The 57359-nt window shown below is 71.2% G+C and carries 51 protein-coding genes and 2 pseudogenes (2 of these 53 running past the window's edge); 16 read left to right on the top strand and 37 right to left on the bottom strand.

Translation table 11 applies throughout. The features are described 5' to 3' along the window. The 4 genes in view from KZ829_RS30010 to KZ829_RS29995 are tightly spaced (at most 26 nt apart) and all read right to left on the bottom strand, a layout consistent with a single transcriptional unit that may run on beyond the window. Positions 1-1397, bottom strand: the 5' portion of a protein-coding gene (locus KZ829_RS30010; RefSeq protein WP_183216376.1) for a ribonuclease J. The gene continues 292 nt to the left of window position 1, outside the view; the window shows 1397 of its 1689 coding nt (coding positions 1-1397); its start codon is at positions 1395-1397; its stop codon lies off the left edge, out of view. 13 nt (positions 1398-1410) lie between these two features. Next, positions 1411-2304, bottom strand: a complete 894-nt coding sequence (gene dapA / locus KZ829_RS30005; protein WP_220147246.1) for a 4-hydroxy-tetrahydrodipicolinate synthase — start codon at positions 2302-2304, stop codon at positions 1411-1413. Positions 2305-2330: 26 nt separating this feature from the next. Further along, on the bottom strand, positions 2331-2873 hold the full coding sequence (locus KZ829_RS30000; RefSeq protein WP_220147245.1) for a DUF2752 domain-containing protein: 543 nt from the start codon (positions 2871-2873) through the stop codon (positions 2331-2333). Between the two features lie 5 nt (positions 2874-2878). Continuing rightward, on the bottom strand, positions 2879-4108 hold the full coding sequence (locus KZ829_RS29995) for a winged helix-turn-helix domain-containing protein (RefSeq protein ID WP_220147244.1): 1230 nt from the start codon (positions 4106-4108) through the stop codon (positions 2879-2881). A gap of 42 nt (positions 4109-4150) precedes the next feature. On the opposite strand from KZ829_RS29995, the gene KZ829_RS29990 reads away from it, so the two are divergent. Then, positions 4151-4714, top strand: a complete 564-nt coding sequence (locus KZ829_RS29990) for a GNAT family N-acetyltransferase (RefSeq protein ID WP_220147243.1) — start codon at positions 4151-4153, stop codon at positions 4712-4714. Here KZ829_RS29990 and dapB read toward each other — a convergent pair. From dapB to KZ829_RS29960, 6 genes are all read right to left on the bottom strand, one after another. Then, complete coding sequence (dapB, locus tag KZ829_RS29985; RefSeq protein WP_220147242.1) at positions 4711-5472, bottom strand: 4-hydroxy-tetrahydrodipicolinate reductase; 762 nt, start codon at positions 5470-5472, stop codon at positions 4711-4713. The genes KZ829_RS29990 and dapB overlap by 4 nt on opposite strands. 4 nt (positions 5473-5476) lie before the next feature. After that, positions 5477-6355, bottom strand: a complete 879-nt coding sequence (locus KZ829_RS29980; protein ID WP_220147293.1) for a phosphatase PAP2 family protein — start codon at positions 6353-6355, stop codon at positions 5477-5479. A gap of 102 nt (positions 6356-6457) precedes the next feature. After that, positions 6458-7792, bottom strand: coding sequence for a M16 family metallopeptidase (locus tag KZ829_RS29975; protein ID WP_220147241.1), 1335 nt, complete (start codon positions 7790-7792; stop codon positions 6458-6460). Next, positions 7793-10126, bottom strand: coding sequence for a polyribonucleotide nucleotidyltransferase (locus tag KZ829_RS29970; protein WP_220147240.1), 2334 nt, complete (start codon positions 10124-10126; stop codon positions 7793-7795). It abuts the gene before it with no gap. Between the two features lie 190 nt (positions 10127-10316). Beyond that, a complete protein-coding gene (gene rpsO / locus KZ829_RS29965; RefSeq protein WP_183216391.1) occupies positions 10317-10586 on the bottom strand; it encodes a 30S ribosomal protein S15 in 270 nt (89 codons plus the stop codon). Positions 10587-10700: 114 nt separating this feature from the next. Further along, a complete protein-coding gene (locus KZ829_RS29960; protein WP_220147239.1) occupies positions 10701-11633 on the bottom strand; it encodes a bifunctional riboflavin kinase/FAD synthetase in 933 nt (310 codons plus the stop codon). 76 nt (positions 11634-11709) lie between these two features. Here KZ829_RS29960 and KZ829_RS29955 point away from each other — a divergent pair, with 76 nt between their 5' ends. Together KZ829_RS29955 and KZ829_RS29950 are read left to right on the top strand one after the other, a co-directional pair. Continuing rightward, positions 11710-14352, top strand: coding sequence for an ATP-binding response regulator (locus KZ829_RS29955; RefSeq protein ID WP_220147238.1), 2643 nt, complete (start codon positions 11710-11712; stop codon positions 14350-14352). Positions 14353-14362: 10 nt separating this feature from the next. Further along, entirely contained in the window at positions 14363-14749 is a 387-nt protein-coding gene (locus tag KZ829_RS29950) for a response regulator (RefSeq protein ID WP_308285719.1), read from the top strand. 395 nt (positions 14750-15144) lie between these two features. Here KZ829_RS29950 and truB read toward each other — a convergent pair whose 3' ends face one another. The 11 genes and pseudogenes from truB to rimP all read right to left on the bottom strand — a co-directional run bounded on the left by truB (position 15145) and on the right by rimP (position 26082). Further along, positions 15145-16032: a tRNA pseudouridine(55) synthase TruB gene (gene truB, locus KZ829_RS29945; RefSeq protein WP_220147237.1), complete on the bottom strand. Its 888-nt coding sequence runs from the start codon at positions 16030-16032 to the stop codon at positions 15145-15147. Between the two features lie 22 nt (positions 16033-16054). After that, on the bottom strand, positions 16055-17386 hold the full coding sequence (locus KZ829_RS29940; RefSeq protein ID WP_220147236.1) for an MATE family efflux transporter: 1332 nt from the start codon (positions 17384-17386) through the stop codon (positions 16055-16057). Between the two features lie 478 nt (positions 17387-17864). Continuing rightward, positions 17865-18878 (bottom strand): DHH family phosphoesterase, encoded by a 1014-nt coding sequence (locus KZ829_RS29935; protein WP_220147235.1) that lies wholly within the window; start codon positions 18876-18878, stop codon positions 17865-17867. Then, positions 18875-19345 (bottom strand): 30S ribosome-binding factor RbfA, encoded by a 471-nt coding sequence (gene rbfA, locus KZ829_RS29930; RefSeq protein ID WP_220147234.1) that lies wholly within the window; start codon positions 19343-19345, stop codon positions 18875-18877. The genes KZ829_RS29935 and rbfA overlap by 4 nt, the downstream gene beginning before the upstream one ends. A 68-nt stretch (positions 19346-19413) precedes the next feature. Further along, on the bottom strand, positions 19414-19707 hold the full coding sequence (locus KZ829_RS29925; protein ID WP_220147233.1) for a DUF503 domain-containing protein: 294 nt from the start codon (positions 19705-19707) through the stop codon (positions 19414-19416). A gap of 30 nt (positions 19708-19737) precedes the next feature. Continuing rightward, positions 19738-20766 (bottom strand): TRM11 family SAM-dependent methyltransferase, encoded by a 1029-nt coding sequence (locus KZ829_RS29920; RefSeq protein ID WP_220147232.1) that lies wholly within the window; start codon positions 20764-20766, stop codon positions 19738-19740. A 124-nt stretch (positions 20767-20890) separates the two neighbouring features. Beyond that, positions 20891-23719, bottom strand: a complete 2829-nt coding sequence (gene infB, locus KZ829_RS29915) for a translation initiation factor IF-2 (protein ID WP_372453913.1) — start codon at positions 23717-23719, stop codon at positions 20891-20893. 101 nt (positions 23720-23820) lie between these two features. Beyond that, positions 23821-23971, bottom strand: a pseudogene (locus KZ829_RS44925) (translation initiation factor IF-2 N-terminal domain-containing protein); the annotation flags it as partial. 107 nt (positions 23972-24078) lie between these two features. Continuing rightward, positions 24079-24390: a YlxR family protein gene (locus KZ829_RS29910; RefSeq protein ID WP_246636520.1), complete on the bottom strand. Its 312-nt coding sequence runs from the start codon at positions 24388-24390 to the stop codon at positions 24079-24081. Between the two features lie 52 nt (positions 24391-24442). Continuing rightward, positions 24443-25459, bottom strand: a complete 1017-nt coding sequence (nusA, locus tag KZ829_RS29905) for a transcription termination factor NusA (RefSeq protein ID WP_220147230.1) — start codon at positions 25457-25459, stop codon at positions 24443-24445. Then, positions 25456-26082: a ribosome maturation factor RimP gene (gene rimP / locus KZ829_RS29900; protein WP_220147229.1), complete on the bottom strand. Its 627-nt coding sequence runs from the start codon at positions 26080-26082 to the stop codon at positions 25456-25458. Before rimP ends, nusA begins: the two co-directional genes overlap by 4 nt. 122 nt (positions 26083-26204) lie before the next feature. On the opposite strand from rimP, the gene KZ829_RS29895 reads away from it, so the two are divergent. From KZ829_RS29895 to KZ829_RS29885, 3 genes are read left to right on the top strand one after another with little or no spacing between them, the layout of a single operon-like run. Then, positions 26205-26672: a hypothetical protein gene (locus KZ829_RS29895; RefSeq protein ID WP_220147228.1), complete on the top strand. Its 468-nt coding sequence runs from the start codon at positions 26205-26207 to the stop codon at positions 26670-26672. Between the two features lie 18 nt (positions 26673-26690). Continuing rightward, a complete protein-coding gene (locus tag KZ829_RS29890; RefSeq protein ID WP_220147227.1) occupies positions 26691-27116 on the top strand; it encodes a ferritin-like domain-containing protein in 426 nt (141 codons plus the stop codon). 43 nt (positions 27117-27159) lie between these two features. After that, entirely contained in the window at positions 27160-27867 is a 708-nt protein-coding gene (locus KZ829_RS29885; protein WP_308285717.1) for a nucleotidyltransferase domain-containing protein, read from the top strand. 9 nt (positions 27868-27876) lie between these two features. Here the strand turns inward: KZ829_RS29885 and map are convergent, their stop codons facing one another. Beyond that, complete coding sequence (map, locus tag KZ829_RS29880) at positions 27877-28734, bottom strand: type I methionyl aminopeptidase (RefSeq protein ID WP_220147225.1); 858 nt, start codon at positions 28732-28734, stop codon at positions 27877-27879. 79 nt (positions 28735-28813) lie between these two features. Here map and KZ829_RS29875 point away from each other — a divergent pair, with 79 nt between their 5' ends. Then, complete coding sequence (locus tag KZ829_RS29875) at positions 28814-29128, top strand: STAS domain-containing protein (RefSeq protein ID WP_204294891.1); 315 nt, start codon at positions 28814-28816, stop codon at positions 29126-29128. Here the strand turns inward: KZ829_RS29875 and KZ829_RS29870 are convergent. From KZ829_RS29870 to KZ829_RS29840, 7 genes are all read right to left on the bottom strand, one after another. Next, positions 29115-32669, bottom strand: a complete 3555-nt coding sequence (locus KZ829_RS29870) for a SpoIIE family protein phosphatase (protein WP_220147224.1) — start codon at positions 32667-32669, stop codon at positions 29115-29117. The genes KZ829_RS29875 and KZ829_RS29870 overlap by 14 nt on opposite strands. Positions 32670-32750: 81 nt before the next feature. Then, positions 32751-33485, bottom strand: coding sequence for a gamma-glutamyl-gamma-aminobutyrate hydrolase family protein (locus KZ829_RS29865; RefSeq protein WP_220147223.1), 735 nt, complete (start codon positions 33483-33485; stop codon positions 32751-32753). Beyond that, the gene (locus tag KZ829_RS29860) at positions 33470-34183 is read right to left on the bottom strand and encodes a gamma-glutamyl-gamma-aminobutyrate hydrolase family protein (protein WP_220147222.1); all 714 of its coding nucleotides are present in this window, start codon (positions 34181-34183) and stop codon (positions 33470-33472) included. Before KZ829_RS29860 ends, KZ829_RS29865 begins: the two co-directional genes overlap by 16 nt. 181 nt (positions 34184-34364) lie before the next feature. Further along, a complete protein-coding gene (locus KZ829_RS29855) occupies positions 34365-35129 on the bottom strand; it encodes a 3-oxoacyl-ACP reductase (protein ID WP_220147221.1) in 765 nt (254 codons plus the stop codon). After that, entirely contained in the window at positions 35130-36491 is a 1362-nt protein-coding gene (locus KZ829_RS29850) for an aldehyde dehydrogenase family protein (protein ID WP_220147220.1), read from the bottom strand. A 16-nt stretch (positions 36492-36507) separates the two neighbouring features. Continuing rightward, entirely contained in the window at positions 36508-37854 is a 1347-nt protein-coding gene (locus tag KZ829_RS29845) for a glutamine synthetase family protein (RefSeq protein WP_220147219.1), read from the bottom strand. Between the two features lie 13 nt (positions 37855-37867). Continuing rightward, positions 37868-39364, bottom strand: a complete 1497-nt coding sequence (locus KZ829_RS29840) for an amino acid permease (protein WP_308285716.1) — start codon at positions 39362-39364, stop codon at positions 37868-37870. A 613-nt stretch (positions 39365-39977) separates the two neighbouring features. Here KZ829_RS29840 and KZ829_RS29835 point away from each other — a divergent pair. The 5 genes from KZ829_RS29835 to KZ829_RS29815 all read left to right on the top strand — a co-directional run bounded on the left by KZ829_RS29835 (position 39978) and on the right by KZ829_RS29815 (position 44942). Then, complete coding sequence (locus KZ829_RS29835; RefSeq protein WP_220147217.1) at positions 39978-41213, top strand: sensor histidine kinase; 1236 nt, start codon at positions 39978-39980, stop codon at positions 41211-41213. Beyond that, complete coding sequence (locus KZ829_RS29830; protein WP_220147216.1) at positions 41210-41854, top strand: response regulator; 645 nt, start codon at positions 41210-41212, stop codon at positions 41852-41854. The genes KZ829_RS29835 and KZ829_RS29830 overlap by 4 nt, the downstream gene beginning before the upstream one ends. Positions 41855-41923: 69 nt before the next feature. Continuing rightward, a complete protein-coding gene (locus tag KZ829_RS29825) occupies positions 41924-42817 on the top strand; it encodes an ABC transporter ATP-binding protein (RefSeq protein WP_220147215.1) in 894 nt (297 codons plus the stop codon). Continuing rightward, on the top strand, positions 42814-43881 hold the full coding sequence (locus tag KZ829_RS29820) for an ABC transporter permease (RefSeq protein WP_220147214.1): 1068 nt from the start codon (positions 42814-42816) through the stop codon (positions 43879-43881). Before KZ829_RS29825 ends, KZ829_RS29820 begins: the two co-directional genes overlap by 4 nt. A 77-nt stretch (positions 43882-43958) precedes the next feature. Continuing rightward, complete coding sequence (locus tag KZ829_RS29815; protein ID WP_246636483.1) at positions 43959-44942, top strand: LLM class F420-dependent oxidoreductase; 984 nt, start codon at positions 43959-43961, stop codon at positions 44940-44942. Positions 44943-45010: 68 nt separating this feature from the next. On the opposite strand, the gene KZ829_RS29810 is transcribed toward KZ829_RS29815, so the two are convergent. Next, complete coding sequence (locus KZ829_RS29810; protein WP_220147213.1) at positions 45011-45571, bottom strand: PadR family transcriptional regulator; 561 nt, start codon at positions 45569-45571, stop codon at positions 45011-45013. 162 nt (positions 45572-45733) lie between these two features. Between KZ829_RS29810 and KZ829_RS29805 the strand changes: the two genes are divergently transcribed. Further along, positions 45734-46573 (top strand): GNAT family N-acetyltransferase, encoded by an 840-nt coding sequence (locus KZ829_RS29805; RefSeq protein WP_220147212.1) that lies wholly within the window; start codon positions 45734-45736, stop codon positions 46571-46573. A gap of 7 nt (positions 46574-46580) precedes the next feature. On the opposite strand, the gene ispG is transcribed toward KZ829_RS29805, so the two are convergent. The 3 genes from ispG to dxr all read right to left on the bottom strand — a co-directional run bounded on the left by ispG (position 46581) and on the right by dxr (position 50308). Continuing rightward, positions 46581-47753: a flavodoxin-dependent (E)-4-hydroxy-3-methylbut-2-enyl-diphosphate synthase gene (gene ispG / locus KZ829_RS29800; protein WP_183216450.1), complete on the bottom strand. Its 1173-nt coding sequence runs from the start codon at positions 47751-47753 to the stop codon at positions 46581-46583. 87 nt (positions 47754-47840) lie between these two features. Continuing rightward, complete coding sequence (locus tag KZ829_RS29795) at positions 47841-49100, bottom strand: M50 family metallopeptidase (RefSeq protein WP_220147211.1); 1260 nt, start codon at positions 49098-49100, stop codon at positions 47841-47843. Further along, positions 49100-50308: a 1-deoxy-D-xylulose-5-phosphate reductoisomerase gene (gene dxr, locus KZ829_RS29790; RefSeq protein ID WP_220147210.1), complete on the bottom strand. Its 1209-nt coding sequence runs from the start codon at positions 50306-50308 to the stop codon at positions 49100-49102. The genes KZ829_RS29795 and dxr overlap by 1 nt, the downstream gene beginning before the upstream one ends. Between dxr and KZ829_RS29785 the strand changes: the two genes are divergently transcribed. Continuing rightward, a complete protein-coding gene (locus KZ829_RS29785; RefSeq protein WP_372453911.1) occupies positions 50241-51161 on the top strand; it encodes a YhjD/YihY/BrkB family envelope integrity protein in 921 nt (306 codons plus the stop codon). The genes dxr and KZ829_RS29785 overlap by 68 nt on opposite strands. A gap of 11 nt (positions 51162-51172) precedes the next feature. Next, positions 51173-52729, top strand: a complete 1557-nt coding sequence (locus KZ829_RS29780; RefSeq protein ID WP_220147208.1) for a phytoene desaturase family protein — start codon at positions 51173-51175, stop codon at positions 52727-52729. Here KZ829_RS29780 and KZ829_RS29775 read toward each other — a convergent pair. Continuing rightward, positions 52726-54276 carry a Rieske 2Fe-2S domain-containing protein gene (locus tag KZ829_RS29775; RefSeq protein WP_220147207.1) on the bottom strand — a complete coding sequence of 517 codons (1551 nt, stop codon included), beginning with the start codon at positions 54274-54276 and terminating at the stop codon, positions 52726-52728. The two genes, KZ829_RS29780 and KZ829_RS29775, sit on opposite strands and share 4 nt — an antisense overlap. A 138-nt stretch (positions 54277-54414) precedes the next feature. Here KZ829_RS29775 and KZ829_RS29770 point away from each other — a divergent pair, with 138 nt between their 5' ends. Beyond that, complete coding sequence (locus KZ829_RS29770) at positions 54415-54654, top strand: DUF2631 domain-containing protein (RefSeq protein WP_183216461.1); 240 nt, start codon at positions 54415-54417, stop codon at positions 54652-54654. A 56-nt stretch (positions 54655-54710) separates the two neighbouring features. Here KZ829_RS29770 and KZ829_RS29765 read toward each other — a convergent pair whose 3' ends face one another. The 3 genes and pseudogenes from KZ829_RS29765 to KZ829_RS29755 all read right to left on the bottom strand — a co-directional run. Continuing rightward, entirely contained in the window at positions 54711-55964 is a 1254-nt protein-coding gene (locus KZ829_RS29765) for a DivIVA domain-containing protein (protein ID WP_220147206.1), read from the bottom strand. 37 nt (positions 55965-56001) lie between these two features. Further along, positions 56002-57180 (bottom strand): dual-specificity RNA methyltransferase RlmN, encoded by a 1179-nt coding sequence (rlmN, locus tag KZ829_RS29760; protein WP_220147205.1) that lies wholly within the window; start codon positions 57178-57180, stop codon positions 56002-56004. Positions 57181-57223: 43 nt separating this feature from the next. After that, a pseudogene (locus tag KZ829_RS29755) lies at positions 57224-57359 on the bottom strand (phosphatidate cytidylyltransferase); its annotated part runs 797 nt beyond the window's last position; the annotation flags it as partial.

The following is a 57359-nucleotide window of genomic DNA, read 5'->3' as shown; positions in this document are numbered from 1 at the left end:
GTGAGCAACGATTCGCTGACGTCGCCGACCGCCAGACCATCGACGTACACATACCGGCTGCGGACCCGGCCGACCACCCGGGCGTGGCCCTCGACCAGGTCGACCACGTCGCCGTCCTCGCAGAGCACGACCCGGTCCGGGGCGACCCCGGTCTCGATGCCGAGCTGCGCGTGGGCGCGCAGGTGACGCCACTCGCCGTGCACCGGCATGAGGTTGCTGGGCCGGGTGACGTTGAGCAGGTAGCGCAGCTCACCGGCCGGGGCGTGGCCGGAGACGTGCACCTTCGCGGTCTCCTTGTGAATCACCGTGGCGCCGGCCCGGGAGAGCTGGTTGATCACCCGGTAGACCGAGGTCTCGTTGCCCGGCACCAGCGAGCTGGCCAGCACCACCGTGTCGCCGGGGGCGATGGTGATGTGCCGGTGGTCGCCGGTCGACATCCGGCCGAGGGCGCTCATCGGCTCGCCCTGCGACCCGGTCGACATGAACACGATCTCGTCGGGCGGCAGGTGGGTGGCCTCGTCCAGGCCGACCAGCAGGCCGTCCGGGATGCGCAGCAGGCCCAGGTCACGGGCGATGCCCATGTTCCTGACCATGGACCGGCCGATCAGGGCGACCTTGCGGTCGTACTCCCAGGCGGCGTCCATCACCTGCTGCACCCGGTGCACGTGGGAGGCGAAGCTGGCCACGATGATCCGGCCACGGGCCTTGCCGAAGATCGAGCTGAGCACCGGGCCGATGTCGCGCTCCGGGGTGACGAAGCCGGGCACCTCGGCGTTGGTCGAGTCGGAGAGCAACAGGTCGACGCCCTCGGCGCCGAGCCGGGCGAACCCGGCCAGGTCGGTGATCCGACCGTCCAGCGGCACCTGGTCCATCTTGAAGTCGCCGGTGTGCAGGATCAGACCCGCCGGGGTACGGACGGCGACCGCCAGCGCGTCCGGGATGGAGTGGTTGACCGCGAAGAACTCGCACTCGAACGGCCCGAGCCGCTCCACTCCACCCTCGCGGACGGTCAGCGTGTACGGGTCCAGCCGGCGCTCGGCCAGTTTCGCCTCGACCAGCGCCAGGGTGAACTCCGAGCCGACCAGCGGGATGTCCGGCTTGTGGGCCAGCAGGTACGGAACCGCGCCGATGTGGTCCTCGTGCCCGTGGGTCAGCACGATCGCCTGAATGTCGTCCAGACGGTCCAGAATGGGCGCGAAGTCGGGGAGGATCAGGTCGACACCCGGCTGCTCCACATCCGGGAAGAGCACCCCGCAGTCGACGACCAGGATCTTCCCGTCGAACTCGAACACCGTCATGTTGCGGCCGATGGCGCCGAGCCCACCGAGCGGGATGACGCGCAGGGCGCCCTCCGGCAGCGGCGGCGGCGAACCCAACTCCACGTGAGCTTGACTCATTCGCCTCTTCCTGTCAGAGCACGATGCCGGCCGCGGCGGCGTCCTGGCGCAGTTGGTTCAATTCCTCATCGGTCGCGTCGACCAGCGGCGAACGGACCACCCCGGCGGGCCGGCCCAGAGCGTTCAGCCCGGCCTTCACCAGCATGACCCCCTGCGTACGGAAGATGCCCGTGAACAGGGGCAGAGCCGTGCGGTGCAGGGCCAGCGCGGCGGCCGTGTCACCCCGGTCCCAGGCCTCGATCATGTCCTTGGCCAGCCGGCCGGTGAAGTGGGTCGAGGTGCCGACCAGGCCGACCCCGCCGATCGAGAGCAGCGGCAGGGTGGCGGCGTCGTCGCCGGAGTAGTAGGCCAGGTCGGTCCGGGCCAGCACGTGCGAGCTGGCGACCAGGTCTCCCTTGGCGTCCTTGACGGCGACGATCCGCTCGTGCCCGGCGAGCCGGCACATGGTCTCGGTGGCGATCGCGGTGCCGGCCCGGTGCGGGATGTCGTAGACCATGATCGGCAGCCCGGTGGCGTCGGCGACGGCACGGAAGTGGCGCTCGACGCCCGCCTGCGGCGGCTTGCTGTAGTACGGGGTGACGACCAGCAGGCCGTGCGCCCCCGCCTTCTCCGCGGCCTGCGCCAGCTCGATGGTGTGGGCGGTGTTGTTGGTGCCGACGCCGGCCAGCACCCGTGCCCGGTCCCCGACGGCCTCGATCACGGCACGGAGCAGCGTGTCCTTCTCCGCGTCGGTGGTGGTGGGGGACTCGCCGGTGGTGCCGCTGATGACGAGCGCGTCGTTGCGCTGCTCGTCGACGAGGTACGCGGCGAGGCGCGCCGCACCCTCGATGTCCAGGGAACCGTCCGGGGTGAACGGGGTCACCATGGCGGTCAGCAGCCGTCCGAAGGGCCGCGGGTCGTGCGTCATACCTGACAACCTATCGGACGCCCCGGTCACACGTAGAAAGCGGTGAACGGCGCCCAGGGGAGGTTACGCAAGATACTCCACACACCCCAGACCACCATGAATGTGATCATGGCGGCCGGACTGATCGAGAACTCCGGCAGCCGCAGGCGGAAGAGCCGGCGGCCGGCCCAGGCCACGTACAGATAGATCAGGAACGGCACCGCGAAGACGAACACCAGGTGGTGCCGGGCCGCGGCGGGCAGGTCGCCGTGCAGCAGGAACCACGCCGCCCGGGTGCCGCCGCACCCCGGGCAGACGAAGCCGGTCAGGTATTTGAGCAGGCAGGAAGGCGGGTCACCGGCCTGTGCCGTGGTCGGGTCGGTGAGCAGGGTGTAGCCGACCGCGCCACCGGTGCAGGCGAGGATCGCGAGCGGGGCCAGCCAGATCGGCGAGCGGGCCGAGACCCGGTTGACGAGGCGGGTCAGCCGGTCCTCCCGGACACGCCGGTAGTCGAACCACTCGGGCGGCACCGGAGGGCCCTGGACCGGCTGATCGGCCAGCCACGGAGGCGACTGGGCGGCAGCACTCATGGCCGTCACGCTACACCCGTGACGCAGGCCCGCAGAGCGCTCGTCAGCGGGCCCGCGAAATCGCCCCGCTCGGGCGCCGCCACCGTGGTCAGGCCCAGCCAGCCGGCCAGGCGGCGCAGCTCGGCGGCGAGTGCCGGAGCGGTCTCCTCCGGGTCCGCCCCCGGCTCCAGCCAGGCGGCCGGGATCCGCAACTCACCGGCCTTACGGTCGGCCTTCAGGTCGATCCGGGCCGCGAACCGCTCGCCCATCAGGAACGGCAGCACGTAGTAGCCGTACAGCCGCTGGGGCCGGGGCACGTAGATCTCGATCCGGTAGGTCATGCCGAACAGCCGCTCGGTCCGGCCGCGCTCCCAGATCAGCGGGTCGAACGGGCTCACCAGGGTGGCGGCGCCGACCCGGCGGGGCAGTCTCGCCTCGTGGTGCAGCCACGCCGCCTTCCACCCCGGGACGGTGACCGGGCGCAGCACCCCGGCCTCGGCCAGCTCGGCGATCGCCTGCCGGCACTGCTGCACCGGAAGCCGGAAGTAGTCACGCAGCTCGGCCTCGGCGGCCACCCCGAGCGCCCGGGCGGAGAGCTCGACCAGGGCCCGGAACGCCTCCTCCGGCGCCGGGGTGGGCGCGGCCAGCACCTCGGCCGGCAGCACCCGCTCGGGCAGGTCGTAGCGGCGGGCGAAGGACGTGGTCCGCTCGGCGGCGGTCACCTGACCGGTGTAGAAGAGCCACTCGAGAGCCTGCTTGACGACCGACCAGTTCCACCCCCAGTGGTCCTTGTCCCGGGGTGTGTCGTGCTCGATCTCGGCGGCCGTGATCGGGCCGCGATCGCGCACCTCGTCGAGCACCCAGGCGACCAGATCGGGCTGCTCCACGGCGATGCGCCGCATGTTGCCCCAGGCGAACTCGTGCGCCCGCGCCATCCGCCAGCGGAACAGCGGCTGGAGGTCGGCGCGGATCAGCGACGCCTCATGACCCCAGAACTCGAACAGCTCGCGGGGCCGGCGGTAGGCGGCCCGCTCCAGCAGGCCGGGAGAATACGGCCCGAGGCGGCTGTAGAGCGGCATGAAGTGGGCGCGCTGCAACACGTTCACCGAGTCCATCTGGATCAGGTGCAGGCGGCGCAGCACCCGGCGCAGGTGGCGCAGGTCGGTGGCGCCACCCGGTCGTGGGTCGGCGAAGCCCTGGGCCGCCAGCGTGATCCGGCGGGCCTGGGAGAGCGAGAGTGATTCGGACACGGCCATCGTGGAGAGAGACTAGACGCGGGGTATGACAGAGTTGCCGCCATGGCACTCGGCTTCGTCCGTCCCGCTCGTCCCGAGGACGCGGGAGAGATCGCGCGCATCCAGTTGTCCACCTGGCGTTCCGCGTACCGGCGGATGTTCCCGCCACACGTGCTGGCCGGCCTGGACGAGGGCTACCTGGCCCGCGGGTGGACCGAGGCGATCACCGCTCCGCCGTCCGCGCGGCACCGGGTGCTGATCGCCGTCGAACAGGGTGAGAACTCGGCGAACGTGGTGGGCTTCGCCGCCTCCGGCCCGGCCGACGATCAGGCCCTGGCACCGGAGGAGAAACCCCTGCCGGAGGACGTCGCGGCCGTCACCGACCTGCTGATCGAGCCGCGCTGGGGCCGGCGCGGCCACGGCAGCCGGCTGCTGGCCGCCGCGGTCGACAACTGGCGCGACGACGGCTTCCGGACCGCGGTGGCCTGGGTCTACGACGCCGACAGCGTGATGCGGAAGTTCCTCGGCTCGACCGGCTGGGAGCCGGACGGGGCGAGCCGTGCCCTCGACGTGGACGACCTGCTCGTACCCCAGATCCGGCTACACGTGGCGGTTTCGGGCGCCTAGTCCTCGAGCAGCGGGTCCAGGCCGACGGTGAGGCCCGGGCGCCGCAGCACGTGGCGGACGGCGAGCAGCACGCCCGGCATGAACGAGGACCGGTCCAGCGAGTCGTGCCGGATGGTCAGGGTCTCGCCGGAGGTGCCGAACAGCACCTCCTGGTGAGCGACCAGGCCGGCCGCCCGGATCGAGTGGACCCGGACGCCGTCGATCTCGGTGCCGCGGGCGCCGGCCATCTCCTCCTTGGTGGCGTCCGGCATCGGGGGGCAGCCGGCGGCGGCGCGGGCCGCCGCGATCACCTTGGCGGTGTGCATCGACGTGCCGCTGGGCGCGTCCAGCTTGCGCGGGTGGTGCTGCTCGATGATCTCCACCGAGTCGAAGTACCGGGCGGCGCGGGCCGCGAACTGCATCATCAGGATGGCGCCGATGCCGAAGTTCGGCGCGATCAGCACGCCAGCGCCGGGCTTGGCGGCCAGCCAGCCGCGCACCTGCTCCAGACGGTCCTCGGTGAAGCCGGAGGTGCCCACCACCAGGCTGATGCCCTGGTCGACGGCCCAGCGCAGGTTGTCCATCACCACGTCGGGGTTGGTGAAATCGACGAGAACCTGGGCGCCGGCGTCGGATGCCTGGAACAGCTCCTCACCCTGGTCGATCATGGAGACCAGAGCGAGATCCTCGGCGGCGTCGACCGCCTTGCACACCTCGAGACCCATCCGGCCCCGGGCGCCGAGGACACCGACACGGATGGTTTCAGGAACGTCTGTCACCCCGTCAACCTAACGTACGGCGCCGGGCGTCCCACCATCGCTCACCGAGCCCCACCACGAGGAACACCAGGCCGACGTACACCCATCCGACCAGCACGTCGATCACCCAGTGCTCGGCCGTGTAGACCAGGGTGAAGGTCATCGAGAGCGGGTACGCGAGCAGCAGCGGCCACCAGTACCGCCGCACCATCGGCAGGAAGAACACCACCGACATGAAGGCGAACGCGGTGTGCAGCGACGGCATCGCGGCCACCGGGTTGGACGCCTCCACCTGCAAGGCGTTGAGGGTGTTGCCGGCGCCGTGCAGGCCGATGGCGTCCCACCCGTGGGTGGAGATCCGCTGCGCGTCGATCAGCGCACCGTGCTCGGGCTGCGCGGCCCACCAGGGCGGCGCGGCCGGGTAGAGGAAATAGGTGATCAGGCCGAACACGCACAGCAGGAACCAGCGGCGCATGAACCGGGCCCACTGGAGGCGGGACCGCATCCACAGCACCACGGCGATGGTCGGCATGGTCAGGAAGTGCGAGAAATAGACCAGGGAGACGGCCACCTCCCACCACTGGACCACGCCCGGCTGCCAGAGGTGCTCCTGGAGCCACTCGGTCGGCACGACGCCGCCGAACAGCCACCTGTCGAACCCGATCAGCTCGGTCACGTGCGGCTCGAACAGCCGGTCGGCGTAGCCCCGGGACACGTTGTAGATCACCAGGAGCAGGCAGATCGGCAGCCAGTCGCGCAGGAACCGCAGGTGGGTGCGCCACGGCTCGTGGTTGCGCCAGGCGATGGTGGCCAGCCACAGCCAGCCGAACGCGATCAGCGGGTCACTGGTCGGGACACCGACGAAATACACTCCGACGGCGAAGACCACCGCCCAGATCAGCATCCCCAGGGCCCGCCGCCTCCGGAGATCCGGTGGCGGCGGGGTGGTGGGGGTATCGGGTGGGGTCTCCAACGTCGTCACGGGGACCAAGGGTAGAGCGGAGGGTTACCAGCCTGGTAATTCATCCTCATCGAAGGGACCCACGACGGCCAGCGACAACGGCTGGGCGAGCAGGTCGGTGGCGACCGCGCCGACCTCGCCGACGGTGACCCCGTCCACCCGGGCCAGCATCTCGTCGACGCCCATCAGGTCGCCGTGCAGCAGCTCCGACTTGGCCAGCCGGCTCATCCGGGAGCCGGTGTCCTCCAGGCCCAGCACGTACGAGCCCTTGGCCATGCCCTTGCCGCGGACCAGTTCCTCCGCGGTGATGCCGTGCGCCGCGATCCGGTCCAGCTCGGTACGGATCAGGTCGAGCACCTCACGGGCCTTGGCCGGGGCGCAGCCCGCGTAGACGCCGACCAGGCCGCTGTCGGCGTAGTGCCCGGCGTAGGAGTAGACCGAGTAGGCCAGGCCGCGCTTCTCCCGGATCTCCTGGAAGAGACGGCTGGACATGCCGCCGCCGAGCACGTTGTTGAGCACACCGAGGGCGAACCGCCGCTCGTCGTGCCGGCCCACCCCGGGGCCGCCCAGCACGATGTGTGCCTGCTCGGTGTCGCGATGCAGGACGAGGTTGCGCGCCTTGCGTACGCGTACCCTCCTGTCGCCCGCACGCGGCTGAGCCGGCTCGACCGGCCCGGTGTCCAGCGGGGTGCCCGCCAGGGCCTTGCGAACCAGCCGGACCACCGTCGCGTGGTCGAGGTTCCCGGCGGCGGCGACCACGATCTCCGGCGCCGTGTAGTGGCGCCGGTAGAACCGGTTGATCTGGTCCCGTGTCATCGGGCTGATCGAGTCCGGGGTGCCGGAGATCAGCCGGCCGAGCGGGTGGTCGCCGTAGATCGCCTCGGCGAAGATGTCGTGCACCTCGTCACCGGGCTCGTCCTCGTGCATGGCGATCTCCTCGAGGATCACGCCACGTTCGGTCTCCACGTCCGCCGGATCGAGGATCGAGTCGGCCACCGCGTCGACCAGCACGTCCACGGCCAGCGGCAGATCGGCGTCGAGCACCCGCGCGTAGTAGCAGGTGTACTCCTTCGTGGTGAAGGCGTTGGTCTCGCCGCCGACCGCCTCGATCTGCGAGGAGATCTCCAGGGCGGTGCGCTTGTGGGTGCCCTTGAAGAGCAGGTGCTCCAGGAAGTGCGAGGCGCCGTGCAGGGTGGGCGTCTCGTCGCGGGACCCGATCCCGACCCAGATGCCGAGCGCGGTGCTGCGGGTGGTCGGGATCGCCTCGGTGATGATGCGCAGGCCACTGGGCAGAACGGTCTTCTTGACGCCGTCCTGCAGGGTGCGGGTAGAGACGCGGGCCGGCCTAGTGGCCGGCCCGTGTCCTTCGTTCGCTGTCACTTAGTCGCGGCGCTCGCCGCGGTCGCCGGTCGGGCGCGAACGGCGACGGCGGGGCTCGCCGCCACCCTCGCCGCGAGGCGCGCGGTCCTCACGCGGCGCCCGCTCGGGACGGCCACCCTCGGAACCCTCGGCGGCCGCCGGGGCCTCCTCGCCCTCCGGGCGCACCTTGTCCAGGTAGATCTTGCCGCGGGCGTCGATGTCCGCGATGGACACCTCGACCTTGTCGCCGACGTTGAGGAAGTCCTCGACCTTCTCGACGCGCTTGCCGTCGCCCACCTTGGAGATGTGCAGCAGGCCGTCACGGCCGGGCAGCAGCGAGATGAACGCGCCGAACGCGGCCGTCTTCACCACGGTGCCGAGGAACTTGTCGCCCACCTTCGGCAGGGTCGGGTTGGCGATCGCGTTGATCCGCTCGACCGCGGCCTCGGCGGCCGGGCCGTTGGTCGCGCCGACGTAGATGGTGCCGTCGTCCTCGATGGAGATGTCGGCGCCGGTCTCGTCCTGGATCGCGTTGATGGTCTGGCCCTTGGGGCCGATCACCATGCCGATCTTGTCGACCGGGATCTTCACGGTGGTGACCCGCGGGGCGTGCTCGCTCATCGCGGCCGGGCCCTCGATCGCGGCGGTCATCACCGCGAGGATCGTGGCGCGGGCCTCGTGCGCCTGCTGCAGAGCGCCGGCCAGCACGTCCGACGGGATGCCGTCGAGCTTGGTGTCCAGCTGCAGGGCGGTGACGAACTCGGCCGTGCCGGCGACCTTGAAGTCCATGTCGCCGAACGCGTCCTCGGCGCCCAGGATGTCGGTCAGGGCGACGTACTCGGTCTTGCCGTCGACCTCGTCCGAGATCAGGCCCATGGCGATGCCGGCGACCGGGGCCTTCAGCGGCACACCGGCGCTGAGCAGGGCCAGCGTCGAGGCGCAGACCGAGCCCATCGAGGTGGAGCCGTTCGAGCTCAGGGCCTCGGAGACCTGACGGATCGCGTACGGGAACTCCTCGCGCGACGGCAGCACCGGCACGAGGGCCCGCTCGGCCAGCGCACCGTGACCGATCTCGCGGCGCTTCGGCGAGCCCACCCGGCCGGTCTCACCGGTCGAGTACGGCGGGAAGTTGTAGTTGTGCATGTAGCGCTTGGTCTTCTCGGGAGCGAGAGTGTCCAGCGACTGCTCCAGGCGCAGCATGTTCAGCGTGGTGACGCCCAGGATCTGGGTCTCGCCGCGCTCGAACAGCGCCGAACCGTGCACGCGGGGCAGCACGCCCGTCAGGGCGCTCAGCGGGCGGATGTCACGCGGGCCGCGGCCGTCGATGCGGACCTGCTCGCGCAGCACGCGCTGGCGCACCTCGGACTTGGTGACCGAGCGGAACGCCGCGCTGATCTCCTTCTCCCGGCCCTCGAACCGCTCGTCGAGCAGCTCGTGCGCCTTCGCCTTGACCAGGTCGAGGGACTCCTCGCGCTCCTGCTTGCCGGCGATCTTCAGCGCCTCGGCGACCTCGGTGCGAACCGCGTCGGAGACGGCGGAGTACACGTCGTCCTGGTAGTCCAGGAAGACCGGGAACTCGGCGACCGGCTTCGCGGCGATCTCGGCCAGCTCGCTCTGCGCGCGGCACAGCTCGCGGATGGCCGGCTTGGCGGCCTCCAGGCCGCTCGCCACGACCTCCTCGGTCGGCGCGGTGGCGCCGGCCGAGATCAGCTTGATCGCGTGCGGGGTGGCCTCGGCCTCGACCATCATGATCGCGACGTCGCCCTCGGCGGTGACGCGACCGGCCACGACCATGTCGAACGTGGCGCGCTCGAGCTCCTCGAGGGTCGGGAAGGCGACCCACTGGCCCTCGACGTGGGCGACCCGGGTCGAGCCGACCGGGCCGCTGAACGGCAGGCCGGAGAGCTTGGTCGACATCGAGGCCGCGTTCATCGCGACGACGTCGTACGGGTGGGCCGGGTCCAGCGCGAGGACGGTCTCGACGACCTGGACCTCGTTGCGCAGGCCCTTGGTGAAGGACGGGCGCAGCGGCCGGTCGATCAGGCGGCAGGTGAGGATGGCGTCCTCGGACGGGCGGCCCTCACGCCGGAAGAACGAGCCGGGGATGCGACCCGCGGCGTACATCCGCTCCTCGACGTCGACGGTCAGCGGGAAGAAGTCGAAGTGCTCCTTCGGCTGCTTGCTGGCGGTGGTCGCGGAGAGGACGGTGGTGTCGCCCAGCTGGACGATCACGGAGCCGGCGGCCTGCTGAGCGAGGCGGCCGGTGGAGAAGACGATCTCGCGGGTGCCGAACGATCCGTTGTCGATGACGGCGGTGCGGGATTCGTTGCCGAGAGCGTTGTTCTGCTCGGTCATGAAGAGTGGTACTCCTTCGTCGAGGACCCGGCGGTCAACAGCGCGTTTCAGTCGAGCCGGTCTTCGATCGAAGCGCCCAGGAGTTCTGCCTGGGAACCACTACCGAGGACCGGTGCTGACGGAGTGATCCGCGCGGGTCCGTGGGGTGGAAATCCGAGGGAGCGACCAGCCGGCCGCTCCCTCGGTCAAACTATCGGCGCAGGCCGAGACGCTCGATGAGCGTCCGGTAGCGGGCGATGTCCTTCTTCTGAACGTAGTTCAGCAGGCGGCGGCGCTGGCCGACCAGGAGCAGCAGACCACGACGGCTGTGGTGGTCGTGCTTGTGCGCCTTGAGGTGCTCGGTCAGGTCGGCGATCCGCTTGGTCAGCATGGCGACCTGAACCTCGGGCGAACCGGTGTCGCCCTCCTTGGTCGCGTACTCACCCATGATCTTGTTCTTGGTCTCTTGATCGAGCGCCATGTTCTCCGAACTTCTGTGTTGCCGATTTCACGGTTACCCCGCGACCCGCGGCGTCGGGCAGGCAGGCGGGACCGGTGTCGGATATTCCAACGACGTTTCAACCCTACCAGGGGGTCAACTCAACAACGTTCGGGTCTCTTCGACATCGGCCCGGATCTGCGCGATCAACGGTTCGATCCCGTCGTATTTCCGCTGCTCACGAAGGTGCGCCACGAAATCGAGGCTCACCCGCTCGCCGTACAGGTCACCCTCGAAGTCGAGAACGTACGCCTCCACGCGGCGCTCCCGCCCGGAGAACGTGGGATTGGTGCCGATCGAAACGCTGGCCGGCCGCCGGACCCCGGCCTCGCCCCCGCGGGTGAGCCAGGCCGCGTAGATGCCGTCGGCGGGAACCGCGGCGTACCGGTGGGCCATCAGGTTGGCGGTCGGGAAGCCCAGCTCGCGCCCACGCTGGTCGCCGCGGACGACCACGCCGGCCAGGCGGTGCGGCCGGCCGAGCGCGGCCGCCGCGGCCCGCACGTCCCCGGCGTCGACACAACTGCGGATGTACGTCGAGGAGAACACCAGCCCGTCCTCGGAGACCAGTGGCGCGTCCTCCACGGTGAAGCCGAACGTGCGGCCCAGCGACTCGAGCAGTGCCGCGTCCCCGGCGGCCCGGTGCCCGAACCGGAAGTTGTCGCCGACCACCACGCCCGCGGTGTGCAGCGTCTCGACCAGCACGTCGTGCACGAACTCGTTCGGCGAGAGCTGGGAGAAGGCAGGGGTGAACGGCACAACGCAGAGCGCGTCGACGCCGAGCGCCTCGATCAGCTCCGCCTTGCGGACCGGCTCGGTGAGCACGGCCGGGTGCGACCCGGGGCGCACCACCTCGGCCGGGTGCGGGTCGAAGGTCATCACCACCGACTGGAGCCCGGCGTCGTGGGCCCGCTTCACGGCGTGCCCGATGATCGCCTGGTGGCCGCGGTGCACCCCGTCGAAGACCCCGATCGTCACGATCGAACGGCCCCACCCGGAGGGAACCGCCTCCAACCCCCGCCATCGCTGCATGGCCCTAGCGTATCGATCGTTCAGCAGTCCGGTGTGGCCCCTCCTCCCCGCCCGGATCGGTACGATAAATCGTGAAATGAGCTTCGAGTGGACCCGCGCCGTCCTCCTCGCCGCGGAGATCACCTTCGCGGTGCTTTTCCTGCGCGCACTACTCGCCTGGAGGCGCCGCCGCGATCCGCTGCGACGTGACGTGGCCCTAATCTTCGCCCCGTTCATGGTGGCGCTCTGCGTGGACCTGCTGCGCCTCCTGTTCGGGCCCCTGCCCACCGCGGTGAACGCGCTCAACGCCGCGGTGCTGCTGGCCCAGCCGTACCTCACGTTGCGCCTGGCCGGGCGGCTGCGCTCGGTCCCCCGGGTGCTGACCGCCGCGGTGCTGCTGGGCTACGCCGTGGTCCTCGCCCTGGTCGCGACCGTGCCCCGCCCGCTGCCGCCGGGCGCCCGCATCGCGTTCGTCGTCTACTTCCTCGGGGTGGAACTGGTCGCCGCCGGACTGCTCTACGGCGAGGCGCGTGCCCGTACCGGGGCGAACCGGGCACGGCTGATGATCGCGGCCGGCGCCACCGTCGTCTTCGGCCTGGTGATCGTGCTGCGGGTGGGCACCAGGGACTCGCCGCTGCGGGCGTTCGGCGTGGTGCTGGCACTGGTCAGCGCGCTCGGCTACCTCATCGCCTTCCAACCGCCCCGCCGGCTGCGGCGGCACTTCGCGGCGCTCGCCGCGCAATCGGTCACCGAGCGTCTGCTGCGGGCGCCGGCCGACTCGCCGGAGCAGGTGTGGCAGACCTACGCCGAGATCATGCGGGTGCAGACCGGCGCCGACGCGGTGGCGGTCCTGCTGCACGCGGCGGACGGGACGTACCACCGGATCGCCTACGCCGGCCCCGCCCTGCCCGCCGCCGGGCCGCCGATCGACGGCACGCTGACCCCCCGCCGCGTCCCGGTACGGGTCGGCGACCAGGCCCCCGCCCTGGTCGCCCACTTCGGCGCCGAACTGGCCGGCGACTACGTCCGGGTGCTGCCGATGCGGGTGCCGCCGGACGTCGAGGGCGCGGTCCTGCTGTTCAACCGGCACCGCAACCTGTTCAGCGAGGACGACCTCGGACTTCTCGCCGACCTGGGCGGACAGGCCGGGGTGCTGGCCGAGCGGCAGGCGATCACCGCCGAACTGAGCGCCTCGGTGGCCGCGCTCATCCGGGCCGGCCAGGCCAAGAGCGACTTCCTGGCGAACATGAGCCACGAGCTGCGTACCCCGCTCAACGCGATCATCGGGTTCAGCGACCTGATGCGGATGGAGGAGCCGGACGGCGACCGCCGCCACGTGCCCGCCGACTGGGTGGATCACGTCCACGGCAGCGGCCGTCACCTGCTCGGCCTGATCAACGACATCCTCGACCTCAGCAAGGTGGAGGCCGGCCGGCTGGAGCTGCGGCTCGCCCCGGTCCGGGTCGACACCGCCATCGAGGACCTGCTCACCGCGCTGACCCCGCTCTTCACCGGCAAACGGCTCACGGTCCGCACCGAACTGGCGCCGGTCACCGCGTACGCCGACCGGCTGCGGTTCCGCCAGATCGTCGAGAACCTGCTGTCCAACGCGGTGAAGTTCACACCCGAGGAGGGCACGATCACGGTGACCGCGGGGCCCGCCGGCGACCGGGTTCGGGTGACCGTGGCCGACACCGGGGTCGGCATCGCCACCACGGACCTGGAACGCGTCTTCGAGGAGTTCCAGCAGGCCGGCGACCCGAACCAGCGGCACTCCGGCACCGGCCTGGGGCTGGCCCTGACCCGCCGGCTGGTCGCCGCCCACCACGGTGAGATCCTCCTCACCTCGGAGCCGGGCGTGGGCAGCGAGTTCGCCGTGGTCCTGCCCGCCGCGCCGGTGGCCGCCTCCTCGGCGGGCGCCGGCACCGGGCCGTACGTGCTGTTGATCGAGGACGACCCGCAGTCCGCCGAGCTGATGCGCACCCAGCTCGGCAACGCCGGCTACCGGGTCGAGGTGGCCGGCACCGGCGAGAGCGGCCTGGCGGTGGCCCGCGAGCACCGGCCGGACGCCGTGGTGCTGGACGTCACCCTGCCCGGCATCGACGGTTGGGAGGTGATCCGCCGGTTCAAGGCGGACGCGCGGCTCAACGCGATCCCGGTGTTCTTCGCCAGCATCCTGGACGAGGCGCCGGCCGGGCTGGCCCTCGGCGCGCACGACTACTTCGTCAAGCCGGTCGACCAGCCGGCCCTGCTCAGCGCCCTGGCGAACGCCATCGCGGCCCGTCCGGTGCCGCGCGTGCTGGTGGTCGACCACGACGACACGGTCCGGAAGGCGATCGAGGACGGCTTACGCGCCGGCGGCGCCGACGTGGTCGCCTGCGCGGACGGGCGGGACGGGCTGGCCCGCAGCCGCAGTGAGAACTTCGACCTCATCGTCTGCGACATGCAGTCGCCGGAGGAGGACGGTTTCAGCCTGCTCGCCGCCATCGAGCGGGACCCGTCCGGCCGGCACACCCCGGTGCTCGGTCTGAGCGCCGCCGCGCTGGCCTCCGGCGACACCACACCGCTGATCGCCACGGCGATGGCCGGCAACGCGGTCGCCGAGGCGATGACCGGCAACGGCTGGGACGGCCTGCCCCCACTGGTGCACGCCCCTCCCCCGGCCGTCCGCCGGCACTCCCAAGGCCACGTCGCGATCAAACTGCGCGGCGCCGTCCCACCACCCGGCTCCCAACCGTGAGGAGACAGCCGTGAGCGCACCCCACCGCATCCTCCTGGTCGAGGACGAAGAACTGAACCGCATGCTGGTCAAAGCGGTCCTCGCCCGCGCCGCCGTCGCCGCGGTCCGCGACGCCGAACTGGTCGACGCGGAAACCCTGGCCGCCGCCCGGAGCTGTCTCGCCACCGGCGAGTTCGACCTGATCCTGCTGGACCTCAACCTGCCCGACGGCAACGGCCTCACCCTGGCCCGCGAACTCGCCGGCCACGGCGGGCCCAGACCCCGCGTGGTCGCGGTCACCGCGAGCGTCCTGCCCCAGGACCAGAAGGCCGCCCTCGACGCCGGCTGCGACGACTTCCTCGACAAGCCCTACGCCGCGGCCGACCTGGTCGCCACGGTCGCCCGCCATCTGAGCTAGCTTTGCTCCGCTTCGCTCCGCGGCAAAACGCTGGGCCTGATGGCTCCGCTTCGCTCCGCGGCAAAACGCTGGGCCTGATGGCTCCGCTTCGCTCCGCGGCAAAACGCTGGGCCTGATGGCTCCGCTTCGCTCCGCGGCAAAACGCCTTGTAACCGGTGTCGAGGCAGGTGATTTCCCGCCGCAAGCAAAACCCGCTGGCGTCGGCAAATCACTTGCCTCGACACCGGCGGCGTTTTGCGGGGGTGTTGAGTGCACCGCCGTAGGGGTGTGGTGGGTGTTCCGGGACTGGTCGGGTGTCCGGACCACGTGACCCGTGCGGCGCCAGCCGCCCGGGTCGGACCGTGCGGCGCTGGCCGCCCGGGTCGGACCGTGCGGCGCTGGCCGCCCGGTCAGGCTCAGGCCGGTGAGAGGACGATCTCGGCGCGTGCCCGGCCCGCCCGCTCGCTGACGATGGCCAGGACCTCGCCGGACGGGTCGAAGACGGCGTAGGGCCCGTCGATGCCGGCCGCCGCGAGCGGACCGCCGTGCCGGAGGATGCGGGTCTCCTCCTCGGTGGCGGTGCGCTGCGGGAAGGACCGGCGGGCCGCCTCGGCGAGCGAGAGGCCGATCACGTCGGGGGCGCGCTCCTCGAGTTCGGTGAGGGTGGCGGCGGTGTCCAGGGTCATGCCGCCGACGGCGGTCCGGCGCAGCGCGGTGAGGTGCCCGCCGACGCCGAGCGTGGCGCCGAGGTCGCGGGCGATGGCCCGGATGTAGGTGCCGGAGGAGCAGGTCACGTCAATGTCCACGTCGATCACGTCATGCCCCTCGGGCCGCCGGATGTCGAGGACGTCGAGCCGGTGGACGGTGATCCGGCGGGCCGGGATCTCCACCGATTCGCCCTCGCGGACCCGCTTGTACGCCCGCTGCCCATTGATCTTGATAGCGCTGACCGCGCTCGGCACCTGGTCGATCTCGCCGGTCTGGGCGGCCAGCCCGGCCCGGATCGCGTCGTCGGTGACCGCCGACGTGGAAGCCGTCCCGGTCACGTCGCCCTCGGCGTCGTCGGTGACCGTGGACTCCCCCAGCCGGATCGTCGCGGCGTAGCTCTTCTCCGACCCGATCACATAGGTCAGCAGGCGGGTCGCCCGGTTCACCCCGATGATCAGGACACCGGTCGCCATCGGGTCCAGCGTGCCCCCGTGCCCCACCCTCCGGGTCTTCGCCAGCCGCCGGATCCGGGCGACGACGTCGTGCGACGTCATCCCGGCCGGCTTGTCCACCACGATCAGTCCGTCCGTGTTCACGCCGACCACCCTATTTCCCGGTCTACCGGGTGACGCCGGTGACCACCCAGTACGGAGAACGCCACCGCCACATCAGCGAGACGAACCGGCCCAGGGTGAACAGCCCGAGCCCGGCCCAGACACCGCCCAGCCCCAGGTCGAACGCGTAGGCCAGCCAGATCGCCGGCAGGAAGCCGAGCAGCGCGGACAGCACCGTGACGGTACGCAGGAAGGCCACGTCCCCGGCGCCGATGAGCACCCCGTCGAGGGCGTAGACCACTCCGGCGAACGGCAGCAGCGCCACGAACCACGGCCAGATGACGGCGGCCTGCTCGTGGACCACCGGGTCGTCGCTGAACCACCCGGGCACCACAGCGGCGCCGGCCGCCGCGAGTGCCGCGAAGGCCAGGGCGGACACCCCGCCGGCCAGGGTGACGCGACGGGCCACGTCCCGGGCCTCGCGTTCGTCGCCGGCCCCGAGCGACGCCCCGACCAGGGACTGAGCGGCGATCGCGACCGCGTCCAGGGCGAGCGCCGCGAAGAACCAGAGTTGCAGCACGATCTGGTGGGCACCGACCGCCGCCACGCCGAACCGGGCCGCCACCGCGGTCGCCGACAGGAAGCAGGCCTGGAACGCCGCGCCGCGGATCAGCAGGTCGCGACCGAGCACCAGCTGGCTCACGATGATCGACGGCACCGGCCGCAGCGCCCGGGTCTCGCGGACCAGCGCGGCCAGGAAGAGGGCGCCGCCGAGGCTCTGCGCCGTGACGTTGGCGATGGCCGAGCCGGTCAGGCCGAGGCCCGCCGGATAGACCAGGACCGGGCAGAGGATCGCGGACAGCACGTTGGCGCCGAGGACGATCCAGAGTGGTCGGCGGGTGTCCTGGACGCCGCGCATCCAGCCGTTCCCGGCCGCGGCCAGCAGCAGGCCGGGCGCGCCCAGAGCGGCGATCCGCAGCCAGCCGGCGGCCGCCTCGGCGGTCTCCGGGTCACCGGCCAGCAGGCTGGTGAGCGGGCCGGCGCCGGCCAGGCCGAGGAGGGCCAGCAGGACGCCGGCGGCGAGGGCCATCCAGGAGGCCTGGACCCCCTCGGCGATCGCGGCGGTCCGGTCCCCGGCACCGAAGCGACGGGCCGCGCGGCCGGTGGTCCCGTACGCCATGAGCGTGCCGAACCAGACGGCCACCGACATGACCGTGCCGCCGATGGCGACGGCGGCCAGTGGGACGGCGCCGAGATGCCCGACGACCGCCGTGTCCACCAGTACATAGAGCGGCTCGGCGGCCAGCACCACGAGTGCGGGCAGCGCCAGGCCGGCGATCCGGCGGGCGGTCGCGGTGCGCTGCGGCGGGGCGGGCGCATCGGCAGGCGGGCTCATGGTTCCCCATGATGCCCGCCTGAGGTAAGGGCCGCAACGCGGCTTTGTTACTTACCCCTACCGACTCGCGGCGGACCCCTACTGGCGCGTGTCCAGGGAGGTCTGGAGGGCGCGGCGGGCCTGCTCGCGGGCGTCGTCGGCGGGCTGGGGCTTCGGCTTGGCGGCCATGAGAGGGCAATCCTTCCAACGGGTGCGGGCGCGCCGTGAAAACGGAGCGCCCCTGCGGTCGAGCGGGGCGTCACTCGCCGGTCCGGGATCGCCGGGACCACTGGCAAAGGTGACGCGGCCCGGGGCGGTGTACCCGGGTGGCTCGAGGCCTCGCGGAAGGCGGTGGTGGCAGCCGCGCGAAACCAAATCACCGTTCAGGCCCCAAACTAACGTTCAGTCAGCTCTCCGCAGGCCTTGTTCCCGGGATCCGGGACGCCGAAAGCGGAGGCCACCCCATTGGGTGACCCCCGCTCAGCAGGGCGAACGATGCTCAGTTCAGGTATTCGTCCAATAGCCGACGCACGGTGTCCACCACCTGGGCGGCCTCGCCGTACCCGGTGAAGCCGGCCGCCAAGCGGTGCCCGCCGCCGCCCTGCGACACCGCCACGCCGCTCACGTCGACCGCGCCCTTGCTGCGCAGCGACACCGACCACTCGCCGGCCGCGACCTCCCTGACCACCACCGACACGTCGGCCTCGGCCACCGCGCGCACCGGGTCGATCAGGGTGTCCAGCACGTACGGCTGCTGCGCGTGCCGCTCCAGGTCGGCCAGCGTGGCGTAGGTCCACACCATGCCCCGCCCACCCGCCGCGCCCGGCTCCAGCACGGCCCGGCCGATCACCTCACCGGTCAGCTTCATGGCCCCGAACGGCCTGCTGTCGAAGATCCGCCGGGAGATCTCCCCCGGCCGGATCCCGGTGGCGATCAGCCGCGCGGCCAGCTCGTGAACCGCTACCGTGGTCATGTCGAACTTGAACGACCCGGTGTCGGTCGCCAGCGCCACGTAGAGGCACTCGGCGATCTCCGCGTCCAGCTCCACACCGAGCCGGGCCAGCAGCTGCTCGGCCACCACCGAGGTGGCCGCGGCCGCCGGGTCGACCAGGCGTACCGCGCCGAAACCGGTGTTCGACGCGTGATGGTCGAGCACCACGCTGACCGGCGCCGCGGTGAGACGGCCGGCCAGCCCGCCGAGACGGGACTCGCTCGCCACGTCGAAGACCGCCACCAGCCGCGGGTCGGTCCAGGCCTCCGCCTCCGGCACGAGCAGGGCGGAACCGGGCAGGGCGGAATAGGGGCCGGGAACGGTGAATTCCCCGGGGAACGTGGCCCGCACCCGGGTATACCCCAGCCGGCTCAGACCGAGCCCGAAACCGAGCATGCTGCCGAGCGCGTCGCCGTCCGGGTTCACGTGGCAGATCAGCTGGATCTCGTCGTCGGCACCGAGCGAGCGGACCGCCGCGACCGCGGCGGCCCACTCCTCGGAGGTAGGCCCGGACAGGGTCACCCGTGATCCTCGCGGGCGCCGACCCGCTCGGCCTCGTCGTCCTCGATCTCGTCGTCGTCACTCTTGTACGGGTCCGAGTCCCCGGCGTACTTCGCCCCGGCGGCCAGCCGCTGCACCTCCTGGTCGCGGTGCTTCGCCTGGGCCAGGAGGTCGTCGATCTCCTTGACGTGGGTCTGCACGTTGTCCAGCACGAACGTCAGGCTCGGCGAGTGCCGCAGCCCGAGCGCGTGGCCGACCCGGCTGCGCAGCATGCCCTTGGCGCTCTCCAGGGCCGCGGCGGTCGACGCCTGTTCGGCCGGATCGCCCAGGACCGTGTAGAAGACCGTCGCCTCACGCAGGTCGCCGGTGATCCGGGCATCCGTGACCGTCAGCATGCCGAGGCGGGGATCCTTGATCTCCCGCACCAGCGAAGCCACCAACTCCCGGACGCGCTCCGCGTGCCGACGTGTCTTGGCTGGGTCCGACATTTCGCCCACCTCCGACTATGTATCTCGCGGGTCGACAGCCCCCGCCCAACTGATGAAGCGTACCCAGGTCAATCGTCGTCGCCGTAGACCCGTCGCTTGACCGAGAGCAGCTCGATCTCGGGACGGCCGGCCACCTGGTTCTCGCACGTGTCGATCACGGCACGGGCCTGGGCCGGGTCCGCCGCTACCACGGCTACCCCGAGCAGGGCCCGCCCATGCAGGTCATGGAAGCCCACCTCGGCGGCGCTGACCTCGAATTTCTTCAGCATCGCCAGAATCGGGCGGACATAGGAGCGCTTCTGCTTCAGCGAGTGGGAGTCACCGGGCAGGAGCAGATCGAAGACTGCGGTCTCGGTATACATCAGCGAGCAGGGTACTCATGATCGGCCTGCTCAGCGCGGGTTTTTCCGCGCCACCACCACGTCCCGCTCGATGCCCTGGTCCACCCGGTGCGCCAGGGGCAGATGCTCGACCAGCTCCAGCCCGCTCGCCAGCAGGATGTCCTCGGCCAGCTCCCGCTTGGCCACCTTGGTGTTCCAGGACAGGCCGATCGCACCACCCGGGCGCAGCAGCGGCAGCCACTGCGGCACGGCCCGCTCCAGCAGGTCCAGCGGGCGCCGGGACAGGCCGCCCTCGTCGTCGTAGCTGCCGTGCGCGATCCCGTACGGCAGGTCGGCCACCAGCACGTCCGCCACGTTGCCGCGGATCAGCCCGTCCAGCGACGTGGTGTCCGCGTTCAGCACGGTGACCTTCTGCACCGCGCCGGCCTTGTGATCGTCCTTACTGGCGGCCATGGTCACCTCCAGGCGGCGCGCGGCCCGGCGGCCCTGCCGGCGCACCTGCACCAGCTCGGCGGTGTGCTTGAGCCGCTTGCGCTTCAACCAGGTCTGGAGGAACAGCTTGTAGGCCTCGACGTCCTTGCCGTCGATCTCCACGCCGATGGCGTCGTAGCCGTACATCAGCGCCTGGTTCAGCGTGGTGCCACGGCCGCAGACCGGGTCGAGGACGGTCAGCCCGCCGTCCAGCATCCGGCCGGCCGAACCGGAGGCCAGCACCGTGAGGTTCAGCACCAGCTTGGTGAACTGCTCGTTGGTCTTCCCCGCGTACTTCGGGATGGTGATCAGGTCGCTGTCATAACGCGCCAGCGGCGCGAGCTCCAGCGGGCGCAACAGGCCGTCGTCCACCCGCTCGAAGAGGGCATGGGCCGAGGAGAGATTCGAGACGTACGCGATATCGCGCTCGGTGAGATCGGCGGAGAACGTCAGGTACTCCACCCCGCCCAGGACCGTCACGCCGATGTCGTCCAGCCCCGGCGAGAGCACCGGGGCGAACGCGGCCAGCTCCGCCTGGGACATGCGCGACGCCTGGTCGGCGTAGACGCGGTTGGCGGACGGTGCGAGCAGCATGGCATAGCGGGACATGCCGCCAATCCTCCCAGCCGGGGCGGCCGCCGCTTCTGCCGGGCGGCCACTGCCCGTACCGGAAGGGTCTGAAGCGGCCAACGGCCCGGCGCAGAAACGCCGGGCCGTTGGAAAGTCGCGAAGCTTACGCCCGCGGCTTCTCACGCATCTCGAAGGTCTCGATCACGTCGCCCGTCTGCGGCGAGCCGTAACCGCTCAGCGTCAGACCACACTCGAAGCCCTCGCGGACCTCGGTCGCGTCGTCCTTGAACCGCTTGAGCGAGCTGATCGTGACGTTGTCCGCCACCACGGTGCCCTCGCGGATGACGCGGGCCTTGGTGTTGCGGCGGATGAGACCGGACCGGACGATACAGCCGGCGATGAGACCGATCTTGGACGAGCGGAACACCTCGCGGATCTCCGCCGTGCCGAGCTCGACCTCCTCGTACTCCGGCTTGAGCAGGCCCTTGAGCTCGGCCTCGATCTCCTCGATGGCCTGGTAGATCACGCTGTAGTAGCGGATCTCCACGCCGGAGCGGTCGGCCAGTTCCTTGACCTTGTTCGACGCACGGACGTTGAAGCCGATGATCGTCGCGCTCTGGTCGGACGAGGCGGACGCCAGGTTGACGTCGCTCTCGGTGATCGCACCGACGCCGCGGTGGATGACCTTGAGCTGCACCTCTTCCGGAATGTCGATCTTGAAGAGCGCGTCCTCGAGAGCCTCGACCGAACCGGACCCGTCACCCTTGATGATCAGGGTGAGCGAAGCCTTCTCGCCCTCCTTGATCTCCTTGACGATCTCGTCGATCGTCTTCGGGCGGGTCGAGTTGGCGAAGGTCGCCGCACGACGGCGAGCCTGCCGCTGCTCGGCGATCTGCCGCACCGTGCGGTCGTCCTCAGCCGCGAGGAACGTGTCACCGGCGCTCGGCACCGAGGTGAGACCCAGGACCAGGACCGGACGTGCCGGACCGGCCTCGGCCACCTGCTGGCCGTTCTCGTCGAGCATGGCCCGGACACGACCGTGCGCGCCACCCGCCACGATCGAGTCACCGGCCCGCAGCGTGCCCTTCTGCACCAGGACGGTGGCGACGGCGCCGCGACCCTTGTCCAGGTGGGCCTCGACCGCGACACCCTGGGCGGGGCCGTCGATCGGGGCGGTCAGCTCGAGCGCCGCGTCGGCGGTCAGCAGGACGGCCTCGAGGAGGTCGTCGATGCCGATGCCGGGCTTGGCCGCGACGTTCACGAACATCGTCTCGCCGCCGTACTCCTCGGCGAGCAGGCCGTAGTCGGTCAGCTGCTGCCGGACCTTGTCCGGGTTCGCGTCCGGCTTGTCGACCTTGTTCACCGCGACGACGATCGGCACGTCGGCCGCCTTCGCGTGGTTGAGCGCCTCGACCGTCTGCGGCATGACGCCGTCGTCGGCCGCGACCACCAGGATCACGATGTCGGTCACCTTGGCACCGCGGGCACGCATGGCGGTGAACGCCTCGTGACCCGGGGTGTCGATGAAGGTGATCGCCCGCTCCTGCCCCTGGTGGGGGACGACGACCTGGTAGGCGCCGATGTGCTGGGTGATGCCACCCGCCTCGCCGGCGACCACGTTGGTCTTGCGGATCGCGTCCAGCAGCTTGGTCTTACCGTGGTCGACGTGACCCATGACGGTCACCACCGGCGGACGGGTGACCAGACGGTCCTCCGCCACCTCGGCGTCGAGGTCGATGTCGAACTGCGCGAGCAGCTCGCGGTCCTCGTCCTCGGGGCTGACGATCTTCACGACGAAGCCCAGGTGCTCGCCGAGCAGCAGAAGGGTGTCGTCGGACACCGACTGCGTGGCGGTCACCATCTCACCCAGGTTGAACATCTCCTGGACGAGCGAGCCCGGGTTGGCGTTGATCTTGTCGGCGAAGTCGGAGAGCGACGCGCCGCGCGAGAGCCGGATCTCCTGGCCACTACCGCGCGGAGCACCGGAGCTCATCTGCGGAGCGGACAGGTTGTCGAACTCTTGACGCCGCTGCTTCTTCGACTTGCGGCCACGGGTCGGCCGGCCGCCGGGACGCCCGAAGGCACCCGCCGCACCGCCGCCACGGCCACGGCCACCGGCGCCACCGGGACGGCCGGGCGCACCAGCGCCGACCGGACCGCCGCCGCCACCGCCGGGACCACCCGGACGGAAGCCGCCACCGGCACCGCCACCGCCACCGGGACGGAAGCCGCCACCGGCACCGCCACCGCCACCGGGACGGAAGCCGCCACCGGCACCGCCGCCGCCACCGCCGCGGTAGCCACCGCCACCGCCGCCGGGGCCACCACGGCCGCCACCGGGACCACCCGGACGACCGGCGCCACCGGCGCCACCGGGGCCGGCCGGACGACCGGGACGCTGCGCGGGCATCGAGGCGGGACTGGGCCGCGGCGGCATCGAGGCGGGGCTCGGCCGCGGCGGCATGCCCGGCTGGTTCGGACGCGGCATCGAGGCCGGCGACGGGCGCGACGCGCCGCCACCGGAGACACCGAACGGGTTGTTACCCGGACCACGCGCGGGCGGACGCGGAGCGCCGCCGGCCGGGCCGGGACGAGGACCACCGGGGGCGCCGGGGGCCGGGGTACGGGTCGCGGCCGGCGAACCCGGACGCGGCGGGACGCTGCCCGGACCGGGACGCGGGCCACGCTGGCCACCGCCCTCGGACGGGCTGCCCTGACGGCGCTCGGCGTCCCGGGTACGGGCTGCCTGCGCGGCCTTGACCGCGGCCTCCTGCTCGGCCTTCAGCGCCGAGGCGCGGGCCTCGGCGGCCGCCACCTCGATGTCGTGCGCGCTGGCCGGCTTGGCGACCGGGCCGGGCGTCGGGCCCGGACGGCCGGCCGGCGGCTTGGGCCGCACGAACGGGCCGGGCGTGGGCGCCGGAGAGGTGGGCTGGTTGGTGGGCGCGTCACCGGGCGTCGGACCCGGACGGCGCGGCGGCTGGGGCCGCCCCATCGGCGGGCCCGGGCGCGGCGTCGCGGGGGCACCGGGGCCACCGGACGCGGCGGCGGACGCCGAGGACGACGGGGACGCCGGAATGGCGCCACCCTGCTCGAGGGCGCCACGGAGCCGCCGGGCCACGGGGGCCTCGACGGTGCTGGACGCGGACTTAACGAACTCGCCCATCTCTTTCAACGTGGCGAGAACGGTCTTGCTGTCGACCCCGAGCTCTTTGGCGAGCTCGTGTACGCGGGCCTTGCCTGGCACTGCACTCCTCACTTCGAGGTCGTGCGAGCAGCACCCGCACTGACCTCACTCGTGCACTAGAAGCCTGTTCATTTCAGGGACTTCATCGTGTGCTCATCTGGGTCGTCCTACCTTGCTGGGTCGTGACGAAGCGACGACGCCTCGTCATCGGTGGATCCGGACGGCACGGAGACCGTACGGATGTGCTCCGCGAGCAGCTCTGGGTCAGCAAAACCAGTGAGACGCAACGCACGCCCAAAGGCGCGGCGTCGCTCTGCCTGCGAGAAGCAGGCCGGATCGGGATGTAGATGAGCTCCCCGCCCCGGCAATCGGCGACTCGGATCGGGCAGAAGCCGGAGGTTTCCCTCCGATTCTGCCGCGACGAACCGCAGCAATGAAGCGGCCGGCGCGCGATTGCGGCAGCCGACGCAGGTTCGCATCGGGCCGACCGAGGCCAAGTCTACCCCTCGATCGCGCCGACCGCGTATCCGGTCAGTTCCCCGCCTCTGCCGCATCACGGTCCGAGGCTCCGGCGGGCTCGCTGTCCGGACGGATGTCGATGCGCCACCCGGTGAGACGGGCGGCGAGACGGGCGTTCTGACCCTCCCGGCCGATGGCCAGGGAGAGCTGGAAATCAGGCACGGTCACCCGGGCCGTTCGGCTGGCCGCGTCGACCACCTCGACCCGCAGGGCCTTGGCCGGTGAGAGCGCGTTGCCGACGAACTGGGCCGGGTCGTCCGACCAGTCGATGATGTCGATCTTCTCGCCGTGCAGCTCGCTCATCACCGCGCGGACCCGCTGGCCCATCGGGCCGATACAGGCACCCTTCGCGTTGACGCCCTGAACGGTCGAGCGCACCGCGATCTTCGTACGGTGACCTGCCTCACGTGCGATGGCGGCGATCTCCACGGTGCCGTCCGCGATCTCCGGCACCTCGAGGGCGAACAGCTTCTTCACCAGGGCCGGGTGCGAGCGGGACAGGGTGATCTGCGGGCCGCGGAAGCCCTTGGCCACGTGCACCACGATGCAGCGGATCCGGGCGCCGTGCGGGTAGCTCTCCCCCGGCACCTGCTCGGACTGCGGCAGCACCGCCTCCAGCTTGCCGAGGTCCACGGTCACGATGTTCTTCTCGGCCCGGGCCGCGTCCGCCTGCACCACGCCGGTGACCAGGTCGCCGTCGCGTCCCGCGTACTCCCCGAAGTGCTGCTCGTCGGTGGCCTCCCGGAGACGCTGGAGGATCACCTGCTTGGCGGTCATCGCCGCGATCCGGCCGAAGTCGTGCGGGGTGTCGTCCCACTCCCGGACCAACGTGCCGTCCGCGTCCAGCTCCTGCGCCATGACGGAGGCGACGCCGCTCCGGCGGTCGATGTCCACCCGGGCGTGGCTCTCCGCGCCCTCGGTGTGCCGGTAGGCGGTCAGCAGAGCGGTCTCGATGGCCGCCAGGATGGTCTCGAACGGGATCTCCCGCTCGCGCTCCAGGGCGCGCAGCGCCGCGAGGTCGATGTTCATTCCCCGCCCTCCCCTTCGTCGTCGTCTTCTTCTTCGCCGTCCTCGTCACCGAAGTCGGCCTCGTCCATGCGCTTGAACTCGATCTGGACCTTGCCGGCCCCGAGATCGGCCCACGCCAGCTCCCGGGTCGTCCCGTCCACGTCCAGCGCCACACCCGTGTCGTCGACGGAGAGCACCCGCCCGGTGAGGCCGCCGACCGCCACCAGGCGGCCGATGTTGCGGCGCCAGTGCCGTGGCTCTGTCAGCGGCCGGTCGATGCCCGGGGAGCCGACCTCCAACTGGTACTCCCCGGCGAGCAGCTCGCCGCCGGACTCCTCGGCCAGGTCGAGCGCCTCGGAGATCTCCCGGGAGACCACCGCCACATCGTCCAGCCCGACGCCGCCGTCGGTGTCGATCAGCACCCGGACCACGAAGCGGCGGCCGGCCCGGGACAGGTTCAGGTCCTCCAGGTCGTAGCCGGCCTTGGCCACCACCGGCTCGATCACCTCGCGGATCCGGGCGCGGGCGGCGCTCAGATCGACACGGGGCAGGGACGGGGTACTACGTGTCTCCGGCTCCGGCCGGGAACGGCGGTTGCCGGGGCGCCCACCGGGCCGGGACCCGGCGCGACCACGCTGCGTCATCGGGCTCGACCTCTCGCTAGCTTTCTCGCAGGAACGACTATATGCCGCCGGGCACGATGCGGCCCCGCGGCTGACGCTGAGCGTAACGCGCCGGTGGGCGGGTCGGAGCAGCGCCGCACCGAATGGTGTTGACTGGCCGGGTGCTATCGACTTCACGGCGGCTGCTCCTGGGGACGGCGCTGAGCTCCGCCGCCCTGGCCGGGTGCGGGCTCCTGGACTCCGAACCCGAGCCCGAGCCGCAGCCCGACCCGCTGCAACCCCTGCTGAACGAGGCCCTGGCGCTGGCCGCGGCGTACGACCGGGCGATCCTCGCCGACGCCTCGCTGTCCGCCCGGCTGACCCCGCTGGCCGACGACCACCGGGCACACGCCGCCGAACTGTCCCGGGTGATCGGCACGGCCGCGCCCTCGGTCGCGCCGTCCTCCTCGGCCCCGGCCGGCCCCGCCGAAACCACGGCCACGCTGCGTAAGGCCGAGCAGGCCGCCCAGCGGACGGCGGTGGCGGCGTGCAAGGCGGCCACCCCGGAACGGGCCGGGCTGACCGGTTCGGTCGCGGCCTGCCGGGCCACTCATGCCGAAGCGCTGCGCTGACCGGTTACTGTCCACGGCGTGACGGAACAACTCGCCGCCGCCCTCGCCGCCGAGGAGGCGGCCATCTATGCGTACGGCGTGATCGGGGTGCACCTGACAGACGCCGACGAGGTGTCCCGGGCCCGCGCCTGTGAGCTCGAACACCGGCGCCGGCGCGACGAGCTGGTGGACCGGCTGGACCGGATCCAGGCCAGCACCGCGCCCGCGCCCCCGGCGTACCAGCTGCCCTTCGAGGTGACCGACCGGGAGAGCGCCCTGAAGCTGGCGGTGCACGTGGAGGACGGCGTGGCCCAGACCTGGCGCGCCCTGCTGCCGGTGACCGAGGGCGCCGACCGCGTCGACTCCCTGTCGTATTTGACCGACTCCGCAGTTCGTGCGACACGGTGGCGCCGGATCGCCGAGGTCACACCGTTGACGATGCCCTTCCCCGGCAAGCCGGGCTGAGGATCGGGCCACTCCGGAAACGTGAATGGCCGACAATGGGGTCGTGATCGACGAGCTCGACGCCTCCTCGCCCCGCGGTTCGCTCGCGATCCGGTTGCGTGACGCCGTCCAGGAGCGGTGGTCCGCCGAGGTGCAGGCGATCGGGCTGTCCGGCTCGATGGCGCACGGCGACGACAACGAGAGCAGCGACGTCAACGTCCTGGTGGTCACCTACCGGCCCAAGACCGGCCCCAAGCCGACGCTGCGCAAGGTCGACGGCATCCCGGTCGACCTGCGGGTGGTCACCGCGGAGGAGGGGCTGGGGCAGGCCCGGCAGCTCACCCCGAGATGGCCGCTGCTGGCCGACGCCTACCTCACCGCGTTCCCGCTCCACGACCCGCAGAACTGGTTCGCCGACCGGCGGGAGGCCCACCTGTCGCTGCTCGCCGAGGCCCGGCCGATGGAGTTCACCGGCCTGGCCCGGCAGGACTGGGCGGTCGCCAACGGCGCGCACACCCGGGCGGCGCGCCTGGTCCAGTGGTACGACACCGACGCCGCCCTGATCCTGATGGCCGAGGCCCGGCTGCACGCGGCCCTGGTCGCCGGTCTGCTCACCCGCACCCACTTCCGCAACACGGCGGACGCGGTCAAGCGCACCGGCGTGGCCGCGGCCGACATGCAGGAGCTGGGCGCGATCCTCAAATACCAGGCCGAGGAGCTGACCGCCCGCGGCCGCCCGGTGGACGGCCGGCTCGGCGCGCTCTTCGACTGAGGACGCTCGTCAGGGGAGGGTCAGGATCTCGTGACCGTCCTCGGTGACCACCAGTGTGTGCTCGAACTGGGCGGTCCACTTCCGGTCCTTCGTGACGACCGTCCAGCCGTCGCGCCAGATGTCGTACTCATAGGTGCCCAGGGTGATCATCGGCTCGACGGTGAACGTCATGCCCGGTTCCATCACCGTGGTGAGCTGCGGGTTGTCGTAGTGCGGAACGTACAGCCCGGAGTGGAACGCCTCACCGATGCCGTGGCCGGTGAAGTCACGGACCACGCCGTAGCCGAACCGCCGCGTATACGCCTCGATGACCCGCCCGATGGCGTTGATCGGGCGGCCCGGGGCGACCGCGCGGATGCCCCGCATCATCGCCTCGTGGGTGCGCTCGACCAGCAGGCGCGCCTCCTCGCTGACGTCGCCCACGCAGAAGGTGGCGTCGGTGTCGCCGTGCACCCCGTCGAGGTACGCCGTGACGTCCACGTTGATGATGTCGCCGTCCTCCAGAACCGTGGAGTCCGGGATGCCGTGGCAGATCACCTCGTTGAGCGACGTGCAGCAGGACTTCGGGAAGCCCTTGTAGCCGAGCGTCGACGGATAGGCGTCGTGGTCGAGCAGGAACTCGTGCACCACCCGGTCGATCTCGTCGGTCGTCACGCCCGGTTTGCAGTGCTCACCGGCCAGCTGGGTGGCCTGCGCCGCGATCCGGCCGGCGACCCGCATCTTCTCGATGATCTCGGGCGTCTGGACATGCGAGCCGCTCCATTCACGCGGGCGCTTCTTGCCCACGTACTCAGGGCGGACGATGTGCGCGGGGACCGACCGCCAGGGCGACTGCTTTCCCGGCACGAGAGGGGCACGTACGGTCATGACCACAGCCTAACCGGCCGTGCCGGAGCCGATCGGACCTGTCCTTGCCGCCCCCGGGACCCTGTGAAATCGTGTTCCCGTGGATCAAGAGGGCCTGGACCCGAACTTCTCGGCGGTCGGCGAGGTGACCGGTGACCGGGTCGCCGTCACGGTGACCGGTGAGGTCGACATGGCGACCGCCGACGCGCTGTTCCAGGCCGCCACCCCGGACCGGGTCACCTCCGCCTCCGTCGATCTGCGGGCCGTGACCTTCTTCGACTCGGCGGCCATCCACACGCTGATCCGCCTGGCCGACCACTATCCGGGCGCCCTCGAGGTCTACCCCTCCGACCGGGTGCGCCGGGTGCTGGACATCTCCGGGCTCGGCGACCAGCCCTGGATCAGGACGATGTGAGCGACGGGGTGAGCGGCCGCCGCAGGGTCACCTCGGTGCCGTCCACCCCACGGTGCACCGACAGTTCGGTGAGGGCGCCGATCAGGGCCAGGCCGCGGCCACGGAAGCCGGGGTCGGTGGCCGCGCGCCAGCCTCCGGTGTCGCGGACCGTCACGGTCACCGCGCCGTCGTCGAGCGACGCGGTCACGGTGATCACCGGCTCGGCCGGCTCGACCGGATGCTCGATGGCGTTCGCGGCCGCCTCGGAGACCGCCACCACCAGGTCGAAGGCGTCCGCCTCGGGCACCTGGTGTGCGGCCAGGAAGTCCTCCAGGCGCCGGCGCAGCACGGTCAGCCGGCCCGGTTCTGCGGGCAGCCGCAGCACGAACTCGCGCGGCTCGGTCACCTCCAGGGCGACCAGGGCGATGTCGTCGTGCCGGGTGTGCCGGGCCGCCTCGGCGAGCAGCGCGTCCAGCAGGTCGTCGATGTGGTCGGCGGGAACGGCCGCGTCCATGGTCAGCCCGGCCAGGCCGGTGTCGATGCCCTCCCGGCGGTCCTCGATCAGGCCGTCGGTGTAGAGCAGCAGGCGCGCGCCGGCGGTCAGGGACGTCTCCCGGGTGGGGTAGGTGACCGAGCCGAGCGCCCCGATCGGCGGGCCCAGCGCCGCGCCGTACAGGAAGGTGCCCCGCTCGCCGGGGGCGACCACGACCGGCGACGGGTGGCCGGCCGACGAGTAGCGCACCCGGCGGGTCCTCGGGTCGAAGCCGACACAGAGGACGGTCGCGAACTGCCGCCGGCCCAGCGTGTCGACCAGCCGGTTGAGCCGGGTCAGCGCGGTGCCGCAGTCGAAACCCTCCAGCAGGTACGCCCGCAGCGCGTTACGCAGCTGCCCCATGCCGGCGGCCGCCTGCACGCCCTTGCCGACCACGTCGCCGATCACCAGGAACAGCTCGCCGTCCGGGCCGGGGATCACGTCGTACCAGTCGCCGCCGACCCGGGCCTCGCTGCTGCCCGGTACGTACCGGCCGGCCACCAGGGCGCCCGGCACCCGGGGCAGCGACTGCGGCAGCAGGCTGTGCTGGAGGGTCGAGGCGATCCGGTGCTCGGCCTCGTAGAGCCGCGCGTTGGCCAGCCGCAGCCCGACCAGCCGGGCCAGCTGGGTGAGCACGGCCGGCTCGGCGGACCCGTCCGGGCCGGCCCAGACCCGCAGCTCGCCCAGGGGCGGCCCGGCGGTGTCCGGCAACGGCAGCACCACGTCCGCCTGTGCGCCCGCCACTGCGCCGCCGTCGCGCTCGGCCCGGGCGCCCGGCACGGTCAGCACCACCCGCCCGGCCGAGGTCATGGTCAGCACGTGCCGGGCCGCGACGTCGAGGACCTCGGCGGTGGTCGGCACCGCGTTGAGCGCGGCGGCCGCGTCGACCAGCCCGCGCAGCCGGCTGACGGTCCGCCGGCGCAGCTGGCCGAGTTCCAGGTTGGCCCGGACCCGGGCGATCAGCTCCCGGGTGGAGAACGGCTTGGCCAGGTAGTCGTCGGCGCCGGCGGCCAGCCCTTCGACCGCCGCCTCCTCGCCCGCTCGGGCGGACAGGACCACGATCGGCACGTCCCGGGTGCGCTCGTCGGCGCGCAGCCGGGCGATCAGGCCGAAGCCGTCCAGCCGGGGCATCATGACGTCGGTCAGCACCAGGTCGAACTGGTGCTCGGCGGCCAGGTCCAGCGCGTTCAGCCCGTCCACCGCGGTGACCACCTCCCAGTACGGCCCGAGCAGCCGCGAGACGTGTTCACGCAGATCGGCGTTGTCGTCGACGAGCAGGATCCGGCCGCCCACGCCGTGCCCCACCGGCTGCGGCGCCTTCGGGCCGTCCCCCGCCCACCAGGTCGCCTCGTCCACCCAGAGCAGCGGCTCGGCCGTCTCGCCGGGCGCCGCCGGGTCGTCGGTGATCCGGTCCGGCGGCAGGTGGGCCGTGCCGAACGGGATCCGCACGGTGAACTCGCTGCCCACCCCGACCTCGCTGGTCACGCCGACCGACCCGCCGTGCAGTTCGGCCAGCTCGCGGACCAGCGCCAGCCCGATGCCGGTGCCCTCGTGGCTGCGGGACCAGACCCCGGTGACCCGGTGGAACCGGTCGAAGAGCAGCGGCCGCTGGCCGGCCGGGATGCCGACCCCGGAGTCCCGGACGGCGAGCACGGCGTGCCCGTCCACGGCCCGGACCCGGACCTCGACGCCGCCCTCGCGGGTGAACTTGACCGCGTTGGAGAGCAGGTTGAAGACGATCTTCTCCCACAGCTCGTGGTCGACGTGGACCGGTTCGCCGAGCGGCGGGGTGTCGATGGTGAGCGCCAGCCCGGCCCGCTCGATGGCGGGCCGGAACGTGCCGGCCAGCCGCGCGGTGTGCCCGGCCAGGTCGGTCGGCCGGTAGACGGCCCGCATCCGCCCGGACTCCATCCGGGAGAAGTCGAGCACCGTGTTGACCAGCTTGAGCAGGCGCAGCCCGTTGCGGTGCACCGGGGTGAGCCGGTCACGCAACGGCCCGTCCAGCGCCGGATCGTCGAGCAGGTCCTCGATCGGGCCGAGGATCAACGTCAACGGGGTACGGAACTCGTGGCTCACGTTCGAGAAGAAGTTGGTCTTGGCCTGGTCCAGGGTGGCCAGCTCGGCGGCCCGGCGGCGCTCCTGCTCGTACGCCCGCACGTTGGCCACCGCCCGGGAGATCTGCGCGGCGGCCAGATCGAGGAAGTCCCGGTAGTCGCCGTCCAGCGCGAGGAACCGGCTCACCCCGACGACCAGCGCGCCGACCGTGTCCGCCGCCACGCCGATCGGCAGCACCAGCGCCCCCGCGGCGGCCGCCGGCCCGGGCTCGGTGAACTCGGCGAGCGGGACGAGGCCGGGACGGCCGCCGGCACGGACCGCCCGGATCGCCGGGTGCGGGTCCGGGTCGTCCAGGATCAGCGCGGCGAACGGCACGTCGGCGCCGTTCTCGGTGAGGACCGCGGCGGCCTCGGCGGCGAGGGCGCCCTGGTCCGGCGAGTCGGCCAGGCGGCGGCCCAGGGCGCTGAGGGTCCGGACGCGCCGCTCGCCGAGCACCCGGCCGGTGGTCTCGGTGACGATGCACATCACCCCGCCGGGTGTGCCGTCGTCGGCGCGGATCGGGTCGTACGAGATGTCGAAGTACGTCTCCTCGAGGAACCCGTTCCGCTCCAGCATGAACATGTGGTCCCGGGCGTAGAACGACGAGTCCTCCGCGATCACCCCGTCGAAGAGCCGGTTCAGCACGTCCCAGGCCTCGGCCCACAGCTCCCGGCCGGGACGGCCCAGGAAGCCCGGGTGCTTGCCGCCCATCGTCACGATGTAGGCGTCGTTGTAGAGGGCGGTGTACTCCGGCCCCCAGAAGATGACGATCTGGGCCCGGGAGGCCAGCATCGTGGACACCGCGCCGATCAGCTCGGGCGGCCAGGTGGACGGGTCACCGACCGGGCTCGTGGACCAGTCCAGGGCGGACATCCGGGCGCCCATCTCGCCGCCCCGCTCGAAGGCGTTGCGCAGCCGCCTCGGCAGGGCACCCATGCATGCCTCCCACGGATCACCGGACGCGGGCGGCACACCCGGTCCCGTGGCACGTTAACACCGGACCGGCCGGTCCGCTCATCAGGCGGCGACGGCCCGTCCCCGCACCGCCGCCTCGACCAGTGCCTCGAAGGACCGCAGGTCGTTGGTCCGCTCGGGGTGCCACTGCACACCGAGCGCGAACGGCTGCCCGGGGTGCTCGACGATCTCGATGACCCGGTCGTCGGGGCACCAGCCGACCGGGAGGAACGCACCCGGATCGGCGATCGCCTGGTGGTGGAACGAGTTCACCGTGAGGTAGCGGCCGAACAGGCGGTGCGCCAGCGTCTCGTCCTCGACCACCACGTCGTGCCGGCCGTAGTCGGAGGCGTTGGCGGCCAGCGGGTCGGTGCCCGCGGCGGCCCGGTGCCGCTCGTGCCCGACCAGGTCCGGCAGGTGCTGGTGCAGCGAGCCGCCGGTGGCCACGGCCATCATCTGCATGCCGCGGCAGACACCCAGCATCGGCAGGCCGGCGTCCAGGGCGGCGCGCATCAGCATCAGCTCGGAGAGGTCGCGGACCTTGTCGACCTCGGTGGCCGGGTGCGGCGGGGCGCCCCAGTTCGCCGGGTCGATGTCCCCGCCGCCGCAGAACACGATGCCGTCCAGGGCCTCCAGCACGTCGGTGCCGGGATCGTCGGGGGTGATCAGGACGGCCCGGCCACCGGTGGCGTGCACCGCCTTCACGTAGGTCATCGGCAGCATTCCGGCCAACAGGTCGTTCCGGCCGTACTGCACCTGCTCGGCGTAGGCGGTGAGGCCGATCAGCGGTCTGCGCATGTTCCGGTGCTCTCCTTCGTGGCCGCCGCCACCAGGGCGCCGAAGAGACGCCGGTCCTGGCCGACCTCCGGATGCCACTGGACACCGAGGACGAATCTCCGGTCCGGGTCCTCGATCGCCTCGGGCAGTCCGTCGGGCGCCCAGCCGGTGACAGTCAGTGGTCCGGGGTCGGCGACCCCCTGGTGGTGGAAGCAGTTGATGGTCGGGTCATCGCCCATCAGCGCGGCGATCCGGCTGCCCGGAGCGAACCGCGCGGACTGCGAACCGTAGATCCCCGGGCCCGGGCGGTGCTTCTCGTGGCCGAGCACGTCGGGCAGATGCTGGTGCAGGCTGCCGCCGGCCGCCACGGTGAGCAGCTGCATGCCCCGGCAGACGCCGAGCAGCGGCAGGTCCCGGTCCAGGGCCGCGCGGAGCAGCGCCAGCTCGGCCGCGTCGCGTTCCGGCTGGGTGACGGTGGCCGGGTGCGGCTCCTGGCCGTACCGGGCCGGCTGCACATCCGGGCCGCCGGCCAGCACCAGGCCGTCGAGCCGGTCGAGCACGTCCGTGTCGAGGTCGTCGGGCGGCAGCAGCACCGCACGGCCACCGGCCAGCCGGACCGCCTCGACGTAGTCGTGCGGCACCAGCGCGGACTCGAGATCGACCCAGACGCCCCACGTCGCGGGCAGCACATAGGACGTTATGCCGATGATCGGACGCATCGCACCACCGTAGTCACAGGCGCGCGGCGCCGGTGAACCGGCGCCGCGTCACGGGCCCCTCTGTCCCACCCACACGGGGATCTGGCCTGCGCGGGCGGGGATTCGGCCCCAACACCCCTCGCCGCCTGGCTGAGCTGGGTGTTGGGGTTTCCCTTCCCACCGTAGCGGGTCGGCAAACGTGTCACAGCGGCGTTACGTACGCTCCGGTGATCCCGCCGTCGACGACGAACTGCGACGCCGTCATGAACGACGCGTCGTCGCTGGCCAGGAACGCCACCGCGGCGGCGATCTCGGCAGGCTCGGCGAACCGGCCCATCGGCACGTGCACCAGCCGCCGGGCGGCCCGCTCCGGGTCCTTGGCGAACAGCTCCATGAGCAGCGGCGTGGCCACCGGCCCGGGGCAGAGCGCGTTGATCCGGATGCCCTCGCGGGCGAACTGCACGCCCAGCTCACGGGTCATCGCCAGCACGCCGCCCTTGCTGGCGGTGTAGGCGATCTGCGAGGTGGCCGCGCCGAGCAGGGCCACGAACGAGGCGGTGTTGATGATCGAGCCCTTACCCTGGCGCTGCATGTGCGGGATCGCGTACTTGCAGCAGAAGAAGACGCTCGTGGTGTTGACCTTGAGCACACGCTCCCAGGCATCCAGGCCGGTGACCAGGATCGAGTCGTCGTCGGGCGGCGAGATGCCGGCGTTGTTGAAGGCGATGTCGACCCGGCCGTGCCGTTCCGCGACGCCGTCGAAGAGAGCCTTGACCTGCTCCTCGTCGCTGACGTCACAGGCCACGAACTCGCCGCCGACCTCCGCGGCGACGGCCTTTCCGGCGTCCTCCGAGATGTCCACGGCGACGACCTTGGCGCCCTCCGCGGCGAACCGCCGGGCGGTCGCCAGCCCGATGCCACTGCCGGCGCCGGTGATCACGGCGATCCGGTCCTGCAAGCGTTCCACTCAGTCTCCCGTTGAGATGAATACGTTCTTCACATCCGTGAAGGACAGCAGTGCGTCCGGGCCCAGCTCACGCCCGAGACCGGATTGCTTCATGCCACCGAACGGGGTCCAGTAGCGCACCGAGGAGTTGCTGTTCACGCTCAGCGCGCCGGTCTCCACGGCCCGCGAGACCCGCAGCGCCCGGCCCACGTCCCGGGTCCAGAGCGAGCCGGACAGCCCGTACTCGGTGTCGTTGGCCAGCCGGATCGCCTCCTCCTCGTCCCGGAAAGGCAGCACGCTCACCACCGGCCCGAAGATCTCCTCGCGCCAGTGCCGGTCCGCGTTCGAGCGCGCCAGCAGCACGGTCGGCGGAAACCACCATCCGTTCGCGTCCGGCGCGGTGCCGCGGAACGCGATGTCAGAGCCTTCGAGGTACGACGTGACGGCGGCCCGCTGTCCGGAGGAGATCAGCGGTCCCATCTCCGACGAGTCATCGGCGGGGTCGAGTACCCGGAAACCCCGCACGGCCGGTTCGAGGAGCGCGAGGAACCTGTCGTACACCGACTCCTGAACCAGCAGCCGTGAGCGCGCGCAGCAGTCCTGCCCGGCGTTGTCGAAGACGGCGCCGGGCGCGGCGGCGGCCGCGGCGTCGAGATCGGCGTCCGCGAAGACGATGTTGGCGCTCTTGCCGCCGAGCTCCAGGGTCACCCGTTTCACCTGGTCGGCGCAGCCCGCCATGATCGACTTGCCGACCTCGGTGGACCCGGTGAAGCAGACCTTCCGCACCGCCGGGTGGGTGACGAACCGCTGCCCGACCACGCTGCCCTTACCCGGCAGCACCTGGAACACGTGCTCCGGGAGCCCGGCCTCGAGGGCCAGCTCGCCGAGCCGGATCGCGGTCAGCGGGGTCAGCTCGGCCGGCTTGAGAACCACCGTGTTGCCGGCCGCCAGCGCGGGCGCGAACCCCCAGCCGGCGATCGGCATCGGGAAGTTCCACGGCACGATGATCCCGACCACGCCGAGCGGCTCGTGGAACGTCACGTCGACGCCGCCGGGCACCGGGATCTGCCGCCCGGACAACCGCTCCGGAGCACCGGCGTAGTAGTTCAGCACGTCCCGGACATTGCCCGCCTCCCAGCGCGCGTTGCCGATCGTGTGCCCGGCGTTGCGCACCTCCAGCCGCGCCAGCTCCTCGATGTGCTCCTCGACCACCGTCGCGAAGCGCCGCAGCAGTCGCGCCCGGTCCCCGGGCGAGACCCGGCGCCACTCACCGAAAGCGATCCGCGCACGCTCGATCGCCGCGTCGGTCTCCGCCAGACCCAGCGACGGTACGGTCGTGAAGACCTCACCCGTCGAAGGATCGATCACCTCTGTAGTCGCCACGCCAAGATCCTCACACTCAGAGGCGCTCGAATCCACGGCGCAACTCCCAGTCCGTCACCGCGGCGTCGTAGGCCGCCAGTTCCACCCGTCCCATGTTCGCGTAGTGGGCCACGACCTCCGGGCCGAACGCGGTTTCCGCCACCGCGCTGTCCGCCCACAGCGCGGTCGCCTCCCGCAGGGTGCCGGGCACCCGGCCGGCCTCCGGGTCCTGGTAGGCGTTGCCGATGAACTCGTCCTCCAGCGACAACTCGTTCTCGATGCCGTGCAGGGCCCCGGCCACCAGGGCGGCGATCGCCAGGTACGGGTTCACGTCCCCGCCCGGCACCCGGTTCTCCACCCGCATGCCCTGCCCGTGCCCGGCGATCCGCAGCGCGCAGGTCCGGTTGTCGACGCCCCAGCGCAGTGCGGTCGGCGCGAACGACCCCGGTTGGTAGCGCTTGTACGAGTTGATGTTCGGCGCGAAGAGCAGACTGAACTCCCGCATCGTGGCGAGCAGCCCGGCCAGCACCCGCTGCCCGGTCTCGCTGAGATGGGCCGGGCCGTCGCCGAGCATCGCCGACCGCCCGTTCTCGTCGCGCAGCGAGAAGTGGATGTGGCAGGAGTTGCCCTCCCGCTCGTTGGGCTTGGCCATGAAGGTGAGCGCCATGCCCTCCTGGGCGGCGATCTCCTTCGCCCCGTTCTTGTAGACCACGTGATGGTCGGCGGCGGTCAGCGCGTCCGAGTAGCGGAAGGCGATCTCGTGCTGGCCGAGGTTGCACTCGCCCTTGGCGCTCTCCGGGGTCAGGCCGGCGCCGTACATGTCGTTGCGGATCCGGCGCAGCAGCGGCTCCACGCGGGCGGTGCCGAGGAGCGAGTAGTCCACGTTGTACTGGTTGGCCGGGACCAGGTCCCGGTAGTTCTTCTGCGACGCCTGCTCGTAGGAGTCCCGGTAGAGGACGAACTCCAGCTCGGTCCCGGCGTACGCGGACAGTCCGTGCGCCGCCAGCCGGTCGAGCTGGCGGCGCAGGATCTGCCGGGGTGAGGCCGGCACCGGCGCCCCGGACACGTCGTACAGGTCGGCCAGGACCAGCGCCGTTCCCGGGTGCCACGGGACCCGGCACAGGGTGGAGAAGTCCGGCCGCATCACGAAGTCGCCGTAACCGGTGGACCAGGAGGACATGGCGTAGCCGTCGACGGTGTTCATGTCGACGTCGACCGCGAGCAGGTAGTTGCATCCCTCACTGCCGCCGGACACCACCTCGTCCATGAAGTAGCGCGCGTGCAGCCGTTTGCCCTGCAACCGGCCCTGCATGTCGGTCAGTGCCAGCAGCACCGTGTCGATGCCGCCGTTGTCGACGGCGACGTCCAGCTCCTCGAGATCCATGCGAACAGTCCTATCAGTCGGTGGACTCGCCGTGGGCGGCCTTCTCCAGCAGGTTCTGCTTCGGTCCGGTGAACCACTTCCGGGCCCCGGCGAACCACCAGATCGCGGCCACGCCGACCACCACGGCCACCGCGACGATCGTGTAGTTGAACGTCTCGGCGGTGATCGGCGAACCGGGCGGCAGTACGAAGAGGACACAGATGATGCCCACCCAGACGATCGCGATCCAGCCGACCGGGGCGCTCCACCTCCCGAGGCTCCACGGGCCGGGCTGGAAGTCCGGGTTGAGCCGGCGCAGCAGGACCGGGCCGACATAGGCGATGTAGAGGCCGATCACCGCGATCGAGGTGGCCGCGTAGTAGGCGACCACGTTCCAGAGCGACGGCAGGACCAGGAGCGTGGAGAGGGCCACGCAGAGCCAGATGGAGTTGGTGGGCGTACCGGTGCGGGGGTTGACCTTCTTCCAGATCCGTGAACCGGGCAGCGCGTCGTCGCGGGCGAAGGCGTAGGACATCCGGGAGTTCGCGGTGACCGATGCCATGCCGCAGAACCACTGCGCGATCATGCAGATGAACAGCAGGAACGCGCCGAGGTCGTGCCCCGCCGCGTCGATGAAGATCTGCGCCGGGGGCAGGCCGAGCGGGGTGCCCAGCGAGCCCTCGTAGTCCTGGATGGACCAGGTGATCGCGACCAGCAGCACGAAGCCGGCGATGACCGACACCACCACGGACATCACGATGCCGCGCGGGGCGGCCCGGGCCGCGTCGTGGGTCTCCTCCGCGACGTGCGCCGAGGCGTCGTAGCCGGTGTACGTGTACTGCGCCATCAGCAGACCGACCAGGACGGCGTAGACGCCCGCCCCGGCGAACGTGAAGCCGGTGGCGTTGTGCACCTCGAAGAACACCTCGGAGAGCGGCTTGTGCTGGTCCGGGACGACGGCGAGGACACCGACGATCACCGCGACGCCGATCAGGTGCCACCAGGCGCTCACGTCGGAGAGGATCCGGACCAGGCTGACGCCGAAGGTGTTCAGCAGGCCGTGCACGGCGATGATGACCAGGAAGATCAGGAAGGTCTTGAGCGCCGTGACCTCCATGCCCAGGGTCAGGCTGAAGAAGGCCGCCGTGGTGATCGCGGCGCCGAAGTCGATGGCCGCGGTCACGGCCACCTCGCCGAGGAAGTTGAACCACCCGATGAACCAGGCCCAGGCGGCCTTGTTGCGTTTGGCCAGCGCGGCGGCCCACCAGTAGAGGGCGCCCGCGGTCGGGTACGCCGAGCACACCTCCGCCATCGCCAGCGCCACGAAGGTGACCATGACACCGACGCCGAGCCAGCCCAGCGTGATGGCGGCCGGTCCACCGGCCTTCATGGCGATGCCGTACGAGGTGATGGCGCCGGCCAGGATCGAGATGATCGAGAAGGACACGGCGAAGTTCGAGAAGCCGGAGAGCCGGCGGTGGAGTTCCTGTTTGTATCCGAGTTGGGCGAGCCGTTCTTCGTCGGTGCTCACGCGAGTACCCCCTACCCGAAGGTGTGTGACCTGAGCCACTAATTCCGTGATGATCGCTCCGCTGTGTTACGGACGTCAATGACAGGGGTTAATTGCGTTGCCGCGTGACCGGGCCGGTGCGAGCCTGAATGCGGGCGATTCCTCGGCCGGGTCGCCCCCGCGGGACTCACCTCCCAGCGGCGGCGCGGGGCGCGGTCACCTCTCTCTTCGGCAAGCGCCCGTCCCGCGCCGCCGCTCTCCCGGCGGAGCGTTTCCCCAGCTCAGTCAGACTTTTGCGGCTAAAAAATCTACAGCGGCGAGGCTGGCAATCCGGCTTGCGCAGGCATACATTCGATGAGTCGGCCACGGCCGACAAGCAACTGGCACAGTCGCTGAGTTGAGGAGGAGGACGAGATACCGCAGCAACGCGTAATCAAGACGTCCCCGGCCCGACAAGAGGTGATCGCAGCCGATGCCCATCACTCCGGTCGACCGCTAGCGGCACGCAGCCGGTCGACCACATGCGCCGGCCAGTGACCGGCACAAGAATTGAAAAGCCAGGGCCCCGGTTACCCGCCGGGGCCCTGGACTATGTGCGTTCCCTGATCTGAGGGGTCCGTGCGACCCTCACCGCATGCCATCGGTGAACCCCGACGAATGGCGACGGCCCGGACCGACCACCGGCCAGCGCCGCACCGACGTGTGGACCGGCCTGGCGGCCGCCGCCGTCGCCCTGCTCAACCTCTTCATCGTCCGGCACGCCGGGTTCGTGAAATCCGAGGACGTCGCGCCACTGGCCGAACAGATCTGCTGGGTGCTGGCCATCACCCTGCCGCTGACCGTGCGCCGCCGCTACCCCGACGTGGTGGCCGTGGTGATCGCGGCGGCCTTCATCGGCGGCCAGGCCCGCGGCTCCCAGGAACAGCAGGTCACCATCGGTGTGCTGTTCGCCTCGATCTACACGCTCGGCGCCTGGGGGCGGGACCGGGGCCGGTCCCGGCTGCTGCGGCTGACGATCATCGGCGCCATGTTCGCCTGGCTCGCCGCCGTCTTCGTCATCTTCGGGGGCGACTCGGTGGCCCCCGCGGTCAAGGCTTCGGCGGCGTTCAACACGTTCGTGGTGAACGCGGCCTTCTTCGCCTTCTGCCATCTGATGGGCGACGCCGTCTGGCGCGGCGTCCGGCACGGTTACGAGCTCGAGGAACAAACCGCCGAACTGCGGGCCGCGCACGCCGCGGCGGCCGAGCGGGCGGTCCTCGGCGAGCGGGTCCGGATCGCCCGGGAACTGCACGACGTGGTCGCCCACCACGTGTCGGTGATGGGCATCCAGGCGTCCGCCTGCCGCCGGGCCATGGACAAGGACCCGGCCCGCGCACGGACCGCGCTCACCGCCGTCGAGGAGGGCGCCCGGACCGCGGTCGACGAACTGCGGCGGATGCTCGGTGCGCTGCGGGCCTCCGGGGCGCCCGAGGCCGGCGGCCCGGCGGGCATCGACCGGCTGCCCGAGATCGCCGAACGGGCCGAGGAGGCGGGACTGGCCGTCCGGTACGCCGTCTACGGTGATCCGGTGCCACTGCCCGAGTCGCTGTCCCAGGCCGCCTACCGGATCGTCCAGGAGGCGGTGACGAACACCCTCAAACACGCCCGGGCGAGCGCGGTCGACGTACGGGTCCGCTATCTCAGCGGGCAGATCGAGCTGGACGTGACCGACGACGGGCGGGGTGGACCGGCCGACGGCGGCGGACTGGGCGTGATCGGCATGCGCGAGCGGGTGGCGGTGCACGACGGCACCCTGGAGCACGGTCCGCAGCCGAACGGCGGGTACCGGGTCCGCGCCCGGATCCCCTACCCGGCCAAGGCGGCGGCATGAGCATCGGTGTCCTCTTGGCGGACGATCATCAACTGGTGCGGACCGGGTTCCGGGTCATCCTCGAGATGGAGGACGACATCACCGTGGCCGGCGAGGCGGCGGACGGCGCCCAGGCCGTCGAACTGGCCCTGCGGCTGCGGCCGGACGTCGTACTGATGGATGTCGAGATGCCCGGGATGGACGGCCTGGAGGCGACCCGCCGGATCGCCGCCGCGGGAGGTCCGTCGGTGCTGATCCTGACCACCTTCGACCGCGACGACTACCTGTTCGCCGCGCTCCGGGCCGGGGCCAGCGGTTTCCTGCTCAAGAACGGAACGCCGGAGGCGCTCACCGAGGCGGTCCGGGTGGTCGCCGCCGGGGAGGCCCTGCTCGCGCCGGCCGTCACCCGCCGGGTCATCTCCACGTTCACCGCGCCGGTGGCCGCCGGTGTCCGGCTGGACCAGCTCACCCCGCGCGAGCACGAGGTGCTGGTCCTCCTGGCGGGCGGCGCCACCAACGCGGAGATCGCGACCACCCTGCGGCTCGGCGAGACGACGGTGAAGACGCACGTCAGCCGGGTGCTCATGAAACTCGGCGCGCGCGACCGCACGCAGGCCGTGGTGCTGGCGTACGAGCTCGGGGTGGTGCGGCCCGGAGGGTGAGGTCCTCCGCGAGGATGACCTACCCCAGCCGGACGACGGGGACATCGACGCGGATCTAGCGTGGTTGCCATGACCACCGTCCTGAACGTCGATGCCGTGAACCGGTCCTTCGGCGAGCGTCAGGTCCTCAAGGACGTCTCGTTCACCGTGGACGCCGGCCGGCTCACCGGCTTCGTCGGCGCGAACGGCGCCGGCAAGACCACCACGATGCGGATCGTCCTGGGCGTGCTCGCCGCCGACACCGGCGCGGTGACCTGGCGCGGCGCCCCGATCACCCGGGCGGACCGGCAGCGGTTCGGCTACATGCCGGAGGAGCGCGGCCTCTACCCGAAGATGACCGTGACCGAGCAGATCGTCTACCTCGGGCGGTTGCACGGGATCGGCGTCGCCGACGCCCGCCGGCGCACCACCGCCCTGCTGGAGCGGCTGGAGCTGGCCGAACGGGGGAACGATCCGGTGGAGAAGCTGTCGCTGGGCAACCAGCAGCGCGCCCAGATCGCCGCCGCCCTGGTGCACGACCCGGAGCTGCTGGTGCTGGACGAGCCGTTCTCCGGGCTCGACCCGATCGCCATCGAGACGGTGCTCGCCGTGCTCCGCGAGCGGGCCCGCGCCGGCGCCGCCGTGCTCTTCTCCAGCCATCAGCTCGAGCTGGTCGAGCGCCTCTGCGACGACCTGGTGATCATCGCCGACGGGACGATCCGGGCGGCCGGCTCCCGGGCCTGGCTGCGCGATCAGTACACGCTGCCCCGTTTCCGGATCGAGGTGGACTCCGACGCCGGCTGGCTGCGCGACGAGCCCGGGGTGACCCTGCTGGAGCTGGACGGCCGCCATGCCGTCGTCGACCTCGACCCCGGCGCCGACGAGCAGGCGCTCCTGCACGCCGCCCTGGCCCGTGGCCCGGTCCGCGCCTTCGCGCCGGTCCGCCCCTCCCTCGCCGAGATCTTCCGAGAGGTGATCCAGTGACCACGTTCGAAGCCGCCAAGCTGGTCGCGGGCCGGGAGATCCGGGTCAAGCTCCGCGACAAGACCTTCCTTTTCAGTACGGTCCTGCTGCTCTTCTTCACCGCGCTCGGGGTGGTGCTGCCGATGCTGATCAACGGCGGCCCGGAGAAGGTCGCCGTGGTCGGCACCACCCACGTCGCCGTCCTGGAGCGGGCCGGCCTCGATGTGATCACCGTCCCGGACGCGGCCGCCGCCGAACGGATGGTCCGCGACGACGAGGTGACGGCCGCCGTGGTCGACGGGCCGAGGGTGCTGGCCATGGAGGAGGCGCCGGGCGAGGTGGTGGCGGCGCTCAGCACCTCGCCCCCGGTGGAGTTCCTGAACCCGGACGCCCTCGACGAGGCGGCACGCTTCCTGGTCCCGTTCGTCCTGGCCACGCTCTTCTTCTTCACCACGATCTCGTTCGGCGTGCAGATCGCGCAGAGCGTCACCGAGGAGAAGCAGACCCGGATCGTGGAGATCCTGGTCGCCAGCATCCCGGTCCGGGCGCTGCTGACCGGCAAGGTGGCCGCCATGACCGTGCTCGCCTTCGGCCAGCTCGCCCTGATCGCCGCGGTCGGCCTGGTCGGCATGCGGGTGGCCGACGTGGGCGGTCCGGTGATCGACGCGATCCTGCCGGCGATCGGCTGGTTCCTGCCGTTCTTCGTGGTCGGCTTCCTGATGCTCGCGGCGCTCTGGGCGGGGGTCGGCGCGCTGGCCGCCCGGCAGGAGGACCTCGGCGCCACCACGGCCCCGCTCCAGCTCCTCGTGATGACCCCGTTCTTCCTGGTGCTGGCCTTCCAGTCGAACCCGGCGGCGATGACCGTGCTGTCCTACGTCCCGTTCTCCGCCCCGGTGGCCATGCCGGTCCGCCTGTTCACCGGCGAGGCCGCCACCTGGGAGCCGTTCGTGTCGCTGGCTCTGCTCCTGCTGACCACCGGGCTCACCCTGCTGGCCGGGGCCCGGATCTACCAGGGATCGCTGCTGCGCACCAACGGGCGGACGTCGTTCGCGACCGCCTGGCGCAACCCCACCCCGATCGGCTGATCCGGCCCGGCGGAGAAATCCCACATCCGTTCCGAGGTGGTGGACATCACGTGATCGTGAACGGCAGGATCGAGGTCATGTCGATGCGATGGGGCATGACCGTACCGTTCGGCGGCATCCCGCTGGCCGACCACGCGACCGTGTTCACGGCGCTGGCCGACGCGGGTTTCACCGACGCCTGGACGGCCGAGGTGGCCGGTGCCGACGGGTTCACCCCGCTGACCCTGGCCGCCGCCTGGGAGCCACGGCTGCGCCTGGGCACCGCCATCGCCCCGGTCTTCACCCGTGGGCCGGGCCTGCTCGCGATGACCGCCGCCGCGCTGGCCGAGGCCGCGCCGGGCCGGTTCCAGCTGGGCATCGGCGCGTCCTCGCCGGTCGTGGTCGGCGACTGGAACGCGGTGGATTTCACGAAGCCGTTCGAGCGCAGCCGGGGCGTGCTCCGCTTCCTGCGCTCGGCGCTCGCCGGGGAGCTGACCGACGGCGAGTTCGGCACCTTCCGGGTGCGCCGGTTCCGCCTCGAGCGGCCGCCGGCCGTCCCGCCGCAGGTGATGCTCGCCGCACTGCGCCCCGGCATGCTGCGCCTGGCCGCGGCCGAGGCCGACGGCGTGATCCTGAACTGGCTGTCCGCGGGTGACGTCGCCACCGCCCTCGCCGAGACCAAGGAGGCGCGGCCCGGCTTCGAGGTGGCCACCCGGATCTTCATGGTCCCCACCGAGGACGCCGCCTACGCCCGTGCCGTGGGCCGTCGCCTGATCACGTCGTACCTGACCGTCCCGGCGTACGCCGCCTTCCACCGCTGGCTCGGCCGCGAGGAGATCCTCACCCCGATGTGGCGGGCCTGGCAGTCCGGCGACCGCAAGGGCGCGCTGGCCGCCATCCCGGACTCACTGGTCGACGACCTGATCGTGCACGGGTCGCCGGACGAGTGCCGGGCCCGCGTGCAGGCCTACGCGGACGCCGGCGTCACCGTTCCGATCATGGCGCTGACCCCCACTCCGGAGCTGGAGCGGGGCGGCCTCCCGGCCCTCCTGGAGCTGATCACCGCCCTGGGCCGTAACTGACGGCCGTTTCCCGCCGGCGCAAGGAAAAGGCGCACCCGGACTGAGCCGGATGCGCCTTTCGCGGGGGTTCACTCGCTCTCGGCGAGGATGGCGTAGAGCTTGCGCCGGGTGTCGTTGAGCACCTCGAGCGCCTTCTGACGCTGCTCCGGGGTGCCGTTGAAACCGACCTGCTTGAGCGCGCCCATGATGCCGACCGCCGCGTCGCGGAAGTCCTGCACCTGGGACATGGTGTCGGCGCCGATCTGGGCCCACGGCGGGTTCTGTGCCGCGGTCTCGGCCTCGGGCCGGCCGTCCTCGGTGAGCCGGTAGCTCTTGCGGCCGCCCTCGGCGGTGACCTCGATGAGGCCCTCGTCCTCCAGCAGTTGCAGGGTCGGGTAGACCGAGCCGGGACTCGGGCGCCAGATCCCCCCGGTCCGGGAGTCGAGCTCCTGGATCATCTCGTAACCGTGCATCGGGCGCTCCAGGAGCAGCGCCAGGATGGCGGGCCGGACGTTCTGCCGGGCGCCGCGACCACCGCGCCGTGGCCCGGGCCTGCCGCCGAAGTCGGGCGGCGGGAAACCGGGGCCACCGGGGCCGCCGAAGGGGAAACCGGGCGGGAAACCGAAGCCACGCCGGCGCGCCTCGCCCATCCAGCCACCGTGTCCGTGTCCTCCGTGGGTGTGTCTCATGACCTTCTCCATACTGTCGTCGATAGGTAGACGATATATCGGCAATCTGTCGGCGACAAGGGATTCTGAGATCGCGGGGCTGCGGTACGTATCAGCGGGCGCGCATCTGGCAATGTGATACCTGTGTTGACGGTGCCCATTCGCCAGCTCGGTGAGCCCGAGCGCGCGGCCGTCGAGCGGATCCTCGACGCCGACCCCTACGCGGGCGCCCAAATCGCTGAGCGGGTGGCGGCACACGGCCTGAACTGGTGGCGGTCGGACGGGCGGATCTACGGCTACGAGCCGGAGCGCCACATCGAGTCGATCGTCTGGTCCGGGGCGCATCTGGTGCCGGTGGGCGCGACGCCGCCCGCGACGGCCGCCTTCGCCGATCTGCTGGGCGCCGAGCCACGGGTCTGCTCGTCGATCATCGGCCGCTCGGAGGCGGTGCTCGATCTGTGGAACAGGCTCGGCGGCAACTGGGGGCCGGCCCGGGACGTCCGGCCCCATCAGCCGCTGCTGGTCACCAACCGGGACGCGATGGTGCGCGCCGACCCCTCGGTCCGGCTGGTCCGCTCCAGCGAGGTCGATCAGCTCTTCCCGGCCGCGGTCGCGATGTACACCGAGGAGGTCGGCGTCTCACCGTTGCAGGACGACGGTGGGCGCGGCTACCGGCGGCGGATCGCGGAGCTGGTGAAGGCGAAGCGGGCGTATGCGAAGTTCGACGGCGATCTGGTGGTCTTCAAGGCCGAGCTGGCGATCGTCACCCGGCGGACCACGCAGATCCAGGGCGTCTGGGTGCACCCGGAGTACCGCGGCGGCGGCATCGCCACGGGCGCCATGGCGACCGTCGTGGCGGACGCCCTGCGCCGGGTCGCGCCGACGGTCAGCCTCTACGTCAACGACTACAACACGACGGCCCGCCGAGTCTACGCGCGCTGTGGCTTCGTCTCGGCGGGCTCGTTCGCGACCGTCCTGTTCTAGCTTTCCCCTAATGCACGGTGACCGTCGGGCCGGGGAGCAGGTCGCGCAGCTCCTCGGGCAGGTCGGCGCCCATCTCGTCGGCCAGGCGCAGCGCCTCCTCGACCAGGGTCTCCACGATGATCGACTCGGGCACGGTCTTGATGACCTTGCCCTTGACGAAGATCTGGCCCTTGCCGTTGCCGGACGCCACACCGAGGTCGGCCTCACGGGCCTCACCGGGACCGTTGACGACACAGCCCATGACGGCCACCCGCAGCGGTACCGGGAACCCGTCGAGAGCCGCGGTGACCTGCTCGGCGAGGGTGTAGACGTCGACCTGGGCCCGGCCGCAGGACGGGCAGGAGACGATCTCCAGGCCGCGCTCGCGCAGACCCAGCGACTCCAGGATCTGGTTGCCGACCTTGATCTCCTCGACCGGCGGGGCGGACAGCGAGACCCGGATGGTGTCGCCGATGCCCTCGGCCAGCAGGGCGCCGAACGCCACGGCCGACTTGATCGTGCCCTGGAACGCCGGACCGGCCTCGGTCACGCCGAGGTGCAGCGGGTAGTCGCACTGCTCGGCGAGCTGCCTGTACGCCCGGATCATGACGACCGGGTCGTTGTGCTTCACCGAGATCTTGATGTCCCGGAAGCCGTGCTCCTCGAACAGTGAGCACTCCCAGAGCGCCGACTCGACCAGCGCCTCGGCGGTGGCCTTGCCGTACTTCTCCAGCAGCCGCTTGTCGAGCGAACCGGCGTTGACGCCGATCCGGATCGGGATGCCGGCGTCGGAGGCCGCCTTCGCGATCTCCTTCACCTTGTCGTCGAACTGCCGGATGTTGCCCGGGTTCACCCGGACCGCGGCGCAGCCGGCGTCGATCGCGGCGAACACGTACTTCGGCTGGAAGTGGATGTCGGCGATCACCGGGAGCTGCGACTTCTTGGCGATCGCGGGCAGCGCCTCGACGTCGTCCTGCGACGGGACGGCGACCCGGACGATCTGGCAGCCCGACGCGGTGAGCTCGGCGATCTGCTGCAACGTGGAGTTGACGTCCGAGGTGAGGGTGGTGGTCATCGACTGGACGCTGACCGGCGCGCCGCCGCCGACCAGCACTCCCCCGACGTTGATCTGGCGGCTCTGCCGACGAGGGGCCAACGGCGGCGGAGGAACGGCCGGCATGCCCAGACTGATGGAAGTCATTGGAGGTTGTTCACGACCTTCCGTGAGTTGCAAGAGAGTGAGTTTCGGATCCGTGGTCTCCACCGTCGTGAACAACTTTCATAGCACTCACTTGAAGATCGTGATCGGGTTGATGATGTCGGCGGTTACGGTCAGCAGGGTGAACGCACCACCGATGAGGATGACCGCGTACGTCACGGGCATCAACTTGTAGTAGTCGACCCGGCCTGGATCAGGCCGCCGGAAACGCTTGTAGATCCACGAGCGAATTGCTTCGAACCAGGCGATGGCGATGTGCCCGCCGTCGACCGGCAGCAGCGGCAGCAGGTTGAACAGCCCGATGAACACGTTCAGCGAGATGAAGACCTGCCAAAAGACCTCGGGCACACCCTTCTCGATGGCCTCGCCGCCGATCCGGCTGGCCCCGACCACACTGATCGGGGTGTCCGGGTCACGCTCGTCGCCGGTGATCGAGTTCCACAGCGCGGGGATCTTCTCCGGGATCCGGGCCATCGCCTTGAGCGAGTTCTCCACCAGGTACCAGTTGAACTCGCCGGAGGCGGGGATCGCGCCGAGAGGACTGTATCCGACCACCCTCGGCTGGTCCGTCGTCCAGTTCACACCGGCGACCGGGACCTGGGACACCGGGCCGTCCGGGTCATCCAGCGGGGTCCGTTCGGCGCTGACCAGGTTCACCGTGGCGGTCGCGGTCTGGCCGTTCCGCACGTACTCGAACGGGGTCGGGCCGGCGGCCTGGGCCCGGATGGCGTCGGTGAGCTGCCCGTAGCTGGTCACCGTGGTGGTGCCGACCTTGGTGATCACGTCGCCGGTCTGCAGGCCGGCGGCCTTGGCGGGAGCCGCCACGGCGCCGTTCTGGCCGGGCACGCACTCGGGGCTGGTGTCGGAGAGCGAGGGGCGGACGCAGTCGCCCACGAAGATCATCGCGGGAGCGGCACGTTGCTCCTCCGGGGTGTTCGGCAGAGCGATGTTCGGCAGGCCGATACTCCAGGCCATCACCCAGGCGCCGACCAGCGCGAGCATGAAGTGGGTGATCGAGCCGGCGGCCATCACGACGGTCCGCTTCCAGACCGGGAACCGCCACATGGCGCGGTGCTGGTCCTCCGGGGCGACGTCCTCGTCCTGCGGCGTCATCCCGACGATCTTGCAGAATCCGCCGAGCGGGATGAGCTTCAATCCGTACTCGGTCTCACCGCGGTGGAACGAGAAGATCGTCGGGCCGAACCCGACGAAATACTTGGTCACCTTCATACCGAAGCGCTTGCCCGTGATCATGTGACCCAGCTCGTGCAGGCTCACCGAGATCAGAATGGTCAGCGCGAACGCCGCCGCACCCAGCCAGAACAGCATCAGGCTCCTTCAGCCACAGTCGCGATCGTCCGCTGTGCCTGGGCACGGGCCCACGCCTCTGCGGCAAGCACGTCATCGACGGTACCCGGCTCCGCGAAGTCGGGGGCCGCCGCCAGCACCCGCTCGAGGGTGTCGACGATGCCCAGGAACGGTAGCCGACCGGAGACGAAAGCGGCCACACACTCCTCGTTCGCCGCGTTGTAGACGGCCGGCAGGCAGCGCCCGGCCCGGCCGGCCTGCTTGGCCAGCCGCACCGCCGGGAACGCCTCGTCGTCCAGCGGGCGCAGCTCCCAGTTGTGCGCGCTCGTCCAGTCGACCGCGGCCGCCGCGTGGGGCACCCGCTCCGGCCAGGCCAGGGCCAGGGCGATCGGCAGCCGCATGTCCGGCGGGCTGGCCTGGGCCAACGTCGAGCCGTCGGTGAACTCGACCAGGGAGTGCAGGACCGACTGCGGGTGCACCATCACCTCGATGTCGTCGTACGCCACCCCGAACAGCTCGTGCGCCTCGATCACCTCGAGCGCCTTGTTCACCATGGTGGCCGAGTTGATCGTCACGACCGGGCCCATGTCCCACGTCGGGTGCTTGAGCGCCTCCTCCGGGGTGACGTTCGTCAACTCGTCGCGCCGGCGGCCCCGGAACGCGCCGCCGCTGGCCGTCAGCACCAGCCGCCGCACCTCGGCCGCCGTCCCGCCGCGCAGGCACTGGGCGAGCGCCGAGTGCTCGGAGTCGACCGGGACGATCTGGCCCTCCTTGGCGACCCGGCGGACCAGCGGCCCTCCGGCGACCAGGGACTCCTTGTTGGCGAGGGCGAGGATCCGGCCGCTCTCCAGCGCGGCCAGGGTGGGCGCCAGGCCGAGGCTGCCGACCACGCCGTTGAGCACCACGTCGCACGGCCACTTCGCCAGCTCGGTCATCGCGTCCGGGCCGGCCACGATCTTGGGGAGTTTGAAGTCACCGGTGGCCCAGCCCCGTTTCTGCGCCTCGGCGTAGAAGGCGAGCTGGAGGTCCTGGGTGACCGAGGAACGGGCCACGCCGACCACCTCCGCGCCCAGTTCCAGAGCCTGGGCGGCGAGCAGTTCGACGTTGCCGCCGCCGGCACCGAGGGCCACCACCCGGAACCGGTCCGGGTTGCGCCGGACGATGTCGATGGCCTGGGTGCCGATGGACCCGGTGGAGCCGAGCAGTACGAGGTCACGCATACCGCTCATCTTTCCGGACGGCCCGGGTGAGCCGGCCGCCGGATCGGGGTATCGATCCGGCGTGCGATCGATGGCTCTCCTGCGCGGGAAGGATCTGGCGCTGCACTCGGCCGCGATCACCTTCTACGCCGGGATCGCGGTGGTCCCGGTAGCCCTGCTCGCGGTCTGGCTGACCGGGCTGGCGGTGGGCGCGGACCGGGTACGCCGGCTGACCGGCCGGACCATCGCGGCGCTGCCGGACGACATCGGAGCGCCGCACGCCCTCTCCGCCCTCATCGACGCCGGGCTGGGGTTCACCCCGATGCTGGCGCTGGCGAGCCTGCTTCCGGCCACCCTGTACGGCGAGGGCCTGCGCCGCGCCTTCGCCTCGATCGCCCGCCCCGGCGAGAAGCTGGTCGGCTGGCGTGGCCGGGTGCTCTGGCTGCCGCTGCTGGCCGCCGCCCCGGCCCTGCTCCTGGCCCTGCTCCTGGCCCTGCCCACGACGAGCGCCCTGTGGCTGCGTGGCGGCTGGTGGTCGGTGCTCGGCGTGGTGCTCTCGTTCCTGGCGGTCTGGCTGGTGCTGACCCCGGTGGTGATCTGGGTCTTCCGCTATGTGGCGCCGGGTCACCCGCCGTGGGCGGCCACCGCGCTGATCGGCTCGTTCACCGCGGCGAACCTCGCCGGTTTCCTGCACGGTTTCGTGCTCTTCTGCTCCCTTCCGCTGGACCTGGGTCTGCCGTTCGGCGGATTCACCGAGATCGGCGGGGTGGTCGCGGTCGGTCTCTGGCTGTACCTGTTCCACGTGATCGTGCTGACCGGGTTCGCGGCCACGCGCTCTGTCAAGGAGCGTTCGTCCGAGGATGCCGCGCCGATCGCGAGGTAGCGTGGCAGCACATGACGCCCATTCCTGGCCGCGCCGACGTGGTGATCATCGGAGCCGGTCACAATGCCCTGGTCTCCGCCATCCTGCTGGCCCGTGCCGGGCTCGACGTCGTCGTGCTCGAGGCGGCGGGCGTGCTCGGCGGCGCCACGCGTACCGAGCATCCCTTCGCCAAGGTTCCCGGCCTCGGCCAGTCGACCGGCTCCTACCTGCTCGGCCTCATGCCACCGGAGCTGCTGACAACGCTGGACGTGGACATTCCGGTGCTGCGCCGGGATCCGCACTACTTCCTGCCGTCGCCCGGGCCGGCCGGCTCGCCGTACCTCCTCTTCGGCAGTGACGGCGAGGCCAACCGCGCGCAACTGGCCCCCCGCGACGCCGCCGCCGACGAAACGCTGGCCTGCGAGATCGGCGCGCTGCGCGCCGATCTCGCGCCCTCCTGGCTGGAGGAGCCGGGGTCCGTCGAGGAGATCGCCGACCGCTACATCCGGCCGCAGCTCCAGAGCACCTTCCTCGATCTGGTACGCGGATCGGTCGTCGACTACCTGGGCCGTTTCGGGTTCGCCAGTGAGCTGCTGGTCGCCATGTACACGGTGACCGACGGCCTGTCCGGGCTGAACGCCGGACCGGACGATCCGGGCACCGGGCACAACTTCCTGGTCCACAACATGTGCCGGCTGCCCGGCTCGGACGGGACCTGGTTGATCGCCGAGGGCGGGATGGGCACGGTCTCCCGGGTGTTCGCCGACGCCGCGCGGGCCGCCGGGGCCCGCCTCTACACGGATGCCCGGGTGACGGCGGTGACCGTGGACGGCGGGGCGGCGAGTGGGGTGGTCCTGGCCGATGGGCGGTCGGTCGCGGCGAATGTCGTTCTGGGCGGCTGTGACCCGTACCAATTGATGAGTCTTGTCCCTGAAGGTGCTCTGCCGGTCTCGCTCACCGAGCGGATGGCCGCGGTCAAGCGGCCGGGCAGCACCCTCAAGGTCAATCTGGCCCTGCGCGATCTGCCGCGTTTCTCCTGCCTGCCGGAGGGCGCGCCGTCGCCGTTCGGGTCGACCATCCACCTGCTGCCGGGCGACGCCTCACCGATGACGAACCTGCGGCGGATGTGGGCCGATGTGCAGGCCGGGGTGCTGCCGGACGAGCCGACCATCGAGTGGTATCTGCACACCACCATCGACCCGTCGCTGCGCGACGAGGCCGGGCATCACTCGTCCGCGCTCTTCGTGCAGTCGGTGCCCTTCGAGCCTGCCGGATCTTCGTGGGATCAAGAGCTTCCGGGGTACGTGGACCGCCTGCTCGCGATCTGCGACAGGTACGCGCCGGGGACGTCCGACCTGGTGGCCGATGTGATGCCGCTGACCCCGCCGGGGATCGAGGAGCACTTCGGGATGACCGGCGGGCACATCCACCACGTCGACAACACGGTCGCCTTCGACCGGCGGATGCCCTACTTCACCGGGCTGGACGGGCTGTACCACGGCTCGGCCGGCGCGCACCCGGCCGGCAGCGTGATCGGCGCGGCGGGCCACAACGCGGCCCGCCGCATCCTTCGTGATCTCGCCGTTTAGGCCTTCTTCTCGGCACGGATCTTGTGGCCGACGCCGGTGAGGCAGCGGCCACTCGGCAGGTCGAACTTCCAGCCGTGCAGCTGGCAGGTCAGCACGTTGCCCTCGACGATGCCGAACCGGGACAGGTCGGCCTTCAGGTGGGGGCAGCGGCGCTGCACGGTCCAGTCGCCGAACTCGATGTCCTCGGCGTCGACGGCCTTCTCGTGCTCGTCGTACCAGCCCTCGGCGTACTGGAGGCGCTCCTCGGAGAGGCACTTGAAGAACGCGTAGACGAACTCGTTGTACTGACCGATCCGGGCCGCCGAGAAGCGGCAGGACAGGAACAGCGAGTTCACCCAGTCGCCCTCGTCGATGAAGATGAGGTGCTCGATCAGCTCGCGCTGGGTGCGGAAGCGGTAGCGGACCTTCTCGTCGGCGTACGCCCGGACCTGCTTGCCCGGGAAGTCGACCACGATCGACTCGACCTCGTCGCCGTCGTAGGAGACCAGGTCGAAGCGGACCGGGCCGCCCACGCCCTTGGCCATGTAGATCGACTCCTCGAGCAGCGGCTCGATCCGCTTCTTCAGCTCGCCGAGCACGTCGATCTCCGGGTGCCGCCAGGACGCCTTCTCGGCCTCGATGACGGGGCGCTTGCGCTCCCGCATCTCCTCCAGGTGCGCCTTCTTGTTGGCGAAGAACTCGTCGACCGGCGTCGGGTGCGTGGTGCTCTGCCTCGTGCCCCCGTCGGTCAGCTCGGTCACGCTGCCGGGCAGCTGGACGACCGCGTTGGTGCCGCCGACCTTCGCGTACTCGGACAGGAACACCGACTGGTCGGGGAAGATGTTGCCCTCGTCGCCGTGGATGTCGTTGAACTGCCACAGCTCGTCGTCGAGGAAGCACGGCGGACCGGCGATCGGGAAGACGAAGTCCGCCTTCAGGTCGTCGATGTAACGCCAGGTGCGGTCGAACTGCCGCTCCCGCTTCTGCTTGCCGAACGCGGTCTTCGCGGTCTCCGGCAGCTCGTAGACCATCGGGTACCAGATGGCGCCGGAGAACTGGAGCATGTGAGCGTGCACGTGGCCCAGCTCGTTGAACCGCGTCAGGTCGGCGGGCCGGGCGTCGTTCTGGTTCAGCACGCGGACGCCGTCGTACTCCACCCAGAGCGACGAGTCACCGATCGGGCCGTCGGTCGGGCTGATCAGCGCCTGGATCATCACCTTCAGGCCGCCGTCCAGCTCGTGCACCTCGTCGGACTTCGTCCGCAGGAAGCTGGTGAAACCCAGCGCCCGCAGCTCGTCCTCGAGCTGGCTGGTCGGGTACTCCGGCAGGAGCACGGTGGCCTTCTTGCTGATGAATCTCTTCAGGTGCTCCGCGTCGAAGTGGTCCCGGTGCAGGTGGGAGACGTACAGGTAGTCGACGTCGCCCAGGGTCTCCCAGTCCAGCTGGGAGTTGTCCGGGAACGGGAACCAGGAGGCGAAGTACGCCGGGTTCACCCACGGATCGCACAGAATGCTGCCGGCAGCGGTGTCGATCCGCATGCTCGCATGGCCGGTGCCCGTGATCCGCACTGAATCGCTCCTCTGCTTGCGCTTTTTAACCGCCTCGAAAGTACAGCCGGGTTGGTGGGTTCCGCCCACTGACCCCGTGACAGACTGTTTTCCGATTCAACATCTGCTTGGATGCACTTGATCAGAAGGGACGCCACCGTGGCTGCGGAAGAACACCACGAGGAGGTCTACGCGCCCGACCAGCTGAAGCCCGGCAACCGCAAGCGGGCTCAGAAGGGCGCGATCATCTCGGCCGCCATCATGTTGCTCTTCTTCTGGGGCAACCAGCAGGGCAACACCGAGAAGGTCTGGCTCGCCGTGATCGCCGTGGGCCTGATCGCCATCATCATCGGCGACGCCATCCTGCGCCGCAGCGGCCTCCGGCCGAACGACCAGTAGCCCTCGGCTGACGAAGAAGAGGGGGCCATCGGCCCCCTCTTTTCGGTTTCGCTGACTCAGCGGCGCCGCAGCAGGATGTCCTTCACCTCGCGCAGCGCGGCGTCGACCTCGGCCTCGAAGTAGCCGTTCGGCACCAGACCGAACTGCAGCATGTCGAGGTCGTTCTCGTTCACCGGCATCGGGCCGCGGCCGGTCATCGCCTGGAGGATGCCCTCGAACAGCCGGTCCACCTGCATCGGGTCGTAGCCGCTGCCGAACCGGCGGGGCTGGAACGTGCGGCGCAACTGGTCCACCCGGTACAGCTCGCCACCCGGCTCACCCAGCGGCGGGCCGAGCTGCGGCTGCTGCGGGCCGTAACCCCCGCCGTACGGCGGGCCGCTCATCGGCGCGCCCGGCATCGGCGAACCGGGCATGGCCATCGGCGAACCCGGCATCGGGGCGCCCGGCATCTGGCCGTAACCGCCGCGCTGGTCCCGGTCGGGCATCCGGATCTCGGCGGTCATGTCGGCCTTGCCGTGCCGGCCGGGCTCGAAACCGTCGTAACCGCCCTGGTCGTAACCACCCTGGTCGTAGCCGGGCGGCGGGCCGGGCCGCTGCGGAGGCTGCTGCTGCGGAGGCTGCTGGCCGTAACCGGTGGGCTCGTCGTACCGCCCGTACGGGTCGGGGCCGGGCGGAAGCTGCTGCTGCTGCCGCTGCGGCATCTGCGGGGGCATCATCCGGTCGTCCCGCACCGGTGCGGGCAGCCGCTCGGTCGGCGGGGACGCCATCCGGGCCGCCGGGTTCATGGCCGGGCCGGCCGGCTGCTGCGGGCCGCCGAAGCCGCCCTGACCGGGCATGCCCTGCGGCTGCATGCCGCCTCCCGGCGGGTAACCCTGACCGGGGGGCGGGAAGCCCTGCCCCTGCGGCATGCCACCGGGGCCGCCGGGGCCACGGTCGAAGCCGCCACGGTCGAAGCCCTGGCCGGGGCCACCGGGCCCGGGGCCCATCGACGGGGGACCGGAGGCGGAGGCGGCGGTCAGGCCGCTGCGCATGGAGTCGCGCATGGGATCCGGAGCGGGACGCCCGCCCCGCTCCTCGAACTCGGCGAGCTGCCGCTCCACCCGGTCGAGGTGCAGGTCGACCTGCCACTCGTCATAGCCGCCGAAGCGCACACGGAAGACGACGTCGTGCACCTCCTGCGCCGCCACCGGCGGGCCGACCTGCTCCCCGGCCAGGGTCGCCTCGACCCGGTCCAGGAAAGCGTCGACCTCGTCGACCTTGTAGCCACGCCGCAGCGCACGCCTTCGGAAACGCTGCCCCTGACTCGTCACAACGTCTCCCACTCCGCTCGCTGGGACCTACGCCCAGTCACTGTGCCACCTCCGCGTCGGCTGCGGCGCCCCCTGCGCTCGCGTGCGTCAGCTCGCCCGCGGCCAGTTGGCCGCATGCGCCGTCGATCTCCCGCCCCCGGGTGTCGCGAACCGTCGCCGCGACGCCGGCCTCACGAAGCCGGCGGACGAACTCGCGCTCGACCGGTTTGGGGCTGGCATCCCACTTACTGCCCGGTGTCGGGTTCAGCGGGATGAGATTCACATGGGCCAGCTTGCCGTTCAGAAGGCGGCCCAGCAGATCGGCACGCCAGGGATGATCGTTTACGTCCCTGATCAGGGCGTATTCGATGGAAACCCGACGGCCGGTCTGCGCCGCGTAGTCGAACGCGGCATCGAGCACCTCGGCCACCTTCCAACGCTGGTTGACGGGCACAAGCTCATCGCGCAGATCATCATCGGGGGCATGCAGTGACAGCGCAAGAGTCACCGAGAGCTGTTCGGCGATCAACCGGCGCATTGCGGGCACCAAACCCACCGTGGACACGGTGATGTGCCGTTGTGACAGCCCGAGACCCTCCGGAGCGGGCGTGGTGAGGCGTCGCACCGCCTCGATGACCCGCGGATAGTTGGCCAGCGGCTCGCCCATCCCCATGAAGACCACCCGGGACAGCCGCGGCGGGGAACCGGTGACCGCACCGGACGCCGCCACACCGGCCAGGTAGACCACCTGGTCCACGATCTCCGCCACCGACAGGTTGCGGGTCAGGCCCTGCTGGCCGGTCGCGCAGAACGGGCACGCCATACCGCAGCCGGCCTGGCTCGACACACAGGCGGTCACCCGGTCGGGGTAACCCATCAGGACACTTTCCACGAGCGCGCCGTCATGCAGCTTCCACAGCGTCTTGCGCGTCGCGCCGTCGTCGCACGCCTGCTCCCGGATCGGGGTCAGCAGGGTGGGCAGCAGGTCCGCGGTGAGCCGCTCGCGGGTCGCGGCCGGCAGGTCGGTCATCTCGGAGACGTCCCGCACCAGGCGGCCGAAGTAGTGGGTGGAGAGCTGCTTGGCCCGGAACGCGGGCTCGCCCAGGCTCGTCACCGCGCTCTTGCGGCCGGCGAGATCCAGGTCGGCGAGGTGGCGCGGGGGCATGCTCGGACGGCGGCGGGTACTAACCGCGTCTGGCTGGTCGGGGCTGATCGGGATGACCGGAAGAATCGTCATGGCGTATCCAGTCTCCCACGTTCGCCGAGTTCCTCACCCATAGCTAGCTCGGGGCGATGATCGCGAAGAGCAGGTACGCGGTCGGAACGGCGAACAGGATCGAGTCCAGCCGGTCCATCAGGCCGCCGTGCCCGGGCAGCAGGTTGCTCATGTCCTTCACGCCGAGATCCCGCTTGAGC

Source organism: Actinoplanes hulinensis, from assembly GCF_019429605.1.
GTDB lineage: Bacteria > Actinomycetota > Actinomycetes > Mycobacteriales > Micromonosporaceae > Actinoplanes > Actinoplanes campanulatus.
This window is presented reverse-complemented; position numbering and strand designations above follow the sequence as displayed.

Coding starts and splice junctions, on each gene's coding strand:
- dapA (WP_220147246.1), bottom strand. CDS start 2,304: ATGACGCACGACCCGCGGCCCTTCGGACGGCTGCTGACCGCCATGGTG.
- KZ829_RS30000 (WP_220147245.1), bottom strand. CDS start 2,873: ATGAGTGCTGCCGCCCAGTCGCCTCCGTGGCTGGCCGATCAGCCGGTC.
- KZ829_RS29995 (WP_220147244.1), bottom strand. CDS start 4,108: ATGGCCGTGTCCGAATCACTCTCGCTCTCCCAGGCCCGCCGGATCACG.
- KZ829_RS29990 (WP_220147243.1), top strand. CDS start 4,151: ATGGCACTCGGCTTCGTCCGTCCCGCTCGTCCCGAGGACGCGGGAGAG.
- KZ829_RS29980 (WP_220147293.1), bottom strand. CDS start 6,355: ATGCTGATCTGGGCGGTGGTCTTCGCCGTCGGAGTGTATTTCGTCGGT.
- KZ829_RS29970 (WP_220147240.1), bottom strand. CDS start 10,126: ATGACCGAGCAGAACAACGCTCTCGGCAACGAATCCCGCACCGCCGTC.
- rpsO (WP_183216391.1), bottom strand. CDS start 10,586: ATGGCGCTCGATCAAGAGACCAAGAACAAGATCATGGGTGAGTACGCG.
- KZ829_RS29960 (WP_220147239.1), bottom strand. CDS start 11,633: ATGCAGCGATGGCGGGGGTTGGAGGCGGTTCCCTCCGGGTGGGGCCGT.
- KZ829_RS29955 (WP_220147238.1), top strand. CDS start 11,710: ATGAGCTTCGAGTGGACCCGCGCCGTCCTCCTCGCCGCGGAGATCACC.
- KZ829_RS29940 (WP_220147236.1), bottom strand. CDS start 17,386: ATGAGCCCGCCTGCCGATGCGCCCGCCCCGCCGCAGCGCACCGCGACC.
- rbfA (WP_220147234.1), bottom strand. CDS start 19,345: ATGTCGGACCCAGCCAAGACACGTCGGCACGCGGAGCGCGTCCGGGAG.
- KZ829_RS29925 (WP_220147233.1), bottom strand. CDS start 19,707: ATGTATACCGAGACCGCAGTCTTCGATCTGCTCCTGCCCGGTGACTCC.
- KZ829_RS29920 (WP_220147232.1), bottom strand. CDS start 20,766: ATGTCCCGCTATGCCATGCTGCTCGCACCGTCCGCCAACCGCGTCTAC.
- infB (WP_372453913.1), bottom strand. CDS start 23,719: ATGGGGCGGCCCCAGCCGCCGCGCCGTCCGGGTCCGACGCCCGGTGAC.
- KZ829_RS29910 (WP_246636520.1), bottom strand. CDS start 24,390: ATGCGAACCTGCGTCGGCTGCCGCAATCGCGCGCCGGCCGCTTCATTG.
- nusA (WP_220147230.1), bottom strand. CDS start 25,459: ATGAACATCGACCTCGCGGCGCTGCGCGCCCTGGAGCGCGAGCGGGAG.
- rimP (WP_220147229.1), bottom strand. CDS start 26,082: ATGACGCAGCGTGGTCGCGCCGGGTCCCGGCCCGGTGGGCGCCCCGGC.
- KZ829_RS29895 (WP_220147228.1), top strand. CDS start 26,205: ATGGTGTTGACTGGCCGGGTGCTATCGACTTCACGGCGGCTGCTCCTG.
- map (WP_220147225.1), bottom strand. CDS start 28,734: ATGACCGTACGTGCCCCTCTCGTGCCGGGAAAGCAGTCGCCCTGGCGG.
- KZ829_RS29870 (WP_220147224.1), bottom strand. CDS start 32,669: ATGGGTGCCCTGCCGAGGCGGCTGCGCAACGCCTTCGAGCGGGGCGGC.
- KZ829_RS29865 (WP_220147223.1), bottom strand. CDS start 33,485: ATGCGCAGACCGCTGATCGGCCTCACCGCCTACGCCGAGCAGGTGCAG.
- KZ829_RS29860 (WP_220147222.1), bottom strand. CDS start 34,183: ATGCGTCCGATCATCGGCATAACGTCCTATGTGCTGCCCGCGACGTGG.
- KZ829_RS29845 (WP_220147219.1), bottom strand. CDS start 37,854: ATGGATCTCGAGGAGCTGGACGTCGCCGTCGACAACGGCGGCATCGAC.
- KZ829_RS29835 (WP_220147217.1), top strand. CDS start 39,978: ATGCCATCGGTGAACCCCGACGAATGGCGACGGCCCGGACCGACCACC.
- KZ829_RS29830 (WP_220147216.1), top strand. CDS start 41,210: ATGAGCATCGGTGTCCTCTTGGCGGACGATCATCAACTGGTGCGGACC.
- KZ829_RS29825 (WP_220147215.1), top strand. CDS start 41,924: ATGACCACCGTCCTGAACGTCGATGCCGTGAACCGGTCCTTCGGCGAG.
- KZ829_RS29815 (WP_246636483.1), top strand. CDS start 43,959: ATGTCGATGCGATGGGGCATGACCGTACCGTTCGGCGGCATCCCGCTG.
- KZ829_RS29810 (WP_220147213.1), bottom strand. CDS start 45,571: ATGGGCGAGGCGCGCCGGCGTGGCTTCGGTTTCCCGCCCGGTTTCCCC.
- ispG (WP_183216450.1), bottom strand. CDS start 47,753: ATGACTTCCATCAGTCTGGGCATGCCGGCCGTTCCTCCGCCGCCGTTG.
- KZ829_RS29795 (WP_220147211.1), bottom strand. CDS start 49,100: ATGCTGTTCTGGCTGGGTGCGGCGGCGTTCGCGCTGACCATTCTGATC.
- KZ829_RS29785 (WP_372453911.1), top strand. CDS start 50,241: ATGTCGATGGCCTGGGTGCCGATGGACCCGGTGGAGCCGAGCAGTACG.
- dxr (WP_220147210.1), bottom strand. CDS start 50,308: ATGAGCGGTATGCGTGACCTCGTACTGCTCGGCTCCACCGGGTCCATC.
- KZ829_RS29780 (WP_220147208.1), top strand. CDS start 51,173: ATGACGCCCATTCCTGGCCGCGCCGACGTGGTGATCATCGGAGCCGGT.
- rlmN (WP_220147205.1), bottom strand. CDS start 57,180: ATGACGATTCTTCCGGTCATCCCGATCAGCCCCGACCAGCCAGACGCG.